This window comes from Cellulomonas sp. plas2 (genome assembly GCF_057221735.1).
Genome location: NZ_CM170155.1, coordinates 170,041 through 227,711 on the forward strand (window position 1 = coordinate 170,041; position 57,671 = coordinate 227,711).

Sequence of the window (57,671 nt, forward strand, 5' to 3'; positions counted from 1 at the left end):
CGGGCGGCCGTGCTGGGCGGGCTGCGGCGGGCGCTCGTCCGTGACCGCGCGCAGCGGCGGCTGCGCCGCGACGTCACGGTGGAGGACCTGCTGCGGCTGCTGTGCGGGGCCGAGCACGCGGCGGCCCTGGGGGCGCCGGCCGTGGCGGGTCCTGCGGCTGGTCCCGCGGCCGCGTCCGACGGCGACGCCCGGCGACGCCGGTACGTCACCGTGGTGCTGGCGGGCCTGGCCGACGAGGGCTGACGCCGGCGAGCGCCAGCACGGTCCGCAGCCCCGCCGGCGTGCCCGGCCAGTGCCGCTCGACCGCACCTGCACCCGCCCGTCGCACGACGTGCCGCAGGACGAGCGCGACGGCGACGGCGTCGTCGGCGTAGCCGAGCACCGGCACGACGTCCGGCACGAGGTCCAGCGGCGAGGCCAGGTAGACCAGCAGCACCCCCAGCCACACCCGCGACGAGCGCGGCACCGCCGGGTCGCCCAGCAGCCGCCGGACCAGCCGCACGACGTCGGGCACGAGCCGCGCCGCCTCCCGCCACCCCGTCGCGTCCCCGTGCCGCCTCTGCTCGCGCCACAGCACGACGAGCAGCGCCACCCACACGAGGGCCAACCCCGCCAGCACGCCGAGCACCGGTCCGAGCCACCACCCGGGCAGGCCGTCGGGGAGGTCCACGCCGGCGACGGTACCCGTCGTCGTGCGCGGCCCGGCACCCGCACGCGATCACGGATGGCATCCGGAACACCCGCGACGTCCCGCCGGTTGCGCCGGGGGTGACCGCTCTCTCCGTCCTCGACCTCGTACCCGTCCGCTCGGACCAGTCCACGGGCGACGCCGTCGCGGCCAGCCTCGCGCTGGCCCGCACCGCCGACGCGCTCGGGGTCACCCGGTACTGGGTGGCCGAGCACCACAACATGCCGGCCGTCGCCGCGACGAACCCCCCGGTGCTCATCGGCCTCATCGCCTCGGCCACGCGTCACCTGCGGGTCGGGTCCGGCGGCGTCATGCTGCCCAACCACGCGCCGCTGGTCGTCGCCGAGCAGCTCGCGCTCCTCGAGGCGGCGTTCCCCGGCCGGATCGACCTCGGGCTCGGCCGCGCCCCGGGCTCCGACCCCGTGACCAGCCACGTGCTGCGCCGGGGCGTGCGCGACGACGGCGTGGACACCTTCCCCGACGACGTCGCCACCCTGCAGGCCCTCCTCGGCCCCGACGGCGTCGAGGTCCGGCTGGGCGAGCGGACCTACGGCCTGCGCGCCACCCCGCGGGCGACGAGCGCGCCGCAGCTGTGGCTGCTCGGCTCGTCGATGTACTCGGCGCAGCTCGCCGCGAGCCTCGGCCTGCCCTACGTCTTCGCGCACCACTTCGCCGGGCGCGGCGTCGACGAGGCGGTCGCGCTGTACCGGCGCGAGTTCCGGCCGTCGGAGGCGCTCGACGCGCCGCGGACGGTCCTCGTCGCCAACGCCGCCGTGGCCGCGACGGAGGCCGAGGCCCGCCGCCTGGTCCTGCCGCAGGCCCGCAGCATGTTCCGGCTCCGCAGCGGCCTGTCGCTCGAGCCGCAGGAGCTCGTGGAGGACGCGGAGGCCGCGCCGCTGCCCGTGACCGCGTCAGGCCTGCTCGACGACCTCACCGCCGCCTGGGTGGTCGGCACGCCCGAGGCCGCGGCCGCCGAGCTCGTGCGCCTGGCGGACCGGATCGGCGCCGACGAGGTCATGGTCCAGCCGGTCACGGGCGAGGTGCGCGGCACCGACCCGCGTCGCTCCCCGCACCGCGAGGAGACGCTGCGCCTCCTGGCCGCCGCGCTGGGCACGGTGCCGCGCCCGGAGGACGGGCGGCAGGCCGGGTCGGAAGACGGGTCGGCGGCCGGGTCCGACAGGGCCGTCGCGGGCCGGGAGCCGCAGCCCGTCGGCGCCTGAGACCTGAGGCGGACCACCCGGACGGCCTGGCGGCGGACGGCCTGGCGGCGGGCGGTCCCGGCAGGGCAGAGTGGGAGCCCCCGCCCGTGGCGTGGGGACCGGCAGGGAGGGGCCGCGTGGAGGAGCTGATGACGGTGGTCGCCGTGGCGACGGCCGTCGCCGCCGCGCCGTCCGCCGTCTGGGCCAGCGCGGTCGTGCACCGACGCGGCGGCGCCCGCGGCCTGCTGCCCGGCGGAGCCGGCCGGGTGCGCCGCGAGCAGGCCCGCACGCGGACGCGGGTGCTGCGTTCGCTCGAGACGCTGCGCCGCCTGGGTCGTCGCGCCGGGCCGCGGGAGCACCTCGTCGTGCGGCGGCTGGTGAAGGACGTGCGCGTCTACCTGCGCCAGGTGCCGCTCGACGAGCAGGACCTCGGCGTGCTGGCCGTCCGGCTCGAGCTGCTCGCCGAGGGGCTGCCGCTGCACGTCGCCGCTCGGCGGGCGCCCCACCAGGTCAGCGACGGCCCGCAGGTGCGCCGCGCGTGGACGGGCCTGCTCGACGCCACCGCGGAGGAGGCGGCGGCCCTGCACCGCAGCCGCTCGCGGGCGGCGGTGGCCGGGCTGATCGGCGCGGCGGAGGCGCTGGCCCTCGAGCGCGGCGACGAGGTGACGGCCGCCCTGGACGAGGCCCGCCGGCTGGACGGCCGGCGCCCGGACGGTCGCCGGGACGTCGGCCCCCGCGCGGGTCGTCCCAGGACCGACGCGTAGCCTGCCGGGGTGACCCGCGCGCTCGTCGTCTCCCGTCCTGCTGCTCGTCCTGGTGCCCGCCCTGCCACTCGTCCTGCTGCTCGTCCGGGTGCCCGTCCCGGCGCGCTCGCGCTCGTCCTGGGGCTGCTCCTGGCGCTCGCCGGCGGCACGCTCGCCGCCCGTCCGGCCGCGGCGCACGACGCGCTCGTCGGCAGCGACCCGGCCGCCGGGGCCGTCCTCGACGCCGCGCCCACGCAGCTCGTCCTCACGTTCTCCGGCGACCTGCTGGACCTGTCCCAGGAGGTCCGGGTCACCGCCCCGGACGGGACCGACCTGCCGGGCCTGGCCCCGGTCGTGGCCGGGCCGCAGCTGACCGTGCCGCTGCCCGAGGAGCTGGGCGCGGGTGCCTACACGGTGCTGTGGCGCGTCGTGTCGGGCGACGGCCACCCGATCGAGGGCACGTTCGACTTCAGCCTGTCCGACGCCGCCGCCCCCGCGCCGACCACGGCCGCGCCGACGCCCTCGTCGTCGGCGGACGCGACGGACCCGACGACGGCCGCGACCGGCGGGCCGACCACGGGCCCGACGGGCGAGCCGACCAGCGAGACGACCAGCGAGCCGACCAGCGAGACGACCACCGGCCCGTCGCCCGACGCGACGCCCACGGCGGCCGGCGAGGACGGCAGCGACGACGGCCTCGGTGCCGGCATCTGGATCGGCGCCGGGACCGCGGTCCTCGCGGGGATCGTCGCCGCGGCGTGGATCGCCCTGCGCCGTCCCCGCGACGACGGCTGAAAACCGTTTGCAGGTCGTGCAAGCACGTGACGGGACGGGGCGCGTCCCGCTAGCGTGGCCGGGTGACCCAGACCGCTGACCAGATCACCACCCCGCAGCACTCGGTCGAGGGCTTCGTGCAGGACTTCCTGCGCGAGCTCCAGTTCGGCCAGGGGATGTCGATGTCCCGGGCGTCGACGAACGACCAGTACCTCGCCCTCGCGCGGACGGTGCGCACGCACCTCATGTCGCGCTGGCTGCGCACGCTGGACCACCAGCGCGACGTGCAGGCCAAGTCCGTGGCGTACCTGTCGGCGGAGTTCCTCCTCGGCCGGCAGCTCGGCAACGCGCTGCTGGCCACCGACCTCGAGGAGATCGTCGAGGAGGGGCTGGCGTCCCTCGGCATCGACCTGCAGCGCCTGCGGTCGATGGAGAAGGAGCCGGGGCTCGGCAACGGCGGCCTCGGGCGGCTGGCCGCGTGCTTCATCGACTCCCTCGCGACGATGAACATCCCCTGCATCGGGTACGGCATCCGCTACGAGTACGGCATCTTCCGGCAGACCTTCGTCGACGGCTGGCAGGTGGAGAAGCCCGACGCGTGGCTGGCGCAGGGCTCGCCGTGGGAGTTCCCGCACCCCGAGGCCGCGGTGACGATCGGCTTCGGCGGCCGCACGGAGGCCTCGACGGTCGACGGCCGCCTGGTCACGCGGTGGATCCCGGACTGGCAGGTCCAGGCCGTGCCCTACAACTACATGGTCCCGGGCTACCATAACGGCCGCGTCAACACGCTGCGCCTGTGGTCGGCGGCGGCGACGGAGTCCTTCGACCTGTCGATCTTCAACGCCGGTGACTACTCGGCCGCCGTCCGCGCGCAGACCGCCGCCGAGAACATCTCGAAGGTGCTCTACCCCGAGGATTCCACGCCGCAGGGCAAGGAGCTGCGCCTGCAGCAGCAGTACTTCTTCGCCGCCGCGTCGCTCAAGGACTTCCTCGACAACGTCCTGCCCGAGGGCTTCGACCTGCACCGGCTCGACGAGCGCATCGTCTTCCAGCTCAACGACACCCACCCCGTCATCGCGATCCCCGAGCTCATGCGGATCCTGCTCGACGAGAAGGGCTGGGACTGGGACGAGGCGTGGGCGCTCACGCAGCGCTGCTTCGCCTACACCTGCCACACGCTGCTGCCCGAGGCGCTCGAGGTCTGGTCGGTCGAGCTGCTGGGCCGGCTGCTGCCGCGCCACCTCGAGATCATCTACCGCATCAACGAGGACTTCCTCGCCGAGGTGCACACCGCCTACCCCGACGACGAGCTGCGCGTGCGCCGGATGTCGATCATCGCCGAGCACCCCGAGCGGGCGGTCCGGATGGCCTACCTCGCCACCGTCGCCGGCACGAAGGTCAACGGCGTCGCCGAGCTGCACTCCCAGCTCCTGCGGGACAAGGTGCTGCAGGACTTCTCGGAGTACATGCCGGAGAAGTTCACCAACGTCACCAACGGCGTCACGCCCCGCCGCTTCGTCCGCCTGTCCAACCCGCGCCTGTCGTCGCTCATCACCGAGGCGATCGGCGACGGCTGGGTCACGGACCTGGACCGCCTGCGCGAGCTGGAGCCCCTGGCCGAGGACGCGGAGTTCCGCCGCCGCTTCCGCGAGGTCAAGGCCGCGAACAAGACCCGCCTGGTGGACCTGCTCAAGGTCCGCGACGGCATCGAGGTCAGCCCCGACTCGATGCTGGACGTCATGGTCAAGCGCCTGCACGAGTACAAGCGCCAGACGCTCAAGCTCCTGCACGTGGTGTCCCTGTACGACCAGGTGCGCCGCGGCGACCTGGCGGCGTCGGACATCACGCCGCGGACGGTGACGTTCGGGGCCAAGGCCGCGCCCGGCTACAAGATGGCCAAGCAGACCATCGGCCTCATCAACGCCGTCGGCCGGACCATCAACGCCGACCCGGTGCTCGAGGGCCGGCTGCGCATCGCCTTCCCGGCCAACTACAACGTCACGCTGGCCGAGCGGCTCATCCCCGCGGCCGACCTGTCGGAGCAGATCTCGCTGGCCGGCAAGGAGGCGTCGGGCACGGGCAACATGAAGTTCGCGCTCAACGGCGCGCTGACCATCGGCACGGACGACGGCGCGAACGTCGAGCTCCGCCAGCTCGTCGGCGACGAGAACTTCTTCCTCTTCGGCCTCACCGAGCCGGAGGTCGCCGAAATCGTCGAGAAGGGCTACCGCCCGACCAGCTTCTACGAGTCGAACGCGACCCTGCGGCACGCGCTGGACCTCATCGCCTCGGGCGCGTTCTCCGACGGCGACCGCCGCACGTTCGAGCCCATCGTCTCGAACCTGCTGTACGAGGACCGCTTCCTCGTCCTGGCGGACTTCCAGGCCTACCTCGACGCGCAGCTCGTCGTCGAGCGGGCGTACGCCGACCCGGACGCCTGGGCGCGGTCGGCCGTGCTCAACGTGGCACGGTCGGGCTTCTTCTCCTCCGACCGCTCCATGCGCGACTACCTCGACCGCATCTGGCACGCGGAGGCGGCGCCCGTCCCGACGGCCTAGTTGTACTGCCCAGGCAGGTTGGTCAACCTGGTGATCGGTGGGACCTTGCCGATCGCTGAGTGGGGCCGGTGGTGGTTGTACTGGTGGAGCCATCCTGGCAGGGCGGCGCGGCGGGCGGTCTCGGACTTGTAGTGCCGGGCGAAGGCCCAGCCGGCGGCCATGGTGCGGTGGAACCGTTCGATCTTGCCGTTGGTCTGCGGCCGGTACGGACGCGTCTTCTTCACGGTGATCGCGAGCTCGGCGCAGGCGTCGCGCCATGCGTGGGACTTGTAGGCCGACCCGTTGTCGGAGAGCACCCGCTCGACGCGCACGCCGCGGGCGGCGAACCAGACCACCGCCCGGCGCAGCACACCCACGGCGGTGGCCGCGGTCTCGTCGTCGTGGATCTCGGCGTAGGCCACCCGGGAGTGGTCGTCGATGACCGTGTGAACGAACGCGGTGCCCATCTTGGGGTCACGGTGCGCATTCTTCGGCTTCCCCGCAGTGGCAGCGCGGTGCCGCTTGCCCTGCTGGCGCCCGACGAAGCGCCACCCGCCGCCGTCGGGGATGTTGCCGAGCTTCTTGACGTCCACGTGCAGCATCGCCCCGGGGCGTTCGTGCTCGTAGCGGCGGATCGGCTCGCCGGTGCGGATGTCGACGTGCGAGAGCCGGTTCAGCCGGCACCGCACCAGCACCGCGTGCACGGTCGAGGCCGCCATGCCCACCCGGGCGCCGATCTCGATCGGTGACAGTCGCTTCTTCCACCGCAGGTGCACCACCCGGCGGACTTGGTGCGGCGGGGTCCGATTCGCGACCCGGTACGGGCGGCTCGAGCGGTCGCTCATGCCCTCGGCCCCGGCCTGCCGGTACCGGTCAGCCCACCTCTTGGCGGTCGGCCAGGACACGTCGTACCGGCGGGCGGCCACCGCGACCGGCCAATCCTCCTCGACGATCAGACGCGCCAACCGCAGACGCGCACGCGGAGTCAGAGCAGCGTTAGCGTGGGACACGAAGACCTCCTGGTCGTGGTGCGGAACGTCAGCAGCTCCACTCCACGACCGGAGGTCTTCGTCGTCCACGACCGCTACCGCGTGTCGTCACACCCGCTCAACCAACCTGCCTGGGCAGTACACCTAGTCCGCGGGCACTCCCGCACGCACCGCTCGCACCCGGCCCGGCAGGTGGGCGGGCACGGACGTCGGCCATGATGGCGTCCGTGCCCGTCCCCGTGCCCACCCAGCCCGACGACGACGAGCTGCAGCTCATCCGCCGCTCGGGCGTCGCCCTGCGCATGGGCCGCCTGAGCCTCGGTGCCGGCACCGGCTCCTACCGCGTCAAGGCGTCGATGGCCCGGGTCGCGCACGCCCTGGGGGTGGAGCGGCACCAGGCGCACGTCACCCTCACCGAGATCACGACGACCTCGCACCGCGGCCGCAGCTTCCGCACCGAGGTGACGGAGGTGCGCCGGGTCGGCATCGACGCGCACCGGCTCACGCTGCTCGAGCGGCTGGCGGGCGACCTCGACGCCGGCCGGCGCCCGGCCACGGTCGAGGACGTCACCCGCGCGCTCGACGAGATCGAGGCGCGCGGCCCGCTGTGGGGCGCGCTGCTCAACGCCCTGTGGGCCGGCCTGGCGTGCGCGGCGTTCTCCTTCCTCAACCGCGGCGGGCCGGTCGAGATGGCGGCGGTGTTCGTCGCGGCGGCGCTGGGGCAGGGCGCGCGGCGGGCGATGCTGCACCGGGGGCTCAACCAGTTCGGCGTGACGATGGTCGCGGCGGCGCTGGCGTGCCTGACCTACCTGGCCTTCGTCACGGCGCTGCACGGCTCCGGGGCGACAGCCACCCGCCACGAGGCGGGGTACGTGTCCGCGGTGCTGTTCCTCGTGCCCGGCTTCCCGCTGGTGACGGGTGCGCTGGACCTGGCGAAGCTGGACTTCTCGGCCGGCGTGGCCCGCCTGACCTACGCCCTGACGCTGCTCATGTCCGCCGCGCTTGCGGTGTGGGGCGTGTCGGCCCTCGTCGGGCTGTCGCCGGACCTCGCGCCCGACACGCGGCTGGCGCCGGGCGTGCTCGTCGCGCTGCGCTGCCTGTTCTCGTTCCTCGGGGTGCTGGGTTTCGCGCTGCTGTTCAACTCGACGCTCCCCATGGCCGCCGCGGCGGCGGCCGTCGCGGTGGTGCCCAACGTCCTGCGGCTCGGGCTCGTCGACGCCGGGGTGCTGCCGCAGGCGGCGGCCGCGGGGGCCGCGCTGCTCGTCGGGCTGCTGGCGGCGCTCGTCGCCCCGCGCCTGCGCGTCCCGCGCATCACCGTGTCCGTGCCGGCCGTGGTCATCATGGTCCCGGGGGTGACGGCCTACCGGGCGGTGTTCGCGCTGTCGGAGGGGGACACGACGCAGGCGCTGGCGTCCGGCGTGCAGGCGGTGCTCGTCGTCGCCGCGCTGGCCATCGGCCTGGCCGTCGCACGGATGCTCACCGACCGGGAGTGGGCGTTCGAGCACTGAGGGGCAGGTGCCCGCTTTGGTCGCAGCCCGCACATGCGGTTACCCTGACCGGCGTCTGGGAGACGTCGCATAGCCCGGTCTAGTGCGCGGCCCTGCTAAGGCCGTGAGGGGGGCAACCTCCTCCGTGGGTTCAAATCCCACCGTCTCCGCCCCCGACGAGCCCGTCCCCACCTCCTGGGGACGGGCTCGCGCGGTCCTGGGCTGGCTCATCCGTGCACGCTCCCGTGCACGCTGCTGCCGTCGTCCATGACGTGGACGGGCTCCCAGCCCAGGACGGTGGGGTCGAGCATCCCGGCGATCATCGCGACGTGGGCGACGACGAGGAACAGCCCGACGAGCCCGGCGTGCACGGCCAGCCGTCGCCGCGGCGTCCACCCGGCGCCCACGGCCCGCAGCTCGACGAGCGCCAGGCCCAGCAGCGGCACGATCCCCAGCAGGTACCCGCCGACCGCGACGACGTCGGCCGGGCCGCGCCACCCGCCGGTGAGCGTCAGCGGCACGACGGCGTGCCGCAGCAGGTACGCGGTGACCCCGACGAAGTACACGCCGCCGACGATGCCGGCCCACCGCGACAGCCGGGCCACCCACGCCGGCGCCGCGTCCCGGCGCAGCAGCAGGACGAGCTCGGTGACGGCGACGGTCTCCGCGAGCACGACGGGCACCGCCATGAACAGCAGCAGGTTCCACGGCTGGTTCGCCGCGAGCAGCTCCATGTAGTGCGTGCCGCCCATGTCGCCGCCCGCGGGCCAGGCGGGCAGGGTGAGCGCGACGCCCGCGACGGCGACGAGGAGCGCGACCAGGGCGGCGGTCCGGGTAGCACGGGCGGCCGGCGCGGGAGCGGCGCCCGGGTCGGCGACGGCGGGGGACAGGGCGACCACGACGGTCTCCTCTCGGACGGACGGGCCGCCGGAGGCTCCCGGCGGCTACCCCCTCACCATCGCCAGCCGAGGCGGGTGACCCGAGCCACGCTCGATGAAGAAGCGATGAAGGCGTACGGGCGCGGTCGCGGGGTGACGTGGGACGGGGACCGAGGTCCCGGGTGGCAGGAGGCGGAGCAGGGCGAGCGGCTCGGGACGCGGACACGGGACCGCGCGACCGGGTGACGGGCAGGATGGCCGCCATGACGACGCACGGCACGACCCCCGGGAGGCGTCGCCTGCCGCTGCCGGGGTTCCTCGCCCTCGGACTGGTCGCGGCGGTGGTGGTGGCGGGGCTGCTGGGGCTGGCGGCCGGGGCGCTGGCCGCCGCCGGCGCGGGGTCCGGCGGGTTCCAGGACCTCGTCGGCGTGCTCGTCGGGATGCTCGTGGCGGCCGTGGTGGCGTCGGTGGTGTGGCTCGTCGTGCTCGTCGTCGCGCACGTGCGGTACCTGCCGGCCGGGCGGCGGCTCGCGACGGGCTGGCGGTCCGCGGCGGTGGTGCTGGGCGTGCTCGTGCTGGTGGGGGCGGTGCTCGCGCTCGTGCCGTCCGACGAGGTGCGCGGCGCGTCGGTGCTGGTGGCGGCGGTCGCCGTCGTCGTTGGGCCGTCGGTCGTGCTCGTCGCGGGGGAGCGCCGGGACCGTCGGCACGGGCACGTCCCGTCCTGAGCCCCGGGGGCCAGGGTTCACCGAGCCGTCACCCGGCCCTCGTCCGCCGGTCCCGCCACCGTCGCCCGGCGGCACTGTGCTGGGGCCATGAGACGTCTGAGGACTCGGACGGTCCTGGTCACAGGGCTCGTCGCCTGCCTGCTCACCCCGACCGCCGCGCTCGCGGCCCCCGCCCACACCGCCACCGGCACCGCTGCTGACTCCGCCGCCGCGCAGACCTCTCGCACCCGCATCAGCCCGCTCACGGAGCCGACGCTCGTCGCCCGCGCGACGCTCGACGCCGACACCCTCGTCGAGGGCCCGCCGTCGGGTGCGCTGGCCACGCCCGCCAACGGCCGCCAGGGCCCGTTCGCCGGGCAGGTCGTGCCCGGCTTCTCGGCGGTCGTCGAGGGGCGCGACGGCACCCTGTACGGCATGCCGGACAACGGGTTCGGCACGAAGGGCAACTCGGCGGACTTCCTCCTGCGGATCTACACGCTCGCGCCCGACTGGGAGACGGCCGAGGGCGGCTCGGGGGAGCTCGCGCTCGACGGCTTCGTCAGCCTGCGCGACCCCGACGGCCTCGCCGGCTTCCCGATCGTCAACGAGGGCACGGCCGAGCGGCTGCTGACGGGCGGCGACTTCGACGTCGAGTCCCTCGTCCAGCTCCGCGACGGCACCTTCTGGATCGGCGAGGAGTTCGGGCCGTTCCTCCTGCACGTCGACGCCACGGGCAAGCTGCTGCAGGCGCCCGTGCCGTTCCCGGGCGGCCGCTCCCCGCAGAACCCCTTCCTCGCGCCCGACGAGAGCCCGCGCGTCAAGGCCTCCAAGGGCTTCGAGGCGCTCGCGGTCTCGGCCAACGGCAAGTTCCTCTACCCGATCACCGAGGGCGCCTACGTCGACGACCCGCAGGAGCGCCGGCGCACGGTCCACGAGGTCGACACGGCCACCGGGCAGTACACCGGCCGGACCTGGGACTACGAGGCGGACCGTGAGCCCAACGTCATCGGCGACGCGTTCATGGTCGGCAACCACCGGATGCTCGTCGTCGAGCGGGACGACTTCGACGGCGCCGCGTCCGTCACCAAGCGCGTCTACGAGGTGGACCTGAAGCAGGTCGAGCCCGACGGCTACCTGCGCAAGACGCTCGTCCTCGACGCGCTGAAGATCGCCAACCCCGACGGCATCGGGGCGGGCGACGGGTACGGCACGGGCGACCCGTACTCCCTGCCGGTGCAGTCCTTCGAGACGGTCGTGCGCCTGCGCGACGGGCGCCTGCTCATCGCCAACGACAACAACTACCCGGGCAACGCCGCGCGCGTGCCGGGGACGCCGGACGCCACGGAGCTCGCGGTCGTCGACCTGCGGCGCGTCCCCGCCGCGGCGCCCTCCGAGACCACGGTCATCGCCCACCGCGGCGCCTCGGGCGAGCGGCCCGAGCACACGCTGGCCGCGTACGAGCGGGCCATCCTCGCCTGTGCCGACTACATCGAGCCGGACCTCGTCATGACGAAGGACGGCGTCCTGGTCTCGCGGCACGAGAACGAGATCAGCGGCACGACGGACGTCGCGACGCGGCCGGAGTTCGCGGACCGCCGCACGACGAAGACCGTCGACGGCACGGCCTACACCGGCTGGTTCACCGAGGACTTCACGCTCGCCGAGCTCCGCACCCTGCGCGCGGTGGAGCGCCTGCCCGAGGTCCGCCCGGGCAACACCGCCTTCGACGGCCTGTACGAGATCCCGACGTTCGACGAGGTCATCGACCTGGCGCGGCGCTCGGTCTCCTGCGACGGCCGCCCGGTCGGCGTGATCCCCGAGATCAAGCACGGCACGTACTTCGACTCCATCGGCCTCTCGATGGAGGAGGCCGTCGTCGCCGGCATCGACGCCGCGGGCTGGAACAGCCGCGGCTACCCCGTGCAGATCCAGTCCTTCGAGGTGGGCAACCTCCAGGAGCTGAACGGGATGACGACGGTCCGCCTGGCCCAGCTCATCGACGCCGTGGGCGCACCGGCCGACAAGGTCGCCGCCGGCGACCCGCTCACCTACGCGGACATGGTCACGCGCGAGGGCCTGCACGACGTCGCGGAGTACGCCGACGTCGTCGGGCTGCAGAAGAACGTCATGATCCCGCGCGAGGAGGACGGCACGCTCGGCGAGCCGACCGGCGTCATCGAGCAGGCCCACCGCCTCGGCCTCGAGGTCACGGGCTGGACCTTCCGCAAGGAGAACCAGTTCCTGCCGGCGGAGTTCCGCATCGGCGACGACCCGAACGCCCCCGGCGACCTCGTCGGCGAGATCCGGGCCTTCGTGCAGGCCGGCATGGACAACGCCTTCACCGACGACCCGGCCGTCGCGGTGACGGACGACCTGCGGGTGGCCACCTACAACCTGTCCCTCAACCGGGCGACCGAGGGCGGCCTGGCCGCGGACCTCGCCACGGGCGACAACGCGCAGGCGAAGGCCGTCGCCGAGGTCATCCAGACCGCCGCCCCCGACGTGGTGCTGCTCAACGAGTTCGACCACGACGCCGAGGGGGTCAGCGCCCGGCTGTTCCGGGAGAACTACCTCGCGGTGCCGCAGGGCGACGGGGCGCCGGTGACGTACCCGTACGCCTTCTGGGCACCGGTGAACACCGGCGTGCCGTCCGGGTTCGACCTCGACAACGACGGGTCCGTGGGCGGCCCCGACGACGCCTGGGGCTTCGGCGCCTTCCCGGGCCAGTACGGGATGCTCGTCCTGTCGCGGTACCCGATCGACACCGACGCGGTGCGGACGTTCCAGGGCTTCCGGTGGCAGGACATGCCCGGCAACGTCATCCCGGCCGACTGGTACTCGTCGGAGGAGCTGGAGAGCTTCCCGCTGTCCTCCAAGTCGCACTGGGACGTGCCCGTGGTCGTCGACGGCCGCACCGTCCACGTCCTGGCCGCGCACCCGACGCCGCCGTCGTTCGACGGCGCCGAGGACCGCAACGGCCGCCGCAACCACGACGAGATCCGGTTCTGGGCGGACTACGTCCAGGGCGCGGACTACGTGTACGACGACGAGGGCGTCCACGGCGGCCTCGCCCGCGGCGAGCGGTTCGTGATCGTCGGGGACCTCAACGCCGACCCGGCGGACGGGGACTCCTACGACACGGCGATCGGTCAGCTCCTGAGCCTGGACCTGCTGCAGGACCCGGCGCCGACCTCGGCCGGCGGGCCGGAGGCGGCGGCCTCGCAGGGTGCGGCCAACGCCGCCCACACCGGTGACCCGGCGCTCGACACGGCGGACTTCGCCGACACCGCGCCGGGCAACCTGCGGGTCGACTACGTCCTGCCGTCCACCACGCTCGGCGTCGCCGACGCCGGGGTGTTCTGGCCGGCCGCGGGGCAGCCGGGCTCGGAGCTAACAGGCACCTTCCCGTTCCCGACGTCCGACCACCGCCTCGTCTGGGCGGACCTGGAGGTCGACCTCCTGCGCTGAGCGCAGGGCGGAGAGGCGGCCGCCGCACGCGGTGGCGACGACGACGGCGGGTACCCGGACGGGTGCCCGCCGTCGTGCTGCCACCGCCGGTGCCCGCCGGTGCCCGCCGGACGTGTCGCCTCGCTGTCGGACCCGTGCGGCACGCTGGCCGGGTGATCACGACGGTGGCGGTCGAGGGGTACCGGTCCCTGCGCGAGCTCGTGCTGCCGCTGGGGCAGCTGACCGTGGTGACGGGTGGGAACGGGTCGGGGAAGACGAACCTGTACCGGGCGCTGCGGCTGCTGTCCGGGATCGCGCTCGGCGGCGCCGTCGGGGCGCTGGCGCGCGAGGGCGGTCTCGACTCGACGCTGTGGGCCGGCCCGGAGGGGACGGGGCTGGAGGTGCGCCAGGGCCGCGCCCCGGTGCAGGGGACCCGGCGGCGGCGGCCCGTGGCGTTGCGGCTCGGGGTGGTCGCCGACGGGCACGGCTACGCCGCCGACCTCGGGCTGCCGCAGGAGGGCGGGGTCTTCGCCCGAGACCCGGAGATCAAGGTCGAGGCGGTGTGGACGGGCGAGGTGCTGCGGGCGGGGTCCCTCGTCGCCGAGCGGCACGGGCCGACCGCGCGGCTGCGGGACGACGAGGGCGGGTGGCGGCGGATGCCCGAGCAGCTGGCGACCGGGGACAGCCTGCTGAGCGAGGTGGTCGACCCGGCGGGCGCGCCCGAGCTGTCGGCCGTGCGCCGCACGCTGCGGTCCTGGCGCTTCTACGACGGGTTCCGCGCCGACCCGGACGCGCCGGCGCGGCAGGAGCGCGTCGGCACCCGGACGCCGGTGCTGGCCGCCGACGGCGGCGACCTCGCGGCGGCGGTGGCGACGATCGTCGACGCCGGGTGGGGGGACCTGCTCGACGAGGCCGTCACCGCGGCGTTCGGCGACGCGCGGGTCGCTGTCGTCGAACGGGGCGGCCTCCTGGGCCTCGAGCTGCACCAGCACGGGCTGCTGCGGCCGCTGCGGGGCGCGGAGCTGTCCGACGGGACGCTGCGCTACCTCCTGTGGGCCGCCGCGCTGCTGAGCCCGCGGCCGCCGCGGCTCCTCGTGCTCAACGAGCCGGAGACGAGCCTGCACCCCGACCTGCTGCCCGGGCTCGGCGGGCTCGTGGCGGCCGCCGCGCGGCGCACGCAGGTCGTCGTCGTCACGCACTCCGCCGCGCTGCGTCGTGTGCTCGCGGACGCGGTGGACGCCGAGGACCTGGCCGAGGTGGAGCTGGTGAAGGAGCTCGGCGCGACGCGGGTGCGGGGGCAGGAGGGGCCGTTCGACGTGCCGGCGTGGTCGTGGCCCAGCCGGTGACGGTCGACCGCGAGGTGAGGACCGGGCGGCCCCTGCTCTGGACACGGCCGCCGATCAGCGGGTAGGACTAGGTGGTCCAAGGTTTACCCAGCGCCGGGTGGGCCGTCCCGACCTGCCTGGGAGCTCGACGATGAGACGACCCGCACGCCCCGCCCTGCTCACCGCCGCCGTCGCGCTGGGTGCCGCCCTGGTGGCCCCGACCGCCGCGGCGGCCCCCGGTCCGACGGTCGTCGGCGACGGGCCGCTGGCGCCGACCGCGACGACGTACACCAACCCGGTCAGCGACACGTTCGCCGACACCTACGCCGACCCCGCCGTCATCCGCGGCCAGGACGGCTGGTGGTACGCCTACGGCACCACCGACCCGCTGCGCGAGGGGGAGGGGACGCGGCACCTGCTGCCGATGTCGCGCTCGCAGGACCTCGTCGACTGGGAGTACGTCGGCGACGCGTTCACCGAGACGACGCTGCCGTCCTGGGCGGACACCGCCGGCGGCACCGCGCTCTGGGCGCCGGACATCCGGTACGTCGACGGCGAGTACCGCCTCTACTACGTCGTCACCGACACCACGGTGACCGGCGAGCGGGGCGACGGCGCCATCGGGGTCGCCACCGCGCCCACGCCGACCGGCCCGTGGACCGACGCGGGCGGCCCGGTGGTCGGCCCGCGGCGCGGGGCGGGCGGACCCGGCGACTTCCTCTGGACGTTCGACCCGCACCACGTCGCGACGCCGGACGGCGAGGAGCACCTCTTCTACGGCTCCTACTACGGGGGCATCTTCGTCACCGAGCTGTCCGACGACGGCACCCGCGCGGTCGGCACGCCCACCCGCGTGGCCATCGACAACAAGTTCGAGGGCGCCTACGTCGTGCAGCGCGACGGCTGGTGGTACCTGTTCGCCTCCACCGCCAACTGCTGCGCCGGCCCGACGACGGGCTACAGCGTGCAGGTCGGCCGGTCGCGGGACCTGACCGGCCCCTACGTCGACCGCGAGGGCGTCCCGCTCGACCAGAGCCGCGCCGGCGGCACGCCCGTGCTGTTCCCGAACGGCAACGCCTTCGTCGGGACGGGGCACAACGCGATCACGACCGACCTCGCCGGCCAGGACTGGATCGTCTACCACGCCATCGACCGCGCCGACCCGTACCTCGACGGCACGGACGGCATCAACGAGCGGCCCATGCTCGTCGACCGGCTGGACTGGGTCGACGGCTGGCCGATCGTCCGGGGCGGCCTCGGCGGCTCCGACGACGCGCAGCCCGGCCCCGTCACCGGCGGTCGCGCGGTGACCGGCTTCGACGCGGGCCTGCCCGACGGCCGCGGGACCACCGCGCTGCGCGCCGAGGGCGCCTGGGCGACGGCGACCGACGTCGCCGCCGGCCCGTACGCCGCCTCGACCGGCGCCGCGACCCTGCTGACCCGCGGCGGCGGCCTGACCGACGTCCGCGTCGAGGCCGACGTCCGGCGTGCCGCGGGTTCGACGGCCAGCACCACCCTGGCCGCGGCGGTCGGCGGTCGCGGGACGACGCTGCAGGCCGCGCACATCCGGGCGCGGCTCGAGGACGACGTGCTCGTCGTCGAGACGACGGCCACGGTCCGCGGTCGCACCGCCGTGACGGCCACGTCGAGCGCGCCCCTGCCCGACGCGTTCCGGTCCGACGCCTGGCACGCGCTGGTCCTCGAGGTCCGCGACGGGCAGGCGCGCGCCGAGCTCAGCCACGCCCGCCTCGGCGACCCGCTCGCGGAGGTCGTCCTCGACCTGCCGCGCGGCACCCGGACGCACGGCGCCGCGGGTGTCCTCGTCGACGGGCCCGGTGCGCACGTCGACGACGTGAGCGTCCTGCCGGCCGCCGTCCCGGTGACCGACGTCGTCGAGCCGACCGCTCCCGGCCCCTGGGACCCGGCGCTCGGCGACGAGTTCGACGGCGACACCCTGGCCTCCGGCTGGACCGCCGTGCGCGACCCGCAGGTCCGGGTGGAGGACGGCTCCCTCGTCTGGCCCACGGAGGCCAAGGACCTCACGGGTGACAGCGACGACGCGGGGCTGCTCCTGCGCGACGCCCCCGAGGGTGACTGGGTGGCCGAGACGCGGCTGACCATCGACCTCGGGGTCGAGGAGATCCGCAACTACCAGCAGGGCGGGATCGTCGCCTACGTCGACGACGACGACTTCGCCCGCCTCTCGCACGTGGCCATCTGGAACACCCGGCAGACCGAGTTCGGCCGGGAGATCCCCTTCGCGGGCGGCACGCGGTACGGCGGCACGATCGTCGGGCCCCCGGCGGAGACGACGTGGCTGCGGCTGACCCGCACGGCCGACGCGGCCGGCGAGCAGGAGGTCCGCGCCTCGACGAGCACCGACGGCATCACATGGGTGCACGGCGGCACGTGGACCTTCGACGCCGGTGCCGAGGTCCGCATCGGCCTCGTCGCCCACGGCGGTGCCGGGGCCACCGCGCGGTTCGACCACCTGAGGGTGGCACCCGCGAACGGATGATGGGCGGGCCGTCACGGGCGGCCCGTCCTCGCCTATCCTTCCGCCGACCCCGCACCGCGCCTCCGCGGGTCGCCGATCCGGCTCCCGGCGCCCGCCCCCCAGCAGGTGATCCCGTGAGCGCGTCCGCAACCGACCGGACCCCCGGCCTTCCCGGGGGTCCGGAGCGGGTCGCCGCCACTCGGCGCGTGCTCCCGGCGGTGGGCAGCCCCGTGCTCGACCGCGTCGTGGGGCTGGCGTCGCGGCTGCTGGGTGCGCCGTCGTCGCAGATCTCCCTGCTCGAGGACGTGCAGGTCGTCGGTGCCGGCCACGGGCCGGGGCCGGACCCGGCGGGGACGCGCAGCCCGCTGGCGGACTCGCTGTGCACGGTGACGGCGGCGGCCGGCGCACCCGTCGTCGTCACCGACGCGGCGCAGGACGACCGGGTCGCGGACCTCCCGCCCGTGACCGGCGGTGCCGTCGGTGCGTACCTGGGCGTGCCCCTGCGCGGCCAGCAGGGGCACGTCGTGGGCGCGCTGTGCGTGTTCGACCCGACGCCCCGGCCGTGGCGGGACGAGGACGTCGCCCTGCTCGACGAGCTGGCGGGCTACGCCGCCACCGAGCTCGAGCTCGCGGCCCTCGCGGCGGAGTACGAGGCGGACCGCACCCGGTGGCAGCTCGCGGTGCGCGCCGGGGGCGTCGGCACCTTCGACTGGGACCTGGTGACCGGCGCCCTCGGGTGGGACGACCAGCTCCTGGACATCTTCGGGCTCGAGCGGGGCCAGTTCGGCCGGACGATCGAGGACTTCGTCGCCGCGTTGCACCCCGACGACCGCCCGCGGGTGCAGGAGGCCCTGCGCGTGGCCATCGAGGCGTGCGACGAGTACGACGCGGAGTACCGCGTCATGCTGCCGCGGGGCGGTACGCGCTGGGTGCACGCGCGGGGACGGGCCGTCGCGGGCGAGGACGGCACGGCGGTGCGCCTGCTCGGCTCGGCGTACGACACGACGGCCCGTCGCGACGCGGACGCGCGCGTCGCGCGGGTGCTGGAGACCATGTCGGGCGGCTTCTACTCCCTCGACGAGGAGTGGCGGTTCGGCTACGTCAACGCCGAGGCCGAGAAGCTCCTCGGGCGCTCCCGGGAGGAGCTGCTCGGCCAGAGCCTCTGGACCGCCTTCCCGGCCACGGTCGGCAGCGTCTTCGAGGAGCAGTACAAGGCGGCCGTGCTGACCGGCACGCCCGGCACGTTCGAGGCCTACTACCCGCCGCCCCTCGACGGCTGGTACGAGGTCCGGGCCTGGCCCACCGACGAGGGCCTGTCGGTCCACTTCCACGAGATCACCGCCCGGCACGCGGCGCAGGCCGCCGCCGCGGAGGCCGGACGGGTCGCCGACGAGGCGCGCCGGGTCGCCGAGGACGCGCAGGGCGCCGTCGAGCGGGCGGCCCGGCGGCTGAGCCTCGTCGCCGCCGTCAGCGCCGACCTCACCGGCACGCTGGACACGGACGAGGCGGTGGCGCGGCTCGCGCAGCACCTCGTGCCGGCCCTGGGCTCGTGGTGCCTGGTGACGCTGCTCGACGAGCACGGGACCCTGCGGGACGTCGGCTCGTGGCACGCCGACCCCGACGCGCGCCCGCTGGTGCAGCAGTACCGGCGGCTGCGACTGCCGTCGCTGGACCAGCACTCGTACCTGCACCGGGCGTTGCGCGAGCACCGGCTCGTGTCCGTGCCGGTCGACGCCACCGAGCACATCGCACCGCTGCTGGCGGGCCCGGCCCAGGACGCGCTGCGTGCGCTGGGGCCATCGGCGGCGTACTTCCTGCCGCTGCAGGCCCGTGGTCGCGTCGTCGGCATCGTCTCCCTGTTCCGTGGGCCCGACGAGGGCGAGCTGTCCGCCGGGGACCTGCTGACCGCCGCGGAGGTGGCGGACCGGGCCGGCCTCGCGATCGACAACGCGCGGCTCTACCAGCAGCAGCACCGGATCGCGGAGAGCCTGCAGCGCAGCCTCCTGTCCGCGCCGGTCGAGCCGGACCACGTCGAGATCGTCGTTCGGTACCTGCCGGCCGCGGAGGCGGCGCAGGTCGGCGGGGACTGGTACGACGCGTTCCTGCAGCCCGACGGGGCCACGGTCCTCGTCATCGGGGACGTCATGGGCCACGACTCCGATGCGGCGGCCGCCATGAGCCAGGTGCGGACGCTGCTGCGCGGCATCGCGTACGCGACGGGGCAGGCCCCCGCGGGCGTCCTGACCGGGCTCGACGCGGCCATGCGTGGGCTCGAGATCCGGACGCTGGCGACCGCGGTCGTCGCCCGGCTCGAGCAGTCCGAGGACGAGCGCGAGCGGAGCGTCACCCGGCTGCGCTGGTCGAACGCGGGTCACCTGCCGCCGCTCCTGCTGCACGAGGACGGCACGGTGACGGAGCTGCACGGCAACGGCTCGTCGCTGCTGCTGGGGATCGACCCGGGGGTCGACCGGACGGACTCGGTCGTGACCGTGGACCGCGGGACGACCCTGCTGCTCTACACGGACGGCCTCGTGGAGCGCCGGAACGCGTCGCTCTCCGACGGCATCCGCCGCCTGCGCGAGACCGTCGCGGCGACGGCGACGGACGGCCTGCGCGGGGCGACCCTGGACGAGCTCGTCGACGGGGTCGTCGCCCGGATGGTGCCGGAGCGTCCCACCGACGACGTCGCCCTCCTGGCCGTCCGGCTGCACCGCCAGGACCGTCCCCGGCCGGCCGACGCACCGCCGGCCCGGGTGCCGGACGCGCCCCCGGTGCCCGGGGCCTGAGCGCCGGCGTCAGCAGGCAGCCCGACCGCCCGTCACGGCCAGGGGGCCAGCAGCGCGGTGCCGAGCACGATGACGACGGGGATCGACACCAGCCACCCGGCGAGCCCCTGGTCGGAGCTGATGAGCGGGTCCTGACGGGTGCCGGCGGCGGCCCGCGCGCGGCCCTCGCCGTGGCCGGCCCCGTGCCCCAGCCCGAGGCCGGCTGCCAGGTCGCGCACCCGGTCCCGGGCCGCGTCGGCCAGCGCGAGCGCCCCCGGTCCGTGGTCGTCCTGCTCCCCGGGGAGGGCGGGCCGGGCCTCGAGCGTGCGCGTCATGGATCGACGGTAACCGCGACTCCGGAGGGTCGCAGGGCGAGCGGGGACGGCCGGGCGACCGTCACACGGACGGGTCCGCGACGTCCCCGGACGGGCGGGCCGCCCCCTCGTCGACGCCCGTGACGAGCCGCCGCAGCACCGCGACGGGCAGCTTCGGGGAGCGGTCGGCGCGCAGCAGCCCGTTCGTCTCCTGCCCCGTGTCGGTGAGCTGGGTCCAGCAGAACCCGGCCAGCGGCGCGGCCTCGCGGGCGGCCGCGAGCAGGTCGCCGATGCGCGCGGCGAAGTCCTCGTCGCTCGTCGCGGTCGAGTAGCCCCAGGCGTCGTGGCGCTCGGCCGCGTAGCTCACGCCGCCGAACTCCGTGAGCATGACGGGCTGCCCGCGGTCGTGGGTGGGTGCCGCGTCGGCGAGCCGCAGCCGCCGTCCCGCGGGCCCGATGCCCGCCAGCAGGCGGTCGACCGCCTCCGGCGTGCCGTACCGCGCGCGCAGCTCGTCGCCGCGCTCGGCGTAGTCGTGCACGGTCCAGATGTCGGAGTCGGTGTGCTCCCAGCCGTCGTTCGACACGACCGGCCGCGTGGGGTCCAGCGCCCGGGTGAGGTGCGCCAGGCCGAGGCCGTAGTGCTGCTGCGCGACGTCGTGCGCGCCGTGCTGCACGCCCCAGCTCTCGTTGAGCGGCACCCACGTGATGATCGACGGGTGCGAGCGGTCGCGGCGCACCAGCTCGAGCCACTCGCGCGTGAGCAGCTCGACCGACCGCGGGGAGTAGGCGTAGGCGTTGGCCGTCTCGCCCCACACGGTCAGTCCGAGCCGGTCCGCCCAGAAGAGGAACCGGGGGTCCTCCGCCTTCTGGTGCACGCGCGCGGAGTTGAAGCCCAGGTCCTTGATGAGCTGCACCTCCTGGCGCAGCGCGTCCGCCGAGGGCGCGGCCAGGTGGGTCCCGGGCCAGTACCCCTGCTCCAGCACCGACCGCAGTCGGTAGGGGCGGTCGTTGAGGAGGAAGGCGCCTGCCGCGACCGCGCAGCTGCGCAGGCCGAGGTAGGAGGCGACGACGTCCGGGGAGCCACCGGGGGCCGACAGCGTGAGCGTCGCGTCGAGCAGCGTGGGGCGCTCCGGCGACCACAGCAGCTCCTCGTAGCCCTGTCCGTTGGCCTGCCGGGGCAGGTCGACGACGACGCGCACGTCGCGGCCCAGGACGCGCACGCGCTGCTCCGCGAGCACGTCCTCGTCGTGCCGTACGACGACGTCCAGCCACGTCCCGGGCACGGGGGGCGACGAGAGGCGGGCCGTCAGCACGGCCGCCGCCCGCGGCAGGTCCGCCTCCCAGGCCAGCTCCTCCAGCGCGAGCGCCGGCACCGCCTCGAGCCAGACGGGCTGCCAGATGCCCGTCGTGCGGTCGTACCAGATCGAGTGCGACGAGGGCTTCCAGTCCTGCTTGCCGCGCGGCTGCACGACGTCGTCGGGGTCGTCCTCGGCGCGCACGACGACGACGGCGCCCGTGCCGACGTCGCCTTCACCGCTGCCGCCGACGGCGGCCGTCACGTCGAGCGCGAAGGGTGTCTGCCCGCCCTCGTGCCGGCCGACGTGCTGCCCGTCCACCCACACGTCGGCGGTGTGGTCCACCGCGCCGAGGTGCAGCACCACCCGGTCGCCCTGCCGGCCCAGCCCCGCGGCGGCCAGGTCCTCGGCCGTCAGCCGCCGCCGGTACCAGACCACCCGCAGCGGGCCGGGGTCGCCGATCCCCGAGTCCGGCGCCTCCGGCGGGAAGGGCACCTGGATCGTGCGGTCGAACGGGTCGGCGCCCTCCGGGCCGCCCGGGCGCCACCAGCCGGCGTCACGGCCGGCGTCCTGCGGGTCGAGCGCGAAGTCCCACGGCCCGCACAGGTCGGCCCAGGAGGGCCGGACGAGCTGCGGGCGGGGGTAGGTGCCGTCGCCGCGCGAGGCGCGCGGCGTCGTCGCGGCGTCCCCGGCCGCGGCCGCCGGGGGGACGGGGCCCGTCGCGGGGCTCGTCGTCGTGCCCGTCGTGGGGCTCGTCGTCGTGCTCGTCGTGCTCGTCGTGGTGGTCACGGTGGGGGTCCTTCCGGTCACGGGCGCGGCGTGCCGCCGGTGCTCTCGCGGACGACGAGGTGGTGCTCGGCGACGGCGTGACGCGGCGGTGCGTCGGGGTCGGTGCGGTGGCGGAGCAGGAGCTCCAGGGCGGTCTCGGCGATGCTGCGCTTGTCGGGCGCGACGGTGGACAGGCTGGGGGTCGCGTAGCGGCCCTCCTCGACGTCGTCGATGCCGACGACGACGACGTCCTCCGGCACCCGCAGCCCGCGGTCCCGCAGGGTCCGCAGGGCACCGAGGGCCAGGAGGTCGTTGAAGCAGAAGACCGCGTCGGGCGGCTCCGGCAGGTCGAGCAGGGCGTGCATGGCAGCGGCGCCGTCGCTGCGGTGGAAGTCCCCGACGCTCGCGACGAGCTCGGGGCGCAGCGGGTGCCCGGCCGCCGCGAGCGCCGTCCGGTACCCCTCGAACCGCAGCTCGGCGGTCTCGGCGGGGACGACCCCGCCGGCGGGGTCCTTCGCGCCGATCGCCGCGACCCGGCGGCGGCCGAGGGACAGCAGGTGGGCCGTCGCGTCCCGCGCCGCGGCCCGGTTGTCGATGGCGACGTGCGGGAACGGCGAGTCGTCGCCCACGTGCTCCCCGAGCAGCACCAGCGGCGTCGGGTCGAGCCGGTGGCGCAGGTCGTCCGCGGTGAGGGTCAGCGGGCTGAGCACGAGCCCGTCCATGAGCGGGAGGTCGATGCCGTCGCTCGCCGCGCGCTCCGCCTCCGGCGAGCCGTCGGTCTGCGCGAGCAGGACCGTCAGCCCGCGCGTCTTCGCGGCCCGCACCATCTCGGACGCGAGCTCGGCGAAGTACGGCTGCGTCAGCTCGGGCAGGGCCACCGCGACGATCCCGCTGCGCCCCTGCCGCAGGTGCTGGGCCGCCACGTTCGGCCGGTACTGGAGGTCGATGACGGCCTTCTGCACGCGGTCGCGCGTCTCGTCCGTCGCCCGGCCCTTGCCGTTGATGACGTTCGAGACGGTCTTGATCGACACGCCGGCGCGCTCGGCGACGTCCTGCAGGCGGATCCGTCCCACCCCGCCCACCTCCTCTGCTCGCCCGTCACCCTGGCAGACGTGACGGATTGGTACAAGGTTTACCTGTTCCGGTGGACGCGCCGCGGCAGCGTGCGGTAGGAAGTGGTCCAAGGTTTACCCGCGCAGGGCCGTCAGCAGTGCACGGCCGAGGCCCCGCCACGGCGGCGGGGCGCAGGGCGCACCCCCACCGGAGGAGCTCGAGGATGAGAACCACGACGACCACGTCCACCACCGCCCGGCGCTCCCGCGCCCGGCTGGGCCTCGCCGCCGCGGGCCTGGCCGCCACCTTCGCCCTCGCCGCGTGCGGCGGCGGCATGTCCGCCGAGGAGGCTGCCGGCGGCGGCGGCGGCGAGGCGGCCGAGCTGCCGGAGTTCACCGGCGAGTACGACGGCCCCGAGGTCGAGCTGTCCTACTGGAACGGCTTCACGGGCGGCGACGGCCCCTTCATGCAAGGCATGGTCGAGCAGTTCATGGAGGAGAACCCGAACATCACGGTCACGCCCAACACGATCCAGTGGGCGGACTTCTACCAGCGGCTCCCCGCCGCGGTGAACGCGGGCGAGGGCCCGGACGTGGGCGTCATGCACCTCGACCAGCTCGCCACGAACGCCGCCCGCAACGTCATCGTCCCGCTGGACGAGCTGGCGGACGGCATCGGCCTGACCGAGGACGACTTCAGCGAGGAGGTCTGGCAGGCGGGCATCTACCAGGACGCGCGCTACGGCATCCCGCTCGACGTCCACTCGCTGGCCATGTACTACAACACCGAGCACTTCGCGGCGGCGGGCATCACCGAGCCCCCCACCGACCAGGCGTCCTTCATGGACGCGCTCGACAAGCTGCAGGCGGCGGGCTACGAGACGCCGTTCTGGAGCCCGACGCTCTGGCCCGCGCACCTCATGTTCTACTCCCTGACCTGGCAGAACGGTGGCGAGCCGTTCGCCGAGGACGGGTCCGAGGCCACCTTCGGCTCGCCCGAGGGCGTCGAGGCGCTCGAGTGGCAGCGCTCGCTCGTCGACGAGGGGTACAGCCCCTCCGACGTGGCGCAGGACTCCCAGTACGTCGCCTTCAAGAACGGCGAGACGTCGATCACCTGGGACGGCATCTGGCAGATCAACGACCTGCAGGCCTCGGAGCTCCCGTGGGGCATCGCGCCCGTCCCGACGATCTTCGACGAGGACCGGGTCTGGGCGAACTCCCACCAGTTCTTCATGACGAAGCAGGCGTCGGGCGACGCGGACAAGGCGGCCGCCGCACAGGTCTTCATCGCCTGGATGTCCGAGCACTCCGAGGACTGGGCGCAGGCCGGCATGATCCCCGCCCGCCAGTCGGTGCGGGACGGCGGCGCCCTGGAGGGCCTGCCGCAGCAGGTCATCGCCGAGCGGATCGAGGACATGCGCTTCCTGCCGCCGGTCCCCGGCATCGGCACGGTCGCCACGGAGGCCCTCGAGCCGGCGGTCGCCAACGGCGTCCTCGGCAAGAGCAGCCCGGAGGAGGCCCTCACGGGGGCCGCCGACCAGGCGACCGAGCTCATGCAGGAGAACCTCGAGAGCTTCGGGGGCTGACGTGTCCACGACGCGCGTCGCGGCGCCGGCCGACGTGGCCGGCGCCGCCCGGCGGGGCCCCGCACCGGCGTCGCGGCGCGGCGTCCCGGCGCACGGGAGGCTGACGCCCTGGCTGTTCCTGGCGCCGTACCTGCTGCTGTTCGGCGTCTTCGTGCTGGCCCCCGTGGTGCTCGGCGGGTGGATCAGCCTGCACCGGTGGGACTACACGCTGCCCGGCAAGCCGTTCGTCGGGCTCGAGAACTACACCGACCTCTTCTCCGGGTCCGCCACCGCGGACACCTTCTGGCGGTCCATGCGGGCGACCGCGATCTTCACGGTCTTCAGCGTCCCGCTGCTCCTCGTCGTGCCGCTGGTCGTCGCCCTGGTGATGAACAAGAAGTTCCCGGGCCGGAACCTGTTCCGGGCCGTGTACTTCGCGCCCTACGTCCTCGGCGTGGCCGTGGTCGCGGTGCTGTGGCGCTACCTGCTCGACACGAACATCGGGCTCATCAACTACGGGCTGGGCCTCGTCGGGCTGCCCGACACCACGGCCTGGACCACGTCGCTGCCGGCGGCGTGGGTGGCCCTGGTCGGCGTGACCGTGTGGTGGACGCTCGGCTACAACGCCGTCATCTACCTGGCGGCGCTGCAGGACGTGCCGGCCGAGCTGTACGAGGCGGCCCGGGTCGACGGCGCGAACTCCTGGCAGCAGTTCGTGCACGTCACGCTGCCGGGCCTGCGGCCGGTGCTGGCCTTCGTCACGATGATCACGATCATCGCGTCGGCCAACATGTTCGGGCAGTCGTACCTCATCACGCGCGGCGCCCCGGGCCGCGAGACCCGGACCGCCATCTACCAGATCGCCGAGACCGGCCTGCGCAACTACCAGATGGGCTCGGCGGCGGCCATGAGCTACGTGCTCACGGGCTTCCTCATGGTGCTCAGCGTCGCCGTGTTCTGGCTGCTGCGGGAGAGGAAGGCGCGATGACCGCCACCGCCGTCCCACCGACCCGTCCCGGCAGCACGGCGCCGACGCCCGCGCCGGCCCCCGGTCGGCGCACGGGCCGCACCGTCGTGCGGTACGTGCTGCTCGTCGTGCTCGCGCTCGTGTTCGTCAGCCCGCTGCTGTTCATGGTGCTGACGTCCTTCAAGACGCGGGCCGACGCCGCCGGCTTCCCGCCGTCGTGGCTGCCGACGCCGTTCACCACGCAGGCGTACGAGTCGATCCTGGCCGCCCCCGGCACGCCCGTGCTGCGGTGGTTCGCCAACTCCCTGGTCGCGGCGCTGGGCAACGCGGCCATCGTCGTGGCCACCTCGGCGCTCGCGGCCTACGCCCTGGCCCGCATGCGGTTCCGCGGCCGCGGGATCATCTTCGGGCTCATCATCGCCACGCTGTTCATCCCGCCGGTCATCCTCATCATCCCCAACTACCTCATCGTGGGGGAGCTGGGGTGGCTGAACACCCTCGCGGCGGTGATCGTCCCGACGGCCGCGTCCGCGTTCGGCGTGTTCTTCCTGCGGCAGTTCTTCCTGTCGATCCCGGAGGAGCTGGAGGAGGCGGCCCGCCTCGACGGGGCCAGCCCGTGGCGGATCTTCTGGCGCGTGGTGCTGCCGCTGTCGCGGCCGGCGCTGGCGACCCTGGCGCTGCTGTCGCTCCTGACGAACTGGAACGACTTCCTCTGGCCGGTGTACGTGCTCTTCAGCCCCGAGCTGCAGACGCTGCCCGCCGGCCTGTCGACGCTGCAGTCCGCCAACGCCGTGCGCTACGACCTGCTCATGGCGGGCGCGGTCATCGCCTCGGTGCCGGTGCTCATCCTGTTCGTGTTCCTGCAGCGCTTCATCATCGAGGGCGTCTCACGCTCGGGGCTCAAGGGATGAGGCGGGCGACGAGGGCCCGGCCCCGCGCGGGCGCGCTCGTCGCGCTGGCCGCGGTCGTCGCCCTCGTCGTCGGCGGGTGCAGCGACACCTCGTCGACGACGGGCGGCGGCGCGGCCGACACCGCGGGCGGCGGCGACACCGCGAGCGCGTCACCGAGCCCGTCGCCGAGCACGTTCACGGGAGCGGGCACCGGCCCGAACCCCGTCATCGCCGACGACTTCCCCGACCCCGACGTGCTCGAGGTGGACGGGGTCTACTACGCCTACGGGACCAACGGGAACCTGCGCAACATCCGCGCCGCGCGGTCCACGGACCTCGTGGAGTGGGAGACGCTCCCGGACGTCCTGCCGTCGCTGCCGTCGTGGGTCATCCCCGGCAAGACGTGGGCGCCGGAGGTGACGGAGGTCGAGCCGGGCCGGTACGCGCTGTACTTCACGGCGACGAACTTCCGGCCGTCCCTGCAGTGCGTCGGCGTCGCGGTGGCGTCGTCGCCGGAGGGGCCGTTCGAGGTCGTCGGCGACGCGATGCTCGTCTGCCCCCCCGACGAGGGCGGGGCGATCGACGCCAGCACGTTCCGCACGGCCGACGGCACGCTGCACCTGCTGTGGAAGAACGACGGCAACTGCTGCGGCCTCGACACCTGGCTGCAGACCGCGCCCCTGACGCCCGACGGGACCGCGCTGGCGGGCCCGGCCGTCAAGCTGCTGAAGCAGGACCAGGAGTGGGAGGGCGACCTCGTCGAGGCGCCCACGGTCGTCGAGCGCGACGGCCGCCTGGTGATGCTCTACTCGGCCAACTCCTACGGCGGCGACCAGTACGCCATCGGCTGGGCCTCGGCCCCCGCGCTCGAGGGCCCGTGGACGAAGGCCCCCGAGCCCCTGCTCACGACGGACGCGACGGACCGGGCCTACATCGGCCCCGGCGGCCAGGACGTCGTGGTCGGCCCGGACGGCGAGGACCTCCTCGTCTTCCATTCCTGGTACGACGACGTCTCCTACCGCGGCGTCAACGTCCTGCCGCTGGACTGGGAGGCGGGGGAGCCCGTCGTCCGGCTGGAGCCCGACGAGGGGTAGCCGGTCCAGCCCGGTCGGCCACCGATTTGGGCCCGGGCCCCGGCGCCTGTACCCTCGTCTGCGGCCCTCCGGGGCCACGCGCCCGTAGCTCAATGGATAGAGCATCTGACTACGGATCAGAAGGTTGGGGGTTCGAGTCCCTTCGGGCGCACTCGTTGAGACAGCGACGCCGACAGCCCCGCACCGACAGGTGCGGGGCTGTCGGCGTTCCTGCGCCGTCGGGCTGGCCCACGAGGCACACGGACCGAGGCGTGACCGTCAGGTGGAGGTGGCGGCGGGGCGCAGGTGGACGTCGAGGGCCTCGTCGGCGCGGACGTCCAGGGCGCGGACCACGCTCAGCGCGCCGTCGCGGTCGAGGGTGCGGCCGTGGGCGGACCGCTCGGCGAAGAGGTCCTCCGGCAGGGCCGCCCGGACCGCCGCGACCGTGCGGGCGCTGTCGACGGGGTCCATCGCCTCCGGGTGGAAGCCCGCGCGCTCACCGGCGGCTGCCACGGCGCCGAGGAGGACCGCGCCCTGCTCGGCCTGGTCCAGTGCCGCCGCCGCGCCGGCCAGGGCGTGCAGGCCGACCAGCCAGGAGGAGACGTCGCCGTCCTCGCCGAGCTCCTCCACCTGGAGGCGCAGGCGGACGGCGGCGACCTCGGGGCGGTCCAGGTCGAGGGCCACCTTCGCGCTGATCCACAGGGCCGAGGCCCGCGCCCAGCCGTGCGACGCCGCCGCGGCGACGCGGATCGCCTCGTCGAGGACGGCCATGGCCCCCTCGAGGTCACCGGTGTCGCGCAGGAGCTGCCCGCGCAGCATGAGCACGTCGGCCAGCGCCCAGTCCGGGCCGTGCCGCCGCGCCAGGGTCTGGGCCCGGTCGCTCGCGGCGGCCGCCGCGGCCACGTCACCGGCGTAGGCGTGGACGTACGCCAGCGTGCCGAGGGTGAGCGCCGCGGTGGTCCAGTCCTCGGCGCGCTCCGCCCACGCCACCGCCTCGACGCCGTAGCGCGCGACCGCCTCGCCCTCACCGGCCAGGTACGCGAGCATCCCCGCTGACAGCAGGGCGCGCGCCTGGTCGGCGGCGTCGGCGGGCGTCGCGGTGGCCAGGTCCTCGTCGGGCGGGGTGGCGAGCGCGACCGTGCACCAGCGCAGGCCCTCGGCCACGTGCGCGCGGCGGTACCAGAACCACCCCAGGTGCCCGACGAGGGCCCGCAGCGCACGGCCCTGACCGGTGGCCCCGGCGTGCGCGAGGGCGGCGCGCACGTTCGGCGTCTCGCGCTCGGCGCGCGCGAAGGCCGCGCCCGAGCCCGGGCCGCGGAGGCGGGGCCCGAGCTCGGCGGCGAGGCGGAGGCACCAGGCGAGGTGCGCGTCGCGGGCGGCCGCGAGCCGGTCCGGCGGCGTGTGCAGCACCGCGTGCTCCCGCACGGTGGCGAGCATGCGGTAGCGGTGGCCGTCCGGTGCGCGCAGCACGGCGAGCAGGCCGGCGTCGACGAGCTCGGCCAGCCCGGCCAGGACCGGGGCCGCGGCCGGCTCGTCGTCGGGCTCGTCGGCGTGCTCGCCGTCGGGCTCGTCGTCGTGCGGCGGGCCGGAGGGCCCGACGGCCGCCAGCGCGGCCAGGTCGAAGCCGCCGTCGAACACCGCGGCCCGCTCGTGCAGCCTCGCCGCTGCCGGCGACAACGACGAGACGCTCCAGTCGAGCGCCGCCTCCACCGACGCGCCCCGCGACCGCGCGGCGGACCGGGCACGCGACCCGCCGGGGGCGCTGCGCAGGAGCGCGAAGCGGTCGTCGAGCTGGGCGGCGACCTGCGCCGGGCTCAGCGTCCGGCAGTGCGCGGCGGCGAGCTCCAGCGCCAGCGGCAGGCCGTCGAGCTCCCGGCAGATCGTGGCCACTGCGGCAGCGTCCCGGTCCCCACCGGGCTCCCAGCCCGGTGCGGCGGCGCGGGCGCGCTCGACGAAGAGCTCCACGGCCTCCGTCGCCGGGTCCAGCGGGCCGAGGTCCAGCACGACCTCGCCGTCGACGTCGAGCATCCGCCGACTCGTGACCAGCACCCGTACACCCGGGCAGGCGGCCAGCACCGCGACGACGAGGTCGGCCAGCGGCTCGCGCAGGTGCTCGCCGTTGTCGAGCACGAGCAGGGTGGTCCGCCCCGCGAGCGCGCCGAGCAGCGCCGGCAGGCCGCCGGGCGTGAGCACCCCGAGGGCCGCGGCGAGCGCGTCGAGCAGCACGGCCTCGTCGTGCACCACGGCGAGGTCGACGAACCAGGGGCCGTCGGCGTCCGTGCGCGCGGCCGCGACGTACAGGGCCAGGCGCGTCTTGCCCGTGCCGCCGATGCCCGTCACGGTGACGAGGCGGTGCTCGTCGAGCAGCGCGGCCAGGCGCGCGGCCTCGGCCCGCCGCCCGACGAAGCCCGTCAACGGCGCGGGCACCGCCCGCCGGGCCGTCGGCGCGGCGGGGCCGGGCCCGGGAGCCGCGGGCGCGAGCGCCGGGTCCTGCGCCAGGATCCGGCGCTCGGTCTCGCGCAGGGCGGGGGAGGGGTCGAGGCCGTGCTCGTCGCGCAGCACGGCGCGGGCGCGCGCGAGGGCCGCGAGGGCGTCGGCCTGCCGGTCGAGGAAGTAGAGCGCGTGCGCCAGCAGCCGCCAGCCGTCCTCCCGCTCCGGGGTCGCGCGGGTCAGCGCCTCGAGCTCGCCCAGCGCCCGGCCGGCGTTCCCGCCGCGGACGAGGGCCTCGAGCCGCAGCAGGTCGGCGGCGTCGCGCAGGCGCTCCAGCCGGTCCGCCTCCGCCGCGACGGGGCCGCGCCGGGGGACGCCGTCGTAGGCGGGCCCGGTCCACAGCCGCGCCGCGGCCTCGAGCACGGCGGCCGCGCGGGCGTGCTCCCCGCGCCCGACGAGGCCCGACGCCTCGGCGACCGCCGCCTCGAAGGCGTCGGCGTCGAGCGTGACCGTCCCGGCCGGGACCCGGTAGCCGCTGCCCTCCCGCAGGATCACGCCTTGCCGCGCCGGGTCGAGCGCCCTGCGCAGCCGGGAGACGAACGCCTGCAGGCTGGTCAGCGCCGACGGCGGCGGGGCCTCGTCCCACAGCAGGTCGACGAGACGGACGTCGGGCACCACCCGGCCGCGGGCGGCGAGCAGCACCGCGAGGGCGGCGGACTGCGTCGGGCCCCCGGTCTCGGCCCGGCGCCCGTCGACCAGCACGCGCACCGGTCCCAGCACCGACCCCGACAGCTGCACCATGGACGACCTCCGGGCCGGACTGTAGAGGTCGGGCACGGCCCGGGCACAGGGTTTCCTCGCGGTCTCGGACGCGCCGCACCCCGGCGGCCACGGGGGACGCCGGGGTGCGGGGTGCTGCCGGGGGGTGCTGGGTCGGCTCCTGCCGGGCTCAGGAGAGGCCGGCCGTGCCCTTCCACAGCGCCAGGTTGCCCGACGAGAACGCGCCCGCCGTGCAGAACGACCCGCCGACCCAGGTGCCGGGCGACGACGAGTGGGCCAGGGCCGTCACCGACCGGATGCCGCAGCCGCCCTCGCCGATGCCGCTGCCCCAGGCGGCGTAGGTGCGCGCCGCCGGGTCGTAGAGCGCCACGCCGGCCGCCGACCGGCCGCCGATGGACAGGAAGTTCCCGCCGATGACCAGCTTGCCGCCCGCGGAGGCCAGGGCGTCGACCCGGTCGCTCGGGCTGCCCACCGTGCTCCAGGCGCCGGTGGTGCTGAACCGCCACACCACCAGGTGCTTCGCGGCGAAGCCCGACGAGGTGCCCGGGCCCTGCGTCATGATGCCGGCGCGGTCGAACTGACCGCCGACGTACAGGTCACCGCCGATGACCTTCAGCGTCCGGACGCCGCCGGGGCCGCCGGCCCAGGACACGCCCTCGAGCAGGTAGTACCCGTCGAGGACGTCGCTGCCGGTGACGTCCTTCGTGTCGAACATCGTCATGCCGTACAGGCCCTCGACGGCGGGCATGCCGCCGGCGTAGAAGCGGTGGAAGTGGCCGCCGATGACGAGGTACTGCCCGGCCACCGACGACAGGGCGCGCACGTCGTCGGAGTACTGCGGGTGGTTGCCCAGGGGCAGCCACTTCTTGGCCGTGAGGTCCCACGCGCCGACGCCGCCCAGGTGCTGCGTGCCGGAGTTCACGAACTCCCCGCCGGCGTACAGCTTGCCGTTGAGGACGTGCAGCGCGTAGACCTCCCCGTCCAGCCCCGCGCCGAGCGCGGACCACGACGTGCCGTTCCACCGCGCGATGTTCCGCACGGCCACACCGCCGGCCTTCGAGAACTCGCCGGCGACGTACAGGTCGGTGCCGACCTTGACCATCGCGTGCACCTCGGCGTCACCGATGCTCGTCGTGACCCCGCCGGCCATGGTGTCCCACGACGAGCCGGTCCACCGCGCGATGGAGCGCGCCGGCTTCTGCCCGACCTGGTTGAAGATGCCCGCGACGTAGGCGCCGCTGCCGTCGGGGACGATGGCGTGGACGTCGCCGTTGCCGTAGGCCGTGGTGCTCACGCCCTGGCCGAACGTCTGCCAGGCCGTGCCGGTCCAGATGCCCGCGCGGTTCATCCGCAGGGTGCCCGCGGTGACGAAGTCGCCGAGCACGACGACCCCGCTGTCCTTGGGCGCCATGGCGACCACGACGTCGTCGAGGCCGCCGCCCGGCGTGGACCAGGTGGTCCCGCTGCGCACGGCCCAGTTCGACCGCTTCACACCGTCGATCTCGGTGAACGTGCCCCCGATGTAGAGCTTGCCGCCCGAGAAGGCGACGGACTGCACCGTGGCGTACTTGTCGCCGTAGAACGTCACCTTGCCGACGGAGGAGAACGTGGTCCCGGCGAGCTTGGCGAGGTTCATCGTGGTGACGCCGTTGGCGCGGGTGAACGAGCCGCCGACGTAGAGGGCGCGTGTGGCGGGGTCGAGCGCGAGCGACTCGACGACGCCCTTGTAGCCGTCCTCGGTGTGGATGCCCTTGCCGTAGGCGGTCCAGGTGCCCGTGGCGGTGTCGACCGAGGCGAGCGACATCGTCGTGCGGGTGCCCGCCTTGTCGAAGTTCCCGCCGACGTACAGCTTGGTGCCGTCCAGCAGCAGGGCGTTGACCGCCCCGGGGTCGCCGACCCCGCAGCTCGCGCAGCGGTACAGGCCGGCGCCGACGGCGCTCCAGGTCTTCGCCGTCAGGTCGTAGGCCGCGAGGCTGCGCGCCGAGACCGTGCCGGCCTTGGTGAAGGTGCCGCCGACGTAGAGCTTCTTGCCGTTGGTGGCCAGGGCGCGCACGGCCTCGTCGTAGTCGGCCGCGGGGTTGGTGACACCGCCGGCCACGGCGCTCCAGGCCGAGCCGTTCCAACGGGCCAGGTCGTTGGCCGCGACGCTGCCGGCCCGCTCGAAGTCGCCGCCGACGTAGACGTCGGTCCCGTTGACGGCGATCGTCATCACCTCGCCGTCGATGCCGGTGCCCAATCGCTGCCAGGCCTTCCCGTCCCAGCGCGCGACGTGCTGGTAGGTGCCCTCGGCGGTGGAGGCGAGGTCCGTCACGGTGCCGCCGACGTAGATGTTCGTGCCGCTGACCGTGACGGCCGTCAGGCCCATGCCGGCGGTGGCGGCGCCGAAGGTCGTCGACCAGCTCGTGTCGCCCGCCACGGCCAGGGCGGCCGACGACGCGTCGGCCGCGGCGTCCTCGGCGACGAAGCGCGGGCTGCCGTCCGGCGCCGTCGTCATCGTCCAGCCGCTGACGTCGACGGGTCCGTCCGGGGCGCCCTCGCGCAGGGTGCCGTCGGCCTCGAGCAGCTCGGTCACCGACCGCAGGCCGTGCGGCAGGTCGGTCGCGGCCGGCGCCGCCGTGCGGGACGCCTCGTCGGGGGCCGCGGTGCCCGCCGCCCCGTCGGCGGCCGGCGTGGTGGCCGACGCCTCGTCGAGGGCCGTGGTGGCCGAGGCGGTCGACGCCCCCGCGGGCGCGAGCGCCAGCGCCCCTGCCAGGGCGAGCGTCAGGAGCCCGGGCACCGCCCGGCCCCCGGCACGGGCACGTGCACGGACCTCCCCTCGTCGTCCGGTCGTCTGCTGCCTGACCCCTGCCATGGCCGTCCTCCGTGCTCCGGTCCCGCCTCGCGCGGGACGTCTCGAGCAGGACGGTGCCGGGCTGCGCTTGCAGGCCGCTTGCAGGCCGCCTGCGGGGGGAGTGCACGGCCCGCCGTGAACGTCCCGTAAAGTCTGTGTTCCCGGGCGGTAAACCGTGCGGGACCCGGAGGGCGCGGAGCCAACGGCACCCCCGGGCCCGACGTAGCCTCCCGTGGTCCGCCCGACGAGCCGGCTCACCGATCTGTGCCGGTACCGCTGCGGACACCCGGACGGCGACACGACCGTCGCCGCCTCTCCCCGGAGGAACACATGAAGATCAGGCGTCACGCGCCCCTGACGGCCCTCGCGCTCGCGACCGCCCTCGCCCTGTCCGCGTGCTCGGGCGGCTCCGACGCCGAGGAGACCGGCGACGGCGGGGCCACCGGCGGCGGCGAGAGCGGCGGCGTCGTCACCGTCAGCAACGGCGAGCCCCAGAACCCGCTCATCCCCACGATGACGAACGAGACCAACGGCTCCGTCGCGGTCCAGAACGTCTTCGCGGGCCTCGTGTACTACGACGCCGAGGGCGGCGTGCACAACGAGGTCGCCGAGTCGATCGAGTCCGAGGACAACCAGACCTGGACGATCACGATCGAGGACGGCTGGACGTTCTCGGACGGCACGCCCGTCACCGCGGACAGCTTCGCCCGCGCGTGGGACTACGGCGCCGCGCTCGACAACGCGCAGAACCTGTCCTACTTCTTCGAGCCGATCCAGGGCTTCTCCTACGACGAGAACACCTCGCTCATCGAGGCCGGCGGCCTCGTCGTCGAGGACGAGCGCACGCTCGTCGTCAAGCTCAACCAGCCGGAGTCGGACTTCCCGATCCGCCTGGGCTACGCGGCCTTCTTCCCGCTGCCCGAGTCGTTCTACGACGACCCCGAGGCGTTCGGCGAGGCGCCGGTCGGCAACGGCCCGTACGTCCTGGACTCGTGGGAGCACGACGCGCAGATCACGCTGTCGCCCAACCCCGACTACGCCGGTGAGCGCGTCGCGCAGAACGGCGGCGTGGAGCTCATCGCGTACACGGACGAGGACTCGGCCTACAACGACCTGCTCGCGGGCGAGCTCGACATCATCAAGAACGTCCCGTCGTCGGCCTTCGCCACGTTCGAGGACGACCTCGAGGGTCGCGCGGTCAACCAGCCCGCGGCCGTCATCCAGACGATGACCGTGCCGGAGTGGCTGCCCGAGTTCCAGGGCGAGGCCGGCCTCCTGCGCCGCCAGGCCATCTCCCACGCGATCGACCGCGAGGAGGTCACCGAGACCATCTTCAGCGGCTCGCGCACCCCGGCGACCGACTTCACCTCCCCGGTCATCGACGGCTGGACCGACGAGATCCCCGGCAACGAGGTCCTCGCGTTCGACGCCGACACGGCCGTGGACCTGTGGGCCCAGGCCGAGGCCATCGAGCCCGTCGGCGCCGACTACACCCTGCAGATCGCCTCGAACGCGGACTCCGACCACCAGACCTGGGTCGACGCCGTGTGCAACAACGTGCGCGCCGTGCTGGACATCGGCTGCGAGTTCTACCCCTACCCGACGTTCGACGAGTTCCTCGACGCGCGTGACGGCGGCACGGTCCCCGGCCTGTTCCGGGCCGGCTGGCAGGCCGACTACCCCGCGATGAGCAACTTCCTCGGCCCGATCTACGGCACGGGCGCGGGCTCCAACGACGGCCAGTGGTCGAACCCGGACTTCGACGCGAAGCTCGCCGAGGCGAACGGCGCCGCGGACGCGGAGCAGGCCGTGGAGCTGTACAAGGAGGCCGAGACGATCCTCTTCGAGAACCTCCCCGGCATCCCGCTGTGGTACTCGAACGCGACCGGCGGCTGGGCCGACACGGTCGACGACGTGGAGTTCGGCTGGGACTCCGACCCCATCCTCTACGGGGTGACCAAGGCCGCGTGAGGTCCCTCCCCGCCGGGACGGCGCCCACGGGCGCACCCCGGCGGGGCGACCTGCGCACCAGCACGGGCGGGGCGTGCCACGGCACGCCCCGCCCGCCGTGCGCCGCGGTGAGACGACACCCGCCCGGGCCCCGCGGCCACGGGCGGACGACGGAAGTGGATCGTCATGCGCTGGTACATCGGACGCCGGCTCCTGCAGGTGGTCCCCGTGTTCCTCGGGGCCACGCTGCTGCTCTACGCCCTGGTCTTCCTGCGGCCGGGTGACCCCGTGGCCGCGCTCGGCGGTGAGCGGGGCCTGCCCGAGGCCGTGCAGGAGCAGATCCGGGCCGAGTTCAACCTCGACCAGCCGTTCCTCGTGCAGTACCTGCTCTACCTCAAAGGCATCTTCACGCTGGACTTCGGCGTGACCTTCGCCGGGCGCGACGTGCTCGAGGTCATCGCCCAGGCGCTGCCCGTCACGTTCCAGCTCGCGCTCATGGCCCTGCTCATCGAGGCCGTGCTCGGCGTCGGGTTCGGCCTGCTGGCCGGGCTGCGCAAGGGCGGCGTCTTCGACTCGACCGTGCTCGTGCTGAGCCTGCTGGTCATCGCGGTGCCGACGTTCGTCATCGGCTTCGTCCTGCAGATCGTCGTCGGCGTCAACCTGGGCTGGCTGCCCGTGACCGCGGGACGGGACCCGGACGTGGTGAGCCTGCTCATGCCGGCCGTCGTGCTCGCGGCGACGTCGTTCGCCTACGTGCTGCGGCTGACCCGCACCTCGGTGCAGGAGAACCTGTCGGCGGACTTCGTGCGGACGGCGCGGGCCAAGGGCCTCTCGCGCGGGCAGGTCACGACCCGCCACGTGCTGCGCAACTCGCTGATCCCCGTCGTCACGTTCCTCGGCGCCGACCTGGGCGCGCTCATGGGCGGCGCCATCGTCACCGAGGGCATCTTCAACATCCGCGGGGTCGGCGGGACGCTCTACGACGCGATCACCCGCGGCGAGAACGCGACCGTCGTCTCGCTGACGACCGTCCTCGTGCTCGTCTACATCGTCGCCAACCTGGTGGTCGACCTGCTCTACGCCGCGCTGGACCCGAGGATCCGTTATGCCTGAGACCCCGCACACCGCCGGCCCGGCCGCGACCGCCGGCCCCGCCCGTGCGCCCCGCACGCCCCGTCCCGGGCAGGAGCACGTGGCCCGGGCGGCCGACGGGGGCGGCCTCGGCGCGGTCGACGCCGTCTCCACCACGGACGCCCCCGCCGGCTTCTGGCGCGAGGCGTGGCGCGGGATGCGCCGCCGCCCGCTGTTCTGGGTCTCCGGCGCGATCATCGTGCTGGTCCTGCTCGTGGCGGCGCTGCCCGACCTGTTCAGCGCGACGGACCCCCGCTCGTGCGTGCTGGCCAACGCGCTCGACGGCCCGACCGGCGGGCACCCCTTCGGGTTCGACCGCCAGGGCTGCGACATCTTCTCCCGCACGATGCACGGCGCTCGGGCGTCGGTCACCGTCGGCGTCCTGACCACCGCACTCGTCGTGGTCGTCGGCACCCTCGTCGGGGCGATGGCGGGCTACTTCGGCGGGTGGGCGGACACGATCCTGTCCCGCGTGACGGACATCTTCTTCGCGATCCCGCTGGTGCTGGCCGCGATCGTCATCATGAGCATCTCCCGCGACCGGACGGCGCTCACGGTGGCGCTGGTGCTGGCCTCGTTCGGCTGGACGAACATCGCGCGCATCACCCGCGGCACGGTCATGTCCGTGAAGACCAACGAGTTCGTCACCGCGGCGCGGTCGCTGGGGATGGGGCGCACGGCGATCCTCTTCCGGCACGTGCTGCCCAACGCGGCGGCGCCGATCATCGTCTACGCGACGGTCGCGCTCGGGACGTTCATCGTCGCCGAGGCCACGCTGAGCTTCCTCGGCATCGGCCTGCCGCCGTCCACCGTCTCGTGGGGCGGCGACATCTCGCAGGCGCAGGGCGCCATCCGCACGAACCCCGAGATCCTCTTCTACCCGGCCGGGGCGCTCGCGCTCACGGTGCTGGGCTTCATCATGATGGGCGACGTGGTCCGCGACGCCCTCGACCCCAAGGCGCGCACCCGATGAGCACCTCCTCGACCCCCGCCCGCCCCTCCGCCACCCCTCCCGCCGGCCCCGGCACGCCCCTCGACCGGTCCGTGCCCCTGCTCGAGGTGCGCGGCCTGGAGGTCTCGTTCCGCACCGCGGTGGGCGAGGTCCAGGCCGTGCGCGGCGCGGACCTGACCGTCTACCCCGGGCAGGCGGTGGCGATCGTCGGCGAGTCCGGCTCCGGCAAGTCGACGACCGCGCACGCGATCATCGACCTGCTGCCGGGCACCGGCCGCGTGACGGGCGGGAGCATCCGCTTCGGCGGGCGGGAGCTCGTCGGGCTGGGCCGCAAGGACGTCGAGCGGCTGCGCGGCGCCCAGATCGGGCTCGTGCCGCAGGACCCGATGTCCAACCTCAACCCGGTCTGGCGCGTCGGGACCCAGGTCGACGAGGCGCTGCGGGCCAACGGCTTCACGGGCTCGCGCGCCGACCGTTCCCGCCGCGTGGCGGAGCTGCTGGCCGAGGCCGGCCTGCCCGACGCGGGGCGCCGGGCGAAGCAGTACCCGCACGAGTTCTCCGGCGGCATGCGCCAGCGCGCGCTCATCGCCATCGGCCTCGCGTCGCGCCCGCAGCTGCTCATCGCCGACGAGCCGACCTCGGCGCTCGACGTCACCGTGCAGCGGCAGATCCTCGACCACCTCGAGGGCCTCACCCAGGACCTCGGCACGGCCGTCCTGCTCATCACGCACGACCTGGGCCTGGCCGCCGAGCGCGCCGAGCACCTCGTCGTCATGTACCGCGGCCAGGTCGTGGAGTCCGGGCCCGCGCGGCAGATCCTCGCGGACCCGCAGCACCCGTACACGCGGCGGCTCGTGTCGTCCGCGCCGTCGCTGGCCTCGCGCCGCATCCAGGTCGCGCACGAGCGCGGCGCGGCGCCGGCGACGACGGCCAGGGCGGGTGCGGCGGGCTCGTCGGCGACCACGGCCGTCGGCGCCGCCGACCTGCTGGCGCACCACGCGGGCGAGGCCGAGGCGACGCCGCGCGAGGCGATCGTCGTCGCCGAGCACCTGACGAAGGTGTTCCCGCTGCGCGGCGGCGGGCGCGGCGCATCGGACTTCATGGCCGTCGACGACGTGAGCTTCTCGCTCGCGCGCGGGCGCACCCTCGCGCTCGTCGGGGAGTCGGGGTCCGGCAAGTCCACGGCGGCCAACATGGTGCTGGGCCTGCTCGAGCCGACCTCGGGCACGGTCCGGTTCGACGGGCAGGACGTCGCGGCGCTCGACCGCCGGCAGCAGTTCGCGTTCCGGCGGCGGATCCAGCCCGTGTTCCAGAACCCCTACGGCTCCCTGGACCCGCAGTACTCCGTGTACCGGTCCCTGGAGGAGCCGCTGCGGCTGCACAAGGTCGGCACGCCGAAGGAGCGCGAGGGCCGCATCCGGGAGCTGCTCGACATGGTCGCGCTGCCGGCGTCGACGATGCGGCGCTTCCCCAACGAGCTGTCGGGCGGGCAGCGCCAGCGCGTCGCCGTGGCGCGGGCGCTCGCGCTCAGCCCCGAGGTCATCGTGCTCGACGAGGCCGTGTCCGCCCTGGACGTGCTGGTCCAGGCCCAGGTGCTCGAGCTGCTGGCCGGCCTGCAGGAGGAGCTCGGCCTGGCCTACCTGTTCATCACGCACGACCTGGCGGTGGTCCGGCAGATCGCCGACGCCGTCGTCGTCATGCGGCAGGGCAAGGTCGTCGAGCACGCCTCCACCGACGAGGTGTTCGACTCCCCGCGGGAGCAGTACACCCGCGACCTGCTGGCGGCCATCCCCGGCGGCGGGCTCGAGGCCGAGGCCGTCCGGGGCTGAGGCGCTGACGTCCGGGGCCGGGCCGGTCCGACCGGCCCGGCCCGGCCCGCGCGGGGTGTCAGCCGCGCGCGAGGGGTCGGGCCCGCTCCGCCAGGGTGGTGAGCAGCGCCGCCGCCGTGGCGGCGTCGTCGACCGTCACCACGAAGGTCCGCCCGCCCGTGCGGCTCACCTCCAGCGCGTCGCCCGTGCGCAGCACGTACCCGACCCGTCCGCCGCGGCCGAGCCGGTAGCCCCAGCCGCCGAAGTCCGCCAGCGGTCGGACGTGCGTCGCCCGGGCGCCGAGGACCTCGTCGAGCGGGATGCGGTAGCGCGGCCACCCGAGCGGGGAGCGCGCGGTCAGCCCGGTGGCGTCGACCGTCACGACGACGACGGCGCCGGTGACGACGAGCGCGGCCAGCGCCGCGACCAGCACGAGCAGGCCGGGTATCCGCAGCCCCACGGCCAGCGCGGCGACGAGCAGCGTCGCCCCGCCGCCGAGCGCGACGGCGACCCGGCTGACGACCCGGCCCGTCCACACCGCACGCTCCTGCGGGCCCAGCGGGAGGCGCGGCCCGTCGAGAGGCCCGGGGTCCGTCGCCGGTGCGGAGGCGTCCGCGGGGACCGCCCACGCGCACAGCCCGCCGAGCACGAGCCCGGCGACGACCGCGCCGGTCACCACCGGGTCGACGTCCGGCGTGCGGGCGGCGTCCGCCAGCCCCCGCTGCAGGGCGAGCACCCCGGCGACGAGCACCGCGCCGAAGGCCGCCAGGCCGGCCGCCAGCCCGACGCCGATCCGACGGGTCATCGCGTCCCGCCCCCACCGCACGGCGACGAGCCACCCCGCGACGGCCAGTGCCGCGAACAGGCCCAGGCCGAGCGTGACGAAGGGCCCCAGGGCGCTGTAGCCGTCGGCGCCGCCGGGTCCGAAGTGCACCGCGACCGGGTCGGGCAGCCGCGACCGCCACGACGCGACGAGCGCTGCAGCCGTCCCGAGCGTCACCGCCGCGGGCACCAGCGCCAGCACCGTGCTGGCCGTGCGGTGCGGCACGGTCGGCCGGGTCGTCCCGACGGGGCTGGTGAACGGGCGGCTGCTCATCGGTCCTCCTGCTGGCTCAGGGCGTCCTTGAGGAGGCCCACGGTGGTGGCGGGCGCGAGCCCGCGGGCGCGGGCGGCGGAGACGAGGGCGGCCACGGCCGCGTGCACCGGGTCCAGGTCGCCCGCGGCGTGCGCGGCGACGACCGCCCCCCGCCCGCGGCGCAGCTCGACGAGGCCCTCGTCGCGCAGCTCGCCGTACGCCCGCAGGACCGTGTGGAGGTTGACGTCGAGCGACGCCGCGAGGTCGCGCGCGGTGGGCAGGCGGGCGCCGGGCCGCAGCTCGCCGCGCAGCACCGCGGCGCGCACCTGCGCCGCGAGCTGGGCGAACAGCGGCTCGGTCGAGCCGGGGTCGATCCGGAGGAGCACGGAACGACCCTACTTGTTTGAGGACAACTAGAACAAGTTATGGACGGCGCCAGTCGTCCGACGTCATGTGCGAGCCCGCCATCGGCCCCATCTGCAGCATCCCGCCGTCGACGACCCACGACGCGCCGTTGACGTAGGCGCCCTTCGCGGAGCACAGCAGCTCCACCACCGCGGCGATCTCGCGCGCGTCGCCGGGACGGGCCACCGGGATGCCCGGGCGGTGCGCGTCCTGCACGGGGGCGTCGTCGGTCTGGCCGGTCATGGGCGTCGCGATCTCGCCCGGGGCGACGGCGTTCACGGTGATCCCGTGCTCGGCCAGCTCGATCGCCGCCGTGCGCACCAGCAGCCCGATGCCGCCCTTGGCGGCGCAGTAGGCGCCCGCGCCGACCCGCGGCGCGTGCTCGTGCACGGACGTGATGGCGACGACCCGTCCGCCGCGCCCGGCCGCGATCATCCGGCGCGCAGCCGCCTGCAGGGCGCAGAAGAACCCGTCGAGGTCGATCGTCAGCACCTCGCGCCACTGCTCGAACGGCAGGTCGACGAGGAGCTGCGACGCCCCGGCGCCGGAGCACAGGACGAGCGCGTCGATGCCGCCCATCGCGTCGGCGAGCTCGTCGACGGCGGTCGAGGCGTCCGTCGGCGTGGTGAGGTCGAGGTGCCGGACGTGCGCGGTGGCCCCGGCCGCCTCCACCTCGTCGCCCGTCGCCCGGCCGCCCTCCTCGTCGCTGTTGTGCGTCACCGCGACGTGCCGCCCCGGGGCCGCCAGCGCGACGGCGACGGCCCGGCCGATGCCGGAGTCCCCGCCGATGACGACGACGCGCGCGGGCTCGTGCACCTCCCGCGTGACGGCCGGGTCGGGCGTGGGGCTGCCGGCCGTGGTGGTCGTGCTGGTGGTGCTGCCGGTCGCGGTGCTGGTGCCGCCGGCCGTGCTGGTGATCGCGCTGGTCATGTGCGGGCGTCCCTCCGTCAGGGGCCCGGTCCGGCACGACCCGTGGACCCGTGAGCGAGTCTCGTCGCGGGGGTCGCGCCGTGCACGGCGGGGTGGCGCGCAACGGGTCAGGCGACCACGGGCTGCCCGACGACGGCCCGACCTGCCCGCAGCTCCGTCGACTCGACGCGGCCCTTGCCGCCGGCCTTGGCGCGGTACATGGCGTCGTCGGCGCGGCGCAGCAGCTCGTCGGCACCGGGCAGCCCGGCCCCGGCGGTGCCGACCGCGACGCCGATGCTCACCGCCACGCGCCCCGTCCCGCCGGGCAGGGTCACGGGCGCCGCGACGCCGGTCACCAGCCGCTCACCCACGCCGCGCACGGACTCCCCGAAGACGACGGGGTCGTCGTGCGGCCGCGAGCGCAGCAGGACCGCGAACTCGTCGCCGCCGAGGCGGGCGCACAGGTCGCCGGCGCGCACGTCCCGGCTGAAGCGCTCGGCCACCTCGCGCAGGAGCGCGTCACCCGCCGCGTGGCCGAGCGCGTCGTTGACGGCCTTGAACCCGTCGAGGTCGCAGAACAGCACCGCGAACGACGCCCCCGACGGGAGCCGGCCGACGGCCTCCTCCAGCGCCTCCATGAACGCCGCGCGGTTGGGCAGCCCCGTCAGCGGGTCCGTGCGCGCGGCCCGGACGAGCTCGTCCCGGGCGTCCGCGCTCCGCAGCGCCAGCGCCACCTGGGCCATGACGGTGCGCACGGCGACGACGGCCTCGTCGGGCACCTGACGGGGGGCGCCGAGGAGCATCCAGCCCTCGACCCCCGCGATGGGCAGGGCGAGCCAGCGGCACGTCTCGTCGGCGGCGGCGTCGAGCAGCCCGGCGGCGTGCGCGGCGACGGGCACGCCCTCGTCGTCGGCGCCCGGGAGCTCCTGCGGCAGGTCGTGGGGGAGGGCGTTGCGCGGCAGGGCCTGGGGTGTGACGGCGAAGGGACCGGCCGTGCCGCGCACGACGAGGAGACCGGGCGTCGGTTGCACCGTCAGCGCGCGCAGGCCGGGCGTGGTGCGGCAGACGGCGGCCGTCGCGGTCCACGCCGCCTCGTAGATCTCCTCCGTCCCGGTCACGGACAGCAGACGCGTGCCCAGCGCGGCCAGCGCCTCCTGCCGGCCCTGCGCCTGCTCCCGCGCGAAGAGGTGGACGGCGAGGTGCCGGGCCACGAAGAGGATGACCAGCGCGAGGGGGAGGGATGCCAGGAGGGGCGCGGCCTGCGCGGGACCGGTGTGGCCCGGCACGTGCGGCCACAGCGCGAGCGACCCGACGAGGCCCGCTGCGAGGAGGAGCGTGTGCAGCAGTGCCCGGTGCGCCGTGCCGTAGAGGGCCCGCGACCACAGGGAGGCGAAGGCGAAGCCGGACGCCATGGCGGGGACGGGCACCGCGGCCGTGACGAGCAGCGCCGCCAGGGCCTCCGACACGTCGTCGACGGGCGTGACGCGCGCACGACGGTAGCGCCGCACCCAGACCGCGGACAGCGCCACCGACCCCGTCAGCACCAGGACGACCGCCTCGGGTGAGCCGCCCGTCAGCGCCCCCGGCAGCGTGAGCGCCAGCGACAGGAGCGCGCTGCCGCAGAACAGCCACCGCGCGCGCTGCACCAGCCCGTCGGGCCCGCGCAGCCACCTGCGGCCCTGCACCGTGCGTCCGCCGTCCACCACGGCCCACCGTCCTGTCGTCGCCGGACACCGGTCCGGGGAGCACGGGCGCCTGCTGCTGGTCGCCCTCGCCCGGACGATCGGCGGCGGTGCGCGCCGGGGCAGGAGCCGTGCGGCGTGCGGGTGGTCCGGGGCCGTCGGTCCACCCGGACGGGTGCACCCGGACGGGTCACGCGGACGGTCACGCGGACGGGTCGCGGGAGTGCCACGACGACGGACGGCGTTCCCACCGGCCCGCGGGCAGGATGGGGACCGTGAAGCTCCTCGTGCCGACCGCCGCCGCCACCGACCTGGAGGTCCCGGACCTGGTCGAGCTGGTCCGGTACGACCCGGAGGGGCCCGTCCCGGCGGAGCACGCGGACGCGGTGGGGCTCGTCGCCTGGGGCAACGCCGCGGGCACGCTCGAGGACGCCGCGCGGCGCCTGACGTCGCTGCGCTGGGTGCAGGGGCTCGCGGCCGGTCCGGACAGCGTGCTGGCCGCGGGGTTCGCGCCCGACGTGGTGCTCTGCTCGGGCGTCGGGCTGCACACCCCGACGGTGACGGAGCACGCGCTCGCGCTGGTCCTCGCGCTGGTGCGGCGCCTGCCCGCGTCCGCGGCGGCGCAGGCCGAGCAGCGCTGGGCCCGCGAGCTCGGGGGCACGCAGCCCCTGCACCCGCCGGGCCCGGTGACGACGCTGCTCGACGCGCGCGTCACCGTGTGGGGCTTCGGGGCCATCGGGCAGCGGCTGGGGCAGGTCCTCGCCGGCCTCGGCGCGCACGTCACGGGCGTCGCGCGGACGGCCGGGGAGCGCGGCGGCCTGCCCGTGGTCGGTCCCGACGGGCTCGACGAGGCGCTCGCGGCCACCGACGTCCTCGTCCTGGTCCTGCCCAGCGGACCGGCGACCGACCGCGCCCTCGACGCCCGCCGGCTGGCCCTCCTGCCGGACCACGCGTACGTCGTCAACGTCGGGCGCGGCTCGACGGTCGACGAGGACGCCCTCGTCGACGCGCTGCGGGCGGGGACGCTGGCCGGTGCGGCGCTCGACGTCGCCGCCACCGAGCCCCTGCCGCCCGGCTCACCGCTCTGGGACGCCCCGCACCTCGTGCTCACCCCGCACGCCGCGGGGGGCCGGCCCGTCGGCGCCGCGGAACTGATCCGGCAGAACCTCGACGCGCTGCTGGCCGATCGGCCGCTGCGGAACGTCCTGCCGCGCTGACGGCGTCCGCGGCGCGGTCCCGGCGCGTCGTCCCGGCGCCGGCACGGCCTCAGCGCAGGACGCCGCGGCGCGCCGCCCGGTCGGCGTGCATGCGCACGTCGGCGGCCTGCAGGAGCGCGTCGAACCCGTCGCCGTCCTCCGGCGAGGTGCTCACTCCCACGCTGACACCGACCGCGACGACCCCGCGGGAGGTCGTCACCGGCGTGCTCAGCAGGAGCGCCAGCTCGTCCGCCACGCGCCGCCCCTCGTCGCCGGCCGTGCCCCGCCCCAGCGCGGGCAGCACGACGAGGAACTCGTCCCCGCCCAGCCGCGCGACGAGGTCGCCGCGCCGCAGCCGCGTGCGCAGCCGGTCCGCCACGGCCCGCAGCAGCTCGTCGCCGGCCGCGTGCCCGAGGTCGTCGTTGACCGCCCGGAAGCCGTCGAGGTCCAGGTGCAGCACCGCCGTGCCGGTGCCGGTCACCGAGGCCTCGAGCAGCACCGCCTCCAGCCGCTCCTCCAGCCGGTGCCGGTGCAGCAGGTCGGTGAGCGGGTCGCGCCCGGCCAGCCGCTCGGCCTCGACGAGGAGGGCCTGGGCGCGCTCGCGCTCGGCCTGGAGGCGGGCCTCGGCCTCGACCCGTCCGGTGACGTCGTTCTGCACGCCGATGTACTGCACGACGCGGCCCTCGTCGTCGAACACGGGAGCGAGGTAGACCTCGTTCCACCAAGGGGTGCGCTGCGGGCCGCGGTGGTTGAGCAGCGTCTCGCGCGCCTCGCGGCCCTCGGCGACGGCCTCGCGGAGGCGGGTGACCGCCGCCGGGTCGGTCCCCTAGCCCTGGAGGAAGCGGCAGTTGCGGCCGAGCACGTCCTCCGCGCGCAGCCCCGACAGCCGTTCGAAGGCGGTGTTGACGTACACGAGCGGCTGGTCCGGCCGCGTCATGTCGCTGATGCTCACGCCGTTGGCCGTGGCCGCCAGGGCCCGGCGCAGCGTCCGCTCGGCCTCCGTCGCCACCGGGGCGCGGCCGTGGCGCCCGGGCGCAGGTCGGCCGGCGAGGGCCGAGCCCGCGTCCGGGGCCGTGCCCGCGGCCCGGCCGTCACCCGCGCCCGTCGTCGCCGTACCCAGGTCGTCCTGGTCGGCCTGGTCGGCCTGGTCGGCCTGGTCGCCCCACGTGCCCGGCCCGACGAGCGGCGCCGACGAGCGGGTCCCGGCGGGCAGGACCCGCGACATGAGGGCCTGCGCGGCGTCGGCGACGGTGTCGCGGTCGTAGGTCAGCGCGAACTCGAACCGCCGCTGCCGGTCCGGCCCCTCGTCGCCGAGGTCCCGGGCGAGCAGCGCGGCCGAGAAGTGCGGCGACAGCACGGCGATGTCCCACTCGTCCCGCAGCGGGTCCCCGGGGGCCAGGTCGGCACCGCGCACCCCGCGGACGGGCTCGACGGGCAGGCCCGCACCGATCGCGGACACGAAGCCGACGCGCTCGGCCAGCTCGCGGTAGCGGTGGCGGGTGCGCGGCGTGAACTGCGCGGCCTCCTGGAAGGTCGACACGACGACGGCGGTGCCGCCCAGCCGCACCGCCTCGCGCTCCAGGTGCTTGCTGATCTCGATGAGCAGCGGCTTGGCGGACCGGCGCAGCGTCGTGCCCTCCGGCAGGCAGTCGAAGGGCGTGGCCGACGACGCCGTGGGGCGCGGCGCGCGCAGCTCCAGCGCCCGCACCGGCAGCGCCGTGCTCAGGCCCGGGGACGGCCGGCCGAAGAGCCAGCCCTGGCCCAGCGTGGCGCCCAGCGCCCGGGCGGTCGCCAGGTGCTCCTCGTCCTCGATGCCCTCCGCCAGCAGCACGGCGCCCGTGCGCTCGGCGTACGCGTTGACGGCGTTCATGATCTCGGCGACGGCCGGCCCGGGCCGCTGCTGCACCAGGCGCAGGTCCAGCTTGACGATGTCGGGGCGCAGCAGGGGCATGAAGGCCAGGGACAGGTCCTCGGCGCCGACGTCGTCGAGCGCGACGCGCCAGCCCGCCTCCCGCAGCCGGCGGACGGTGGCCAGCAGCTCGGCCGGCCGTGCCGCCAGCGCCCGCTCGGTGATCTCGAGGACGACCTGCAGCCCCGCGGGCGCGCCGGCGGCGATCTCCAGCAGCTCCTCGAGCGGCGCGGTGCCGAGCACCTCGGGCTCGACGTTGACGAACAGCATGAGCGGCGCGAGCACCCCGGCGCCGATGGCCGTGCGCAGCGCGACGCGACGGCACAGCTCGTCGAGCTCGCGCAGGCGGTCCACGTCCCGGGCCGCCGCGAACAGCGCGTCCGGCGCCTCCAGGGGGCTGCCGTGCGGGCCGCGCGCCAGCGCCTCGTAGGCGACGACGGCCCCGCTGCCGAGCTCGACGATCGGCTGGAAGACGCTGCGCACGTCACCGCGCGCCAGCACCTCGTCGATCCCCGTCATGCGTCGTGCTCCCCTGCTCGCCAGGCGGCGCCCGCGTCCTGGACCACCGGTCCCCCCCATCGGACCGAGCGGGGCCGCGGTGAGCCCGTCCGGGTGGCGCCACCCGGACGGGTGCGCCACGACGACGGGCGCCGCCCGCCCCCGGGGTGGGGGACGAGCGGCGCCCGTCGCGTCGTCGGAGGCCCGTCAGGGGCCTGTCAGGGACCCGGCAGCAGGTCAGCGCCCCGTCAGCGCGTCACGAGCGCGAAGGAGTACGTCCCGGAGTGGACCGCGTCGTTGTCGCCGGTGCGGATCGTGACGGTGTACGTGCCCGACGAGGTCAGCGTCGGCAGGTCCGTGTCGTAGCCGAGCCACTTCGTGAGGACCACGCGGCCGGACGGGTCCGTGACCTTGGCGATGCCGTAGCCGGAGGTGGCGTCGGCGAGGTGGTCGAAGCGCAGGTCCTGCCCCGAGGTCGCGCTGAACGTGTAGACGTCCACGGACCCGACCGTCTCGAGGTTGCCCGCGCCGACGGCCGGCACCCCGTTCGACACCGTCTGGCCGACCCGGATCGCGAAGGTCTGCGGCGCGGGCGTCTTCATCAGCCGGAACGAGTACGTGCCCCAGTGGGTGTTGTCCGTCCCGGCGATGACGAGGCGGTAGGTGCCCGTGGCCGGCAGGACGATCCCGCCGCGGTCGCCGTAGGCCCAGCCCTGCTCGACGGTCCTGCCGTCGGGGGCGACCAGGGTGCGGGACAGGTAGCCGTTCGTCGACTCGGCCAGCACGTCGTACAGCAGCCGGTCACCGGCGGTGCCGGAGAACGTGTACGTGTCCGACCCGCCCACGCCCTCGACGTTCCCGGCGCCCGCGGCGGGGACGCCGTTCGAGACCGTGCTGCCCAGCGTGTACGCGAACGTCTGCTGCGCGGCGGCCTTGACGAGCGCGAAGCTGTAGGTGCCCCAGTGGGTGGTGTCGGTCGTGCGGACCTCCAGGCGGTAGGTGCCCGTGGCGGGCACGGCGGCCGGGAAGCGGTTCGCCGCGATCCATCCGGACCACACCGTGGCACCGGACGGCGCATACAGGGTCACGTAGCCGTAGTTGGCGGTCGTGTCGGCGAGGCTCGTGTAGCCAATGCGGTCGCCCGCGGTGGCGGTGAAGGTGTAGGTGTCGACGGCGCCGGGGCCCTCGAGGTTGCCCGCGCCGGGCCCGGGGACGCCGTCCTTCACGGTGGCGCCGAGGGTGATCGGGAAGGTCTGCGGCCCGGCGGTGGCCGGCTGGATCGTGAACCCGTAGGTGCCGGTGGCCCGGTCGTCGACGCCGGCCTTCACGGAGACCGTGTAGGTCCCGGTGGTCGGCAGGGTGAGCACCGCGCTGTCGCCGGTGACCCACTTCTCCAGGACCTTCGCGCCCGACGGCGAGGTGACCGTCACGAACGCGTGGTTGCCGGTGGTGTCCGTGCCGGCGTCGTAGAAGACCTTCTGGCCGGCCGTGCCGCTGAAGGTGTACCGGTCCTCGCTGCCGGGCTGCTCGAGCGTGCCGGCACCGGTACCGGGGACGCCGGGCGCGACCGCGGAGCCGATGGACGTGGCGAACGTCTGCGCCGCGGGCACGGTGGCGAGCCGGAAGCCGTAGGTGCCGGCGTGGTCGTCGCCCGTCGGCGTGCCCACGGACAGCGTGAAGGTGCCGGCCACGGGCAGGGTGATCGGCCCGCGGTCCCCGACGAGGAACTTCTCCATCACCACCGCGCCCGACGGCTGGGTCAGCCGGACGTAGGCGTACCCGGCCATCGTGTCGCCGGAGGACAGGAAGAAGACGCGCTGCCCGGCGGTGGCCGTGAAGGTGTAGCGGTCCACGTCCTGCACGCCGAGGACCCCCTGGCCCGACGAGGGCGTGTTCGCGCCGACGGTGGTGCCGAGCGTGTACGGGTAGGTCGTGGTGGCGGGCAGCACGAGCCGGAACCGGTGCGTGCCGGCCGCGGTGCCGCCGAGGGTGGCGGTGTGGGTGCCGGCGGTGGCGGTCCACGGGCCCTTGTTCGCGGTGGTGACCGCGACGGGCGCCAGGACGGTGGTGCCGCCCGGGCCGGTGACGCCCCACGTGAGGTTCGTGCCGGCCGTCCCCGTCAGCAGGTTGTCGAGGAAGAAGCGCTGGCCGGCCGACAGGCTCCACGTCGCCGCGTCCGTGGCGCCCGCCGCGTCGGTGACGACCGTGAGGTCCTCGCAGGCGACGAGCGTGTCCGCGCCCTTGCCGGTGCTGCAGGCGTCGCCGCCGCGGGCGCCGTCGAGGCGGTTGGCGCCGTCGTTCCCGACGAGCGTGTCGCCGGAGGGGGACCCGACGAGCTGCGCGAAGCCGCTGAACGTGTCGGTGCTGCCACCCGTCGCGGTGCCGGTCGCCAGCGACGCGGTCACGCCGGCCGTCGCGGAGTCGAAGGAGACGGTGTCGGTGCCGCCGCCGCCGGTGAGCCGGTCGGTGCCGGGCCCGCCGTCGACGGTGTTGGCACCGGTGCTGCCCGTGATCGTGTCGCCACCGGCGCCACCGCGGACGTTCTCGAACCCGGCCAGGGTGTCGGTGCCGGCACCGCCCGTGGCGGCCCTCGTCGTGAGGTTGACGGTCACCGCGGTCGTGGCGCCGCGGTAGGACACGGTGTCGGTGCCGCTGCCGCCGTCGAGGCGGTCGTTGCCGGCGCCGCCCTCGATCGTGTTGGTGCCCGTGGAGCCGGTGAGGGTGTCGGCCCCGGTGCCGCCGCGCAGGTTCTCGAGCGTGGTGCCCTTGTCGGTCCCGGCCCCGCTCGACGTGCCGGTCGCGAGCGAGGCCGTCACGGCGGTCGTCGCCGACGCGAAGGACCACGTGTCGGTCCCGGCGCCGCCGTCGACCGTGTCGTTGCCGGTCCCACCGTCGAGGGTGTCGGCGCCGTCACCGCCGCAGACCGTGTCGTTGCCGCCGCCGCCGGTCACGGCGTCGTCGCCGGCGCCCGCGTCGATGACGTCGTCGCCGGAGGTGCCGGTGAGGGTGTCGGCGCCGGAGGTGCCGGTGATCGTGACGGTCTTCCCCAGGCAGGTCGTCGCCGCCTGCGCGGGAGCCGCGCCGAGCGGCGCGAGGGTGAGGGCCAGCGTGAGGCCGAGGAGGGAGGAGAGCGCCGGCACGTGCCGGCGCGGGTGCGTGGTGGTCATGCCGCCGAGCGTCGTGGCGGCGGGGGTGCGCAGGGATCGGGGTCCGACCCCTACGCACCCCCCGCAGTTACCGGTCCCGCTGGGGGTGCCGGGGCGTCAGCGGGCCAGGAAGTCCACGACCGCCCGGTTCCACTCCTCCGCGTGGCTGACGTTGCAGCCGTGCGGGCCGCCCGCGATGACGTGCAGCTCGCCGGCGGCGAGGGCGGCGTGCGTGCGGGCGCCGGAGCCCTCGAAGGGGACGGTGGCGTCGGCGTCGCCGTGGAGGACGAGCGCGGGGACGGTGACCTTCGGCAGGTCGTCGCGGAAGTCGGTCTCGCCGAACGCAGCCATGCACGCCAGCGCGGCGCGCTTGTTCGCCTGCTTGCACAGGGCGAGCGCCTCCTGGCGCTGGGCCTCGGTCACCTTCAGGACGCCGTCCGCGGAGAAGAAGTCCCGCGTGAAGCCGTCGTAGAAGGTGTCCTCGTCCTTCGTCAGCGAGGCGGTCATCTCGGCTGCCTGCTCCTGGGACAGCGGGCCGTCGGGGTTGTCCGGGCCCTTCGCCATGTAGGGCGGCACCGCCGAGGCGAAGACGACGCTGCGCACGCGCTCGGCGCCGTAGAGGGAGAAGTAGCGGGCCACCTCGCCGCCGCCCATGGAGAAGCCGACGAGCGTGACGTCCTGCAGGTCGAGCTCCGTCAGCAGGGTGTGCAGGTCCTCGGTGAGCGTGTCGTAGGTGTAGCCCGTGAGGGGCTTGTCGCTGCGGCCGAACCCGCGGCGGTCGTAGGTGACGACGCGGTACCCGTCGGCCGCGATCGCCGGCACGTTCTCGGAGAACGACTCCCCGGACAGGGGCCACCCGTGGATGAGGACGACCGGGCGGCCGGTGCCGCCCGTGTCGTCGACGTGCAGGTTCGTGTCCTTGAACAGGCCGTGGTGCGCGGTGATCTCCGTCAACGGACGGTCCTCTCGTCGGGCGGGCCCTCGCTGGCCCGCTGCCCTCGACGCTAGGTCGGGTCCCCCGGGGCGGCACCCGGGGCGGCACCCCGGGCGACTCGCTCACCCGACGGTGTGAAGGCCCCGGTGCTCCCCGCTCTCGGCGCGGTGCGCTGCCACGGCTCAGGCCGGCACCCGCTGGTGCTCGCGGGCGCCGGCGCCGAGCGCGGCGGCGAGCTCCCGCCGCGAGGCGATGCCGAGCTTGGTGTACGTGCGGCCGAGGTGGATCTCGACCGTCTTCGGGGTGACCCACAGCGTCTGCGCGATCTCGCGGTTCGTCAGGCCGGAGACGGCCAGGTCGGCGACGCGGCGCTCCGAGGCGGTGAGGGCGTCGACGCCGCTGGCGTAGGCGCGCCGGGGCCGGGCGCCGGCCTCGTCGAGCAGGGCCCGCACGTGCCGGTCGAGCCGGGCGGACTCCGTGCGCGTCGCCGCGTCGAGGGCGAGGCGCAGCGGCTCGCGCGCACCGGTGCGGTCCCCGCGCCGCAGCAGCAGCGCGCCGAGGTCGTGCAGCGCCCAGCCGTGCTCGAGCCGGTACGGGGTCGGCGCCAGCACCTCGACGGCCTCCGCCAGCGTCGCGAGGGCCGCCTCCGGCCGTTGCGTCCCGGCACGGACGCGCAGCACGGTGCCCAGCGGCCCGCGCAGGCCCGCCACCGTGGCGACGGCCTCGTCGTGCGCGAGGAGGTCGCCGGCCTCCGCCGGCCGCCCGAGCGCGCGAGCACCGCCGCCAGCCGCAGCCGCCCGCGCGTGGCGTGCGGCGCCGCCCACCCGCGCTCGTCGCCCAGCGCCACCACCCGGCGGAGGTCGACCTCCGCCGCGTCGAGGCGCCCGGCCACCGCGCGGACGAGACCCCGGGCCGAGAGGACGAAGGGCTCCATGAACGTGCCCTCCGCCGGCCCCAGCGGCCGGTCGACCAGCGCCAGCGCCTCGTCGAGCCGGTCGAGGTGCGCGAGGTTCTCCGCCGCGATCGCCGCGAGCGCGGGGATGGTCAGCTCGAGCCCGAGCTCCGTGATCGCCGCGTGCCCCAGCAGCGAGCGCGCCGCCCCCGCCGCCACCGACCCGAAGTCCCGGTGCCAGTACCCCCACGACTGCTCGATGAAGAACCGCGCGGACACCAGCCCCTTCTCGACGACGATGCGCTCGCCCTCCTCCAGCACCTGCGCGCACCGGTCGGGGGCCTCGGCGAACCGGAACGCGTGCGTCAGCAGGTTCCAGGTGGAGGAGGCGGGTCCCACGTCGGCGACGAGGCGGCCGTCGGCCACGGCCCGCTCCGCCAGCCGCAGCACGTCGGCACGCGGCAGCCCGGCGCACCCGCCGTCGACGGCGAGGTGGACGAGCATGACGGGGGAGGGGTCGGGGTCGGTGCGGCCCAGCTCGAAGGCCGCCCGGCGCGGCTCGGCGAAGGCGTCGGGGAAGACGAGGGACTCCAGCGTGAAGGCCTCGAGGCGCAGCTGGAGGCCGGGGTCGGTGGCCTCCTCCATGCCGCGGCCGACCTCGTCGAGCGCGGCCATCGGGTCGGAGTGGACGAGGAGGTTGCCGAGGGCGGCGCGCGCCCGGGCCGACGCGTCGCCCGGCGGCAGCAGCGCCAGCGCCTCGCGCAGGTGCTCGGGCCCGCCCGGCTGCTGGGCGCGCACCTCGGCCTCGCCCAGCTCGAGCAGGACGGCGCCGCGCCGGTCGGCGGGCGGTGGCTCGTCGAGCGCGCGGCGCAGCAGCGGCACGGCGGTCTCGAGCGAGCCCGCACCGGCCGCCGCGACGCCCGCGCGCAGCAGGTCCTCCACCGCCTCCGGGTCGCCGGCCGGGTCCGCCGCCAGGCGGTGCACCGCCACCTCCTCCGGCCGGGCGCCGCGGGCCCGCAGCAACCGGGCGGCTCGGGCGTGCAGCGCCGACCTCTCGCGCGGCGTGCACGCGTCGAGCACCGCGGCGGCCACCAGCGGGTGCACGAACGCCCGCGCCCCGGGCAGCAGCACCTCCGCCTCGACCAGTCGGTCCGTCAGCGCCTGCACGTCGGCCACCGGCACCCCGCCCAGGTCGCCGAGGTCCTCGGGCGTCGCGCGCTCCCCGAGCACCGCGACCGCCCGCGCCGTGGCCGTCGCCCCCGCGCCGAGCTGCCGCAGCCGACGTCCCACGGCGGCGGCCACACCGCGACCCCCGAGCGCCGCGAGCCGCTCGCCCTCCTCGTCGCGTCCCCGCAGACCGGCGGCGCCGGCCTCCCGCGCCAGCACGCCGACGAGCAGCGGGTTGCCGCCGGTCGTCCGCCACGCCGCGGCGACGAAGCCGGCCTGCGGGTGCTCCGCGAGCGCACCCGCGAGCACCTGCTCGACCTCGACGGTGCCCAGCGGCCGCGGCCGCAGCACCCGCGCGCCCGGACCCGCGGCCACCTCCGCCAGCAGCTCCGCGGGGGCGTCGGGCTCCCCGGTCCGCACCGTGGCCACGACGAGCACCGGCAACCCGTCGAGCCGCCGGCCGAGGTACTCGACGAAGCGCAGGCTCGGCAGGTCCGACCACTGCAGGTCGTCGACGAGCAGCACCACCGGCCCCCGCTCCGCCAGGTTCGCGACCAGCCAGAACAGCCCGAGCTGGACCGCGTAGGACTCCTCGTCGCCGGCCTCCGCACCGCCCGTCAGCAGCGCCGCCGCCCGCGTCGCCCCGCCGGCCAGCAGCTCGGCCCGTGCCGCCGCGTCCAGCGCCGGGTCCGCGACGACGGGCCCGAGGACCTGGTGCACGACGCCCCAGGCGAACCCGCGGTCGAGCTCGCTGGCCCGTGCCGCCAGCACGCGCGCACCCCGCCCGGTCGCCGCGTCCCGCACGTGGTGCAGCAGCGCCGTCTTGCCGATCCCGGCTGGTCCCTCGAGCACGGCGACGGCCCCGTCCCGGGCCTCGACCGCGCGCTCCAGCAGCCCGTCGAGGGCGGACACCTCCGCCTCCCGCGACAGCAGCACCCCGACCACCCCCGCACGCTAGCGGCGTCACCACCCCCGGCGGGAGAGGCGCCGACCCTCGGCGAACCCCACGCCCGCCCGCCGGCCGTGCGGGCGTGCGGGTCGGCTCGTCTCCCCCCCGGTCAGGCGGGGTGCGCGGGGCCGTAGCCGGCTGCGAGCCCGGCGTAGTCGTCCCAGTCGTCCGGCACGGGTTCGTCCCGCAGGGACGCCTCCAGCCGGTCGAGGTAGTAGTGCCACCCCGCCCCGATGCCACCGACGTCGCCGCCCTCGACGTCGGGGCCCAGCAGGTGCCGGAAGACGAGCGTCGTCCCGTCGCCCTCGCCGTCCCCCTCCGTCCCGTCCCCCTTCGCGGCGAGCGCGACCGTCAGCGGCCACGCCGTCCCACCACCTGTCCCCCCGCCCCCGACGGTGACGGCGAGCAGGCTCGGCGGCTCGCACCAGTCGATCCGCAGCGGTTCTGCGGGCACGTCCCCCTCGGCCACGAGCCGCACGACGACGGCCCCCGTCGCCGGGTCGCCCTCCCACCGCCCGTACCACCGCTCCAGCCGGTCGGGGTCGGTCAGCTCCCGCCACACCACCTCCACCGGGTAGGGCAGCACCCGCCGGAACACCAGCGACGTCCCCGCGCCGTCCCGCTCGACCCGCCCACCCGACGTCGTCACCCCGCTCATCCCCGCACCTTCTCGTCTGCCCGACCGATCACGACAGGGTGCTGCCGCCCGCAGTCGGCGGAGGTCGCCGGATGGCACCGTGCGTGGGAGGGTCGTCCGCCCGGGCCCGGCCCGGACCGCCAGGAGGAGGTCACCCGTGCGCACACCCTGGGGCCGACGGGCAGTGGTCGTGCTGGCGTGGTTCGCCGGCGCCGCGCTCGTGCTCCTCGCGGTCCGCGGCATCAACGCCGTGCGCGGGCTGCCCGGCACCGAGGCGTGGACGACCGGTCTGCCAGGGGCAGGGGGTGCGTTCATCGGCGTGGTCGTCGGGCGGTGGTCGATGTCACGACGCGCACGCCGCGAGGCGGCGCGAGGGCGCCTCGTCCTGCCGGTGCGGTCCGCCGACGACGTGGACGGCGTCCCACGTCAGTGGTCCGGCCGCCAGGTCCAGCTCGGTGCCGGCAGCGTCGAGCTCAGCGCCCTCCGTCATCGGCTCCACGCCGGGCCCTTCGTCGTCACCGCCGCTCGGTCGACGGGCCGGACCACGGGCTGGGGCTGGGCCACGGAGCCGGGCCGCGTGGTCGAGCTGCTCACCGCTGCCGGCGCGATCGAGCTGGCCGTCCCGCACGACCGTGTCGACCGCGTGCTCGAGATGGTGACTCCGCATCCGGCGGTCGACGGTCCCGCCGGCGGGTAGCACCGACGTGCTGCGTCGGCCGGCCGGCAGCGGTCGCGGACCACGCACCGCATCGCGGCTCCTGGTGCCGATGACGCACGCCTCTGCCCGGCGGCCCTGCACGGCGACGTGCGTCCGCTGGTGCCCGACGATCCTGCCGTCGGGCGCGCGGAACTCGTACCGAGCGGGTTCCAGCTCGGTCGCCTTGATCCGTCCTGACCGCGGACGTCTCGCGCGGTCGATCAGGCGTCGGATCGTGAGGTCGGCGCGGTGCACCTCGTGGTGGTGCCGACCGCACAGGACCACGCCGTTCTCGACGCTCGTCTCCCCGTCGTCCCGGGCCCACCAGCGGATGTGGTGGACCTCGCACCACCGGGCCGGGGTCTCGCACCCCGGGAACACGCACCCCTGGTCCCGCAGGATCACCGCCCGGCGCTGGTGCCCGGTGAACAGCCGCTCCTCCCGTCCCTCGGACCGCTCGAGGGCTGAGACCGCCGCGGCGCAGGCGCTGGACGCCTCAGGCGCGCTCGAACAGCTCCGCCATCGCCGCCTGCTGCTCCAGGACGTCGTTGATGCGCTGCTGGACCGCGTCGAGCTGCCCGACGATCTCGCTGGTGGCGTGAATGCCCGAGGCGACGGACTGGCTGCTGGCCTGGATGCCCGCGATCTGCCCGGCGACGCGCTGGGTCGCGGCCGCCGTCTCGCCGGCCAGCTCCTTGACCTCGTTGGCGACGACCGCGAAGCCGCGGCCGACCTCGCCGGCCCGCGCGGCCTCGATGGTCGCGTTGAGGGCGAGCAGGTTGGTCTGCTGCGCGATGCCCGTGATGACCTTGATGACGTCGCCGATCGCGGTGGAGGCGTCGTTGAGGGCCGCCACCTCGTCCCGCATCGTCGCCGAGCGTCCGACGGCCTCGTCCGCGACCCGCCCCGCGTCGCCGGCCGCCCCGCGCAGCTGCGCGACGGTGTCGAGCAGCATCTGCGCGTTGCGCGCGTCGGCGGCCGAACGGCGCACGACGGACAGCCGCTGCGACACGAGCTGGGCCACGTTGCGCAGCGCCGCCCCGCGCGAGGGCGAGAGCTCGATGGTGTCCGTGGTGAAGAAGTCCATCGTCCCGATGACGCGCCCGTCGTCGAGGATCGGGAAGCACACGCCCGACCGGACGCCGGCCCGCTGCGCGACGGGCGCCCGGACGCAGTCCGTCATCTCCCCGAGGTCGCGGACGAACACGAGGTCACGCCCCTTCCAGGCGCGCCCCGACAGCCCGACGCCCTCCGCGAAGGACGCCTCCAACGTCACCTTGCGGAAGTCGGCACCCGCCGACCCGGACTCCAGCGCGAACCGCAGCACGCGCGCGTCCTCGTCGAGCACCCAGTAGGAGCCGTACGCCCAGCCGAACGCCGTGCGCACGGTCTCCAGCGCCACGCGGATCGCCGACTCCTCGTCGCGGGCCTCACCGACGCGCGTGACGACGGTCGTGACGGCCTCGCGGTCGTTGAGCGTCTCCTGCAGCGACGCCGCGGCCAGCGCCTGCCGACGCGCCAGGGTCGCGATGCGGCCGATGGCCTGCCACTTCTCGTCGGCGAACCGCGGCAGGCAGCGGGCTGACCAGAACTCGAGCACGCCGACGACCTCGTCGCCGTCCGTCATGGGGATCGCGGCCACCGCGACCATGCCCACGCCCTCGGCGGCGATCCGCCGCGCGCTGCGCGTGGTCGGCGGGGTGTCACCGGGCGAGAAGACCTGCGGGCGGCGCGTGCG

Annotated in this window: 41 protein-coding genes, 2 tRNA genes and 2 pseudogenes (2 of these 45 only partly in view); 23 read left to right on the top strand and 22 right to left on the bottom strand. The window is 75.5% G+C overall.

The genetic code is table 11. The features are described from left to right. Positions 1 to 243, top strand: partial view of a helix-turn-helix domain-containing protein gene (locus tag AC2TDM_RS00795; RefSeq protein ID WP_484635509.1) — the end only. The gene continues 354 nt to the left of window position 1, outside the view; the window shows 243 of its 597 coding nt (coding positions 355–597); its start codon lies off the left edge, out of view; its stop codon occupies positions 241 to 243. Here the strand turns inward: AC2TDM_RS00795 and AC2TDM_RS00800 are convergent. Then, positions 206 to 670: a YkvA family protein gene (locus AC2TDM_RS00800; RefSeq protein ID WP_484635510.1), complete on the bottom strand. Its 465-nt coding sequence runs from the start codon at positions 668 to 670 to the stop codon at positions 206 to 208. The genes AC2TDM_RS00795 and AC2TDM_RS00800 overlap by 38 nt on opposite strands. 98 nt (positions 671 to 768) lie before the next feature. On the opposite strand from AC2TDM_RS00800, the gene AC2TDM_RS00805 reads away from it, so the two are divergent. From AC2TDM_RS00805 to AC2TDM_RS00820, 4 genes are all read left to right on the top strand, one after another. Next, on the top strand, positions 769 to 1,908 hold the full coding sequence (locus AC2TDM_RS00805) for an LLM class flavin-dependent oxidoreductase (protein WP_484635511.1): 1,140 nt from the start codon (positions 769 to 771) through the stop codon (positions 1,906 to 1,908). Positions 1,909 to 2,036: 128 nt separating this feature from the next. Further along, positions 2,037 to 2,651, top strand: coding sequence for a hypothetical protein (locus AC2TDM_RS00810; RefSeq protein ID WP_175499391.1), 615 nt, complete (start codon positions 2,037 to 2,039; stop codon positions 2,649 to 2,651). A 9-nt stretch (positions 2,652 to 2,660) separates the two neighbouring features. After that, positions 2,661 to 3,425, top strand: a complete 765-nt coding sequence (locus AC2TDM_RS00815; RefSeq protein ID WP_090032290.1) for a copper resistance CopC family protein — start codon at positions 2,661 to 2,663, stop codon at positions 3,423 to 3,425. A gap of 62 nt (positions 3,426 to 3,487) precedes the next feature. After that, positions 3,488 to 5,962 (top strand): glycogen/starch/alpha-glucan phosphorylase, encoded by a 2,475-nt coding sequence (locus AC2TDM_RS00820; RefSeq protein ID WP_484635512.1) that lies wholly within the window; start codon positions 3,488 to 3,490, stop codon positions 5,960 to 5,962. Here the strand turns inward: AC2TDM_RS00820 and AC2TDM_RS00825 are convergent. Further along, complete coding sequence (locus tag AC2TDM_RS00825; protein ID WP_484635513.1) at positions 5,959 to 6,951, bottom strand: IS481 family transposase; 993 nt, start codon at positions 6,949 to 6,951, stop codon at positions 5,959 to 5,961. The two genes, AC2TDM_RS00820 and AC2TDM_RS00825, sit on opposite strands and share 4 nt — an antisense overlap. Positions 6,952 to 7,169: 218 nt before the next feature. On the opposite strand from AC2TDM_RS00825, the gene AC2TDM_RS00830 reads away from it, so the two are divergent. Together AC2TDM_RS00830 and AC2TDM_RS00835 are read left to right on the top strand one after the other, a co-directional pair. Beyond that, positions 7,170 to 8,438, top strand: coding sequence for a threonine/serine exporter family protein (locus AC2TDM_RS00830; RefSeq protein ID WP_090032477.1), 1,269 nt, complete (start codon positions 7,170 to 7,172; stop codon positions 8,436 to 8,438). Between the two features lie 58 nt (positions 8,439 to 8,496). Beyond that, positions 8,497 to 8,587: transfer RNA gene (locus AC2TDM_RS00835), tRNA-Ser, on the top strand. A gap of 57 nt (positions 8,588 to 8,644) precedes the next feature. Here the strand turns inward: AC2TDM_RS00835 and AC2TDM_RS00840 are convergent. Beyond that, on the bottom strand, positions 8,645 to 9,316 hold the full coding sequence (locus AC2TDM_RS00840) for a DUF6803 family protein (RefSeq protein ID WP_484635514.1): 672 nt from the start codon (positions 9,314 to 9,316) through the stop codon (positions 8,645 to 8,647). 242 nt (positions 9,317 to 9,558) lie between these two features. Here AC2TDM_RS00840 and AC2TDM_RS00845 point away from each other — a divergent pair, with 242 nt between their 5' ends. The 5 genes from AC2TDM_RS00845 (at position 9,559) to AC2TDM_RS00865 (ending at position 20,054) form a co-directional block, all read left to right on the top strand. Next, positions 9,559 to 10,020 carry a hypothetical protein gene (locus AC2TDM_RS00845; protein ID WP_484635515.1) on the top strand — a complete coding sequence of 154 codons (462 nt, stop codon included), beginning with the start codon at positions 9,559 to 9,561 and terminating at the stop codon, positions 10,018 to 10,020. 87 nt (positions 10,021 to 10,107) lie between these two features. Continuing rightward, entirely contained in the window at positions 10,108 to 13,467 is a 3,360-nt protein-coding gene (locus tag AC2TDM_RS00850) for an esterase-like activity of phytase family protein (protein ID WP_484635516.1), read from the top strand. A 152-nt stretch (positions 13,468 to 13,619) separates the two neighbouring features. Beyond that, the gene (locus tag AC2TDM_RS00855; RefSeq protein WP_484635517.1) at positions 13,620 to 14,792 is read left to right on the top strand and encodes an AAA family ATPase; all 1,173 of its coding nucleotides are present in this window, start codon (positions 13,620 to 13,622) and stop codon (positions 14,790 to 14,792) included. Positions 14,793 to 14,922: 130 nt separating this feature from the next. Beyond that, a complete protein-coding gene (locus AC2TDM_RS00860) occupies positions 14,923 to 17,289 on the top strand; it encodes a glycoside hydrolase family 43 protein (RefSeq protein WP_484635518.1) in 2,367 nt (788 codons plus the stop codon). A gap of 113 nt (positions 17,290 to 17,402) precedes the next feature. Beyond that, positions 17,403 to 20,054: a SpoIIE family protein phosphatase gene (locus AC2TDM_RS00865; protein WP_484635519.1), complete on the top strand. Its 2,652-nt coding sequence runs from the start codon at positions 17,403 to 17,405 to the stop codon at positions 20,052 to 20,054. Positions 20,055 to 20,086: 32 nt separating this feature from the next. On the opposite strand, the gene AC2TDM_RS00870 is transcribed toward AC2TDM_RS00865, so the two are convergent. The 3 genes from AC2TDM_RS00870 to AC2TDM_RS00880 form a co-directional block, all read right to left on the bottom strand. Continuing rightward, positions 20,087 to 20,368, bottom strand: coding sequence for a hypothetical protein (locus tag AC2TDM_RS00870; RefSeq protein ID WP_484635520.1), 282 nt, complete (start codon positions 20,366 to 20,368; stop codon positions 20,087 to 20,089). Positions 20,369 to 20,429: 61 nt separating this feature from the next. After that, entirely contained in the window at positions 20,430 to 22,430 is a 2,001-nt protein-coding gene (locus tag AC2TDM_RS00875; protein WP_484635521.1) for a glycoside hydrolase family 2 protein, read from the bottom strand. 17 nt (positions 22,431 to 22,447) lie between these two features. Further along, the gene (locus AC2TDM_RS00880; RefSeq protein WP_090032305.1) at positions 22,448 to 23,482 is read right to left on the bottom strand and encodes a LacI family DNA-binding transcriptional regulator; all 1,035 of its coding nucleotides are present in this window, start codon (positions 23,480 to 23,482) and stop codon (positions 22,448 to 22,450) included. Between the two features lie 203 nt (positions 23,483 to 23,685). Between AC2TDM_RS00880 and AC2TDM_RS00885 the strand changes: the two genes are divergently transcribed. The 5 genes from AC2TDM_RS00885 (at position 23,686) to AC2TDM_RS00905 (ending at position 28,128) form a co-directional block, all read left to right on the top strand. After that, a complete protein-coding gene (locus AC2TDM_RS00885; protein ID WP_484635522.1) occupies positions 23,686 to 25,047 on the top strand; it encodes an ABC transporter substrate-binding protein in 1,362 nt (453 codons plus the stop codon). Position 25,048: 1 nt separating this feature from the next. Next, positions 25,049 to 26,014 carry a carbohydrate ABC transporter permease gene (locus tag AC2TDM_RS00890; RefSeq protein WP_484635523.1) on the top strand — a complete coding sequence of 322 codons (966 nt, stop codon included), beginning with the start codon at positions 25,049 to 25,051 and terminating at the stop codon, positions 26,012 to 26,014. Then, on the top strand, positions 26,011 to 26,904 hold the full coding sequence (locus AC2TDM_RS00895) for a carbohydrate ABC transporter permease (protein WP_484635524.1): 894 nt from the start codon (positions 26,011 to 26,013) through the stop codon (positions 26,902 to 26,904). Before AC2TDM_RS00890 ends, AC2TDM_RS00895 begins: the two co-directional genes overlap by 4 nt. Next, positions 26,901 to 27,977, top strand: a complete 1,077-nt coding sequence (locus AC2TDM_RS00900; protein ID WP_484635525.1) for a glycoside hydrolase family 43 protein — start codon at positions 26,901 to 26,903, stop codon at positions 27,975 to 27,977. Before AC2TDM_RS00895 ends, AC2TDM_RS00900 begins: the two co-directional genes overlap by 4 nt. A gap of 78 nt (positions 27,978 to 28,055) precedes the next feature. Further along, a tRNA-Arg gene (locus AC2TDM_RS00905) sits at positions 28,056 to 28,128 on the top strand. 107 nt (positions 28,129 to 28,235) lie between these two features. On the opposite strand, the gene AC2TDM_RS00910 is transcribed toward AC2TDM_RS00905, so the two are convergent. Further along, positions 28,236 to 31,187 carry an AfsR/SARP family transcriptional regulator gene (locus AC2TDM_RS00910; protein WP_484635526.1) on the bottom strand — a complete coding sequence of 984 codons (2,952 nt, stop codon included), beginning with the start codon at positions 31,185 to 31,187 and terminating at the stop codon, positions 28,236 to 28,238. Positions 31,188 to 31,335: 148 nt separating this feature from the next. Then, positions 31,336 to 33,942, bottom strand: a complete 2,607-nt coding sequence (locus tag AC2TDM_RS00915) for a hypothetical protein (RefSeq protein ID WP_484635527.1) — start codon at positions 33,940 to 33,942, stop codon at positions 31,336 to 31,338. 384 nt (positions 33,943 to 34,326) lie between these two features. On the opposite strand from AC2TDM_RS00915, the gene AC2TDM_RS00920 reads away from it, so the two are divergent. The 4 genes from AC2TDM_RS00920 (at position 34,327) to AC2TDM_RS00935 (ending at position 39,858) form a co-directional block, all read left to right on the top strand. Beyond that, a complete protein-coding gene (locus tag AC2TDM_RS00920) occupies positions 34,327 to 35,967 on the top strand; it encodes a peptide ABC transporter substrate-binding protein (protein WP_090032318.1) in 1,641 nt (546 codons plus the stop codon). A 165-nt stretch (positions 35,968 to 36,132) separates the two neighbouring features. Further along, positions 36,133 to 37,059 carry an ABC transporter permease gene (locus AC2TDM_RS00925; protein WP_090032321.1) on the top strand — a complete coding sequence of 309 codons (927 nt, stop codon included), beginning with the start codon at positions 36,133 to 36,135 and terminating at the stop codon, positions 37,057 to 37,059. Then, positions 37,052 to 38,050: an ABC transporter permease gene (locus AC2TDM_RS00930; RefSeq protein WP_484635528.1), complete on the top strand. Its 999-nt coding sequence runs from the start codon at positions 37,052 to 37,054 to the stop codon at positions 38,048 to 38,050. The genes AC2TDM_RS00925 and AC2TDM_RS00930 overlap by 8 nt, the downstream gene beginning before the upstream one ends. Continuing rightward, a complete protein-coding gene (locus AC2TDM_RS00935; RefSeq protein ID WP_090032324.1) occupies positions 38,047 to 39,858 on the top strand; it encodes a dipeptide ABC transporter ATP-binding protein in 1,812 nt (603 codons plus the stop codon). Before AC2TDM_RS00930 ends, AC2TDM_RS00935 begins: the two co-directional genes overlap by 4 nt. A 58-nt stretch (positions 39,859 to 39,916) precedes the next feature. Here AC2TDM_RS00935 and AC2TDM_RS00940 read toward each other — a convergent pair whose 3' ends face one another. The 4 genes from AC2TDM_RS00940 to AC2TDM_RS00955 all read right to left on the bottom strand — a co-directional run bounded on the left by AC2TDM_RS00940 (position 39,917) and on the right by AC2TDM_RS00955 (position 43,929). After that, positions 39,917 to 40,933 carry a lipase chaperone gene (locus AC2TDM_RS00940; protein ID WP_090032325.1) on the bottom strand — a complete coding sequence of 339 codons (1,017 nt, stop codon included), beginning with the start codon at positions 40,931 to 40,933 and terminating at the stop codon, positions 39,917 to 39,919. Continuing rightward, positions 40,930 to 41,298 (bottom strand): GntR family transcriptional regulator, encoded by a 369-nt coding sequence (locus AC2TDM_RS00945; RefSeq protein ID WP_090032327.1) that lies wholly within the window; start codon positions 41,296 to 41,298, stop codon positions 40,930 to 40,932. Before AC2TDM_RS00945 ends, AC2TDM_RS00940 begins: the two co-directional genes overlap by 4 nt. A 37-nt stretch (positions 41,299 to 41,335) precedes the next feature. Continuing rightward, on the bottom strand, positions 41,336 to 42,247 hold the full coding sequence (locus tag AC2TDM_RS00950; protein ID WP_484635529.1) for an SDR family oxidoreductase: 912 nt from the start codon (positions 42,245 to 42,247) through the stop codon (positions 41,336 to 41,338). Positions 42,248 to 42,354: 107 nt separating this feature from the next. Then, entirely contained in the window at positions 42,355 to 43,929 is a 1,575-nt protein-coding gene (locus AC2TDM_RS00955) for a GGDEF domain-containing protein (RefSeq protein WP_484635530.1), read from the bottom strand. A 254-nt stretch (positions 43,930 to 44,183) separates the two neighbouring features. Here AC2TDM_RS00955 and AC2TDM_RS00960 point away from each other — a divergent pair, with 254 nt between their 5' ends. Next, a complete protein-coding gene (locus AC2TDM_RS00960) occupies positions 44,184 to 45,125 on the top strand; it encodes an NAD(P)-dependent oxidoreductase (protein ID WP_484635531.1) in 942 nt (313 codons plus the stop codon). Between the two features lie 49 nt (positions 45,126 to 45,174). Here AC2TDM_RS00960 and AC2TDM_RS00965 read toward each other — a convergent pair whose 3' ends face one another. From AC2TDM_RS00965 to AC2TDM_RS01000, 8 genes and pseudogenes are all read right to left on the bottom strand, one after another. Next, on the bottom strand, positions 45,175 to 45,762 hold the full coding sequence (locus tag AC2TDM_RS00965) for a GGDEF domain-containing protein (RefSeq protein WP_484636365.1): 588 nt from the start codon (positions 45,760 to 45,762) through the stop codon (positions 45,175 to 45,177). Beyond that, positions 45,748 to 45,912 (bottom strand): annotated as a pseudogene (locus AC2TDM_RS00970) (PAS domain-containing protein); the annotation flags it as partial. The gene AC2TDM_RS00965 and the pseudogene AC2TDM_RS00970, both read right to left, overlap by 15 nt. Positions 45,913 to 45,930: 18 nt before the next feature. Then, positions 45,931 to 47,532 carry a sensor domain-containing phosphodiesterase gene (locus tag AC2TDM_RS00975; protein ID WP_484635532.1) on the bottom strand — a complete coding sequence of 534 codons (1,602 nt, stop codon included), beginning with the start codon at positions 47,530 to 47,532 and terminating at the stop codon, positions 45,931 to 45,933. 227 nt (positions 47,533 to 47,759) lie between these two features. Continuing rightward, on the bottom strand, positions 47,760 to 50,678 hold the full coding sequence (locus tag AC2TDM_RS00980) for a beta strand repeat-containing protein (RefSeq protein ID WP_484635533.1): 2,919 nt from the start codon (positions 50,676 to 50,678) through the stop codon (positions 47,760 to 47,762). Between the two features lie 96 nt (positions 50,679 to 50,774). Continuing rightward, the gene (locus AC2TDM_RS00985) at positions 50,775 to 51,611 is read right to left on the bottom strand and encodes an alpha/beta fold hydrolase (RefSeq protein WP_090032338.1); all 837 of its coding nucleotides are present in this window, start codon (positions 51,609 to 51,611) and stop codon (positions 50,775 to 50,777) included. 162 nt (positions 51,612 to 51,773) lie between these two features. Then, positions 51,774 to 52,043 (bottom strand): helix-turn-helix domain-containing protein, encoded by a 270-nt coding sequence (locus AC2TDM_RS00990; protein ID WP_484635534.1) that lies wholly within the window; start codon positions 52,041 to 52,043, stop codon positions 51,774 to 51,776. Continuing rightward, positions 51,929 to 54,595 (bottom strand): ATP-binding protein, encoded by a 2,667-nt coding sequence (locus AC2TDM_RS00995; protein ID WP_484635535.1) that lies wholly within the window; start codon positions 54,593 to 54,595, stop codon positions 51,929 to 51,931. Before AC2TDM_RS00995 ends, AC2TDM_RS00990 begins: the two co-directional genes overlap by 115 nt. 113 nt (positions 54,596 to 54,708) lie before the next feature. Continuing rightward, positions 54,709 to 55,257: an SRPBCC domain-containing protein gene (locus tag AC2TDM_RS01000; protein WP_484635536.1), complete on the bottom strand. Its 549-nt coding sequence runs from the start codon at positions 55,255 to 55,257 to the stop codon at positions 54,709 to 54,711. Between the two features lie 136 nt (positions 55,258 to 55,393). Between AC2TDM_RS01000 and AC2TDM_RS01005 the strand changes: the two genes are divergently transcribed. After that, positions 55,394 to 55,933 carry a hypothetical protein gene (locus AC2TDM_RS01005; RefSeq protein WP_484636496.1) on the top strand — a complete coding sequence of 180 codons (540 nt, stop codon included), beginning with the start codon at positions 55,394 to 55,396 and terminating at the stop codon, positions 55,931 to 55,933. A gap of 243 nt (positions 55,934 to 56,176) precedes the next feature. Here the strand turns inward: AC2TDM_RS01005 and AC2TDM_RS01010 are convergent. Then, positions 56,177 to 56,338 (bottom strand): annotated as a pseudogene (locus AC2TDM_RS01010) (HNH endonuclease); the annotation flags it as partial. Positions 56,339 to 56,429: 91 nt separating this feature from the next. Next, positions 56,430 to 57,671, bottom strand: partial view of a methyl-accepting chemotaxis protein gene (locus AC2TDM_RS01015; RefSeq protein WP_484635537.1) — the 3' portion only. 285 nt of this gene lie beyond the right edge of the window; the window shows 1,242 of its 1,527 coding nt (coding positions 286–1,527); its start codon lies beyond the right edge, outside the window; the stop codon is at positions 56,430 to 56,432.

Coding starts and splice junctions, on each gene's coding strand:
- AC2TDM_RS00810 (WP_175499391.1), top strand. CDS start 2,037: ATGACGGTGGTCGCCGTGGCGACGGCCGTCGCCGCCGCGCCGTCCGCC.
- AC2TDM_RS01000 (WP_484635536.1), bottom strand. CDS start 55,257: ATGAGCGGGGTGACGACGTCGGGTGGGCGGGTCGAGCGGGACGGCGCG.
- AC2TDM_RS00900 (WP_484635525.1), top strand. CDS start 26,901: ATGAGGCGGGCGACGAGGGCCCGGCCCCGCGCGGGCGCGCTCGTCGCG.
- AC2TDM_RS00920 (WP_090032318.1), top strand. CDS start 34,327: ATGAAGATCAGGCGTCACGCGCCCCTGACGGCCCTCGCGCTCGCGACC.
- AC2TDM_RS00850 (WP_484635516.1), top strand. CDS start 10,108: ATGAGACGTCTGAGGACTCGGACGGTCCTGGTCACAGGGCTCGTCGCC.
- AC2TDM_RS00845 (WP_484635515.1), top strand. CDS start 9,559: ATGACGACGCACGGCACGACCCCCGGGAGGCGTCGCCTGCCGCTGCCG.
- AC2TDM_RS00885 (WP_484635522.1), top strand. CDS start 23,686: ATGAGAACCACGACGACCACGTCCACCACCGCCCGGCGCTCCCGCGCC.
- AC2TDM_RS00950 (WP_484635529.1), bottom strand. CDS start 42,247: ATGACCAGCGCGATCACCAGCACGGCCGGCGGCACCAGCACCGCGACC.
- AC2TDM_RS00860 (WP_484635518.1), top strand. CDS start 14,923: ATGAGACGACCCGCACGCCCCGCCCTGCTCACCGCCGCCGTCGCGCTG.
- AC2TDM_RS00980 (WP_484635533.1), bottom strand. CDS start 50,678: ATGACCACCACGCACCCGCGCCGGCACGTGCCGGCGCTCTCCTCCCTC.
- AC2TDM_RS00870 (WP_484635520.1), bottom strand. CDS start 20,368: ATGACGCGCACGCTCGAGGCCCGGCCCGCCCTCCCCGGGGAGCAGGAC.
- AC2TDM_RS00975 (WP_484635532.1), bottom strand. CDS start 47,532: ATGACGGGGATCGACGAGGTGCTGGCGCGCGGTGACGTGCGCAGCGTC.
- AC2TDM_RS00895 (WP_484635524.1), top strand. CDS start 26,011: ATGACCGCCACCGCCGTCCCACCGACCCGTCCCGGCAGCACGGCGCCG.
- AC2TDM_RS00925 (WP_090032321.1), top strand. CDS start 36,133: ATGCGCTGGTACATCGGACGCCGGCTCCTGCAGGTGGTCCCCGTGTTC.
- AC2TDM_RS00930 (WP_484635528.1), top strand. CDS start 37,052: ATGCCTGAGACCCCGCACACCGCCGGCCCGGCCGCGACCGCCGGCCCC.
- AC2TDM_RS00910 (WP_484635526.1), bottom strand. CDS start 31,187: ATGGTGCAGCTGTCGGGGTCGGTGCTGGGACCGGTGCGCGTGCTGGTC.
- AC2TDM_RS00935 (WP_090032324.1), top strand. CDS start 38,047: ATGAGCACCTCCTCGACCCCCGCCCGCCCCTCCGCCACCCCTCCCGCC.
- AC2TDM_RS00940 (WP_090032325.1), bottom strand. CDS start 40,933: ATGAGCAGCCGCCCGTTCACCAGCCCCGTCGGGACGACCCGGCCGACC.